The 57671-nt window shown below is 46.2% G+C and carries 42 protein-coding genes (1 of these 42 running past the window's edge); 23 read left to right on the top strand and 19 right to left on the bottom strand.

What is annotated here, in order from left to right; genetic code table 11:
* From KIO97_RS17020 to erpA, 3 genes are all read right to left on the bottom strand, one after another.
* A protein-coding gene (locus KIO97_RS17020; RefSeq protein ID WP_285383514.1) for an efflux RND transporter permease subunit crosses the window boundary here: on the bottom strand, positions 1-2872 show its 5' portion. 263 nt of this gene lie to the left of the window's left edge; only the first 2872 of its 3135 coding nucleotides appear in the window; it begins with the start codon at positions 2870-2872; its stop codon lies beyond the left edge, outside the window.
* Positions 2873-2881: 9 nt separating this feature from the next.
* On the bottom strand, positions 2882-3997 hold the full coding sequence (locus KIO97_RS17015; protein ID WP_285383513.1) for an efflux RND transporter periplasmic adaptor subunit: 1116 nt from the start codon (positions 3995-3997) through the stop codon (positions 2882-2884).
* Positions 3998-4111: 114 nt separating this feature from the next.
* The gene (gene erpA / locus KIO97_RS17010; RefSeq protein WP_285383512.1) at positions 4112-4453 is read right to left on the bottom strand and encodes an iron-sulfur cluster insertion protein ErpA; all 342 of its coding nucleotides are present in this window, start codon (positions 4451-4453) and stop codon (positions 4112-4114) included.
* Between the two features lie 246 nt (positions 4454-4699).
* Here erpA and hemL point away from each other — a divergent pair, with 246 nt between their 5' ends.
* The 14 genes from hemL (at position 4700) to KIO97_RS16940 (ending at position 27537) form a co-directional block, all read left to right on the top strand.
* A complete protein-coding gene (gene hemL / locus KIO97_RS17005; protein WP_033006013.1) occupies positions 4700-5995 on the top strand; it encodes a glutamate-1-semialdehyde 2,1-aminomutase in 1296 nt (431 codons plus the stop codon).
* Positions 5996-6353: 358 nt separating this feature from the next.
* Positions 6354-7439, top strand: coding sequence for an AI-2E family transporter (locus tag KIO97_RS17000; RefSeq protein WP_285383511.1), 1086 nt, complete (start codon positions 6354-6356; stop codon positions 7437-7439).
* 76 nt (positions 7440-7515) lie between these two features.
* On the top strand, positions 7516-8541 hold the full coding sequence (rsmC, locus tag KIO97_RS16995) for a 16S rRNA (guanine(1207)-N(2))-methyltransferase RsmC (protein ID WP_285383510.1): 1026 nt from the start codon (positions 7516-7518) through the stop codon (positions 8539-8541).
* A gap of 227 nt (positions 8542-8768) precedes the next feature.
* Entirely contained in the window at positions 8769-12155 is a 3387-nt protein-coding gene (locus tag KIO97_RS16990) for a response regulator (protein ID WP_285383509.1), read from the top strand.
* Positions 12156-12975: 820 nt separating this feature from the next.
* Positions 12976-14658 (top strand): ABC transporter substrate-binding protein, encoded by a 1683-nt coding sequence (locus KIO97_RS16985; protein WP_005531772.1) that lies wholly within the window; start codon positions 12976-12978, stop codon positions 14656-14658.
* A 170-nt stretch (positions 14659-14828) separates the two neighbouring features.
* Entirely contained in the window at positions 14829-15815 is a 987-nt protein-coding gene (locus KIO97_RS16980; RefSeq protein WP_005446316.1) for an ABC transporter permease, read from the top strand.
* A 2-nt stretch (positions 15816-15817) separates the two neighbouring features.
* The gene (locus tag KIO97_RS16975; protein ID WP_005425283.1) at positions 15818-16843 is read left to right on the top strand and encodes an ABC transporter permease; all 1026 of its coding nucleotides are present in this window, start codon (positions 15818-15820) and stop codon (positions 16841-16843) included.
* A gap of 2 nt (positions 16844-16845) precedes the next feature.
* Positions 16846-17829, top strand: coding sequence for an ABC transporter ATP-binding protein (locus KIO97_RS16970; protein ID WP_005425284.1), 984 nt, complete (start codon positions 16846-16848; stop codon positions 17827-17829).
* Between the two features lie 48 nt (positions 17830-17877).
* Positions 17878-18873 carry an ABC transporter ATP-binding protein gene (locus tag KIO97_RS16965; RefSeq protein ID WP_012128843.1) on the top strand — a complete coding sequence of 332 codons (996 nt, stop codon included), beginning with the start codon at positions 17878-17880 and terminating at the stop codon, positions 18871-18873.
* Between the two features lie 71 nt (positions 18874-18944).
* Positions 18945-20684 carry a glycoside hydrolase family 9 protein gene (locus KIO97_RS16960; RefSeq protein ID WP_285383508.1) on the top strand — a complete coding sequence of 580 codons (1740 nt, stop codon included), beginning with the start codon at positions 18945-18947 and terminating at the stop codon, positions 20682-20684.
* A gap of 2 nt (positions 20685-20686) precedes the next feature.
* Entirely contained in the window at positions 20687-21577 is an 891-nt protein-coding gene (locus KIO97_RS16955) for an N-acetylglucosamine kinase (protein WP_285383507.1), read from the top strand.
* An 8-nt stretch (positions 21578-21585) separates the two neighbouring features.
* A complete protein-coding gene (locus tag KIO97_RS16950; RefSeq protein WP_285383506.1) occupies positions 21586-23505 on the top strand; it encodes a beta-N-acetylhexosaminidase in 1920 nt (639 codons plus the stop codon).
* Between the two features lie 86 nt (positions 23506-23591).
* A complete protein-coding gene (locus tag KIO97_RS16945) occupies positions 23592-26000 on the top strand; it encodes a GH36-type glycosyl hydrolase domain-containing protein (RefSeq protein WP_285383505.1) in 2409 nt (802 codons plus the stop codon).
* 124 nt (positions 26001-26124) lie between these two features.
* Positions 26125-27537 (top strand): phosphoglucomutase/phosphomannomutase family protein, encoded by a 1413-nt coding sequence (locus tag KIO97_RS16940; protein WP_012128848.1) that lies wholly within the window; start codon positions 26125-26127, stop codon positions 27535-27537.
* Positions 27538-27631: 94 nt separating this feature from the next.
* Here the strand turns inward: KIO97_RS16940 and KIO97_RS16935 are convergent, their stop codons facing one another.
* The 10 genes from KIO97_RS16935 to hrpB form a co-directional block, all read right to left on the bottom strand.
* Positions 27632-28663 (bottom strand): ABC transporter ATP-binding protein, encoded by a 1032-nt coding sequence (locus KIO97_RS16935; protein WP_285383504.1) that lies wholly within the window; start codon positions 28661-28663, stop codon positions 27632-27634.
* Positions 28663-30288, bottom strand: a complete 1626-nt coding sequence (locus tag KIO97_RS16930; protein ID WP_285383503.1) for an iron ABC transporter permease — start codon at positions 30286-30288, stop codon at positions 28663-28665. Before KIO97_RS16930 ends, KIO97_RS16935 begins: the two co-directional genes overlap by 1 nt.
* Positions 30289-30387: 99 nt before the next feature.
* Positions 30388-31401, bottom strand: coding sequence for a Fe(3+) ABC transporter substrate-binding protein (locus tag KIO97_RS16925; RefSeq protein ID WP_005439400.1), 1014 nt, complete (start codon positions 31399-31401; stop codon positions 30388-30390).
* A gap of 151 nt (positions 31402-31552) precedes the next feature.
* On the bottom strand, positions 31553-32782 hold the full coding sequence (locus tag KIO97_RS16920) for an ammonium transporter (RefSeq protein WP_005439399.1): 1230 nt from the start codon (positions 32780-32782) through the stop codon (positions 31553-31555).
* A gap of 25 nt (positions 32783-32807) precedes the next feature.
* Entirely contained in the window at positions 32808-33146 is a 339-nt protein-coding gene (locus KIO97_RS16915; protein ID WP_005439398.1) for a P-II family nitrogen regulator, read from the bottom strand.
* Between the two features lie 188 nt (positions 33147-33334).
* Positions 33335-33703: a YacL family protein gene (locus KIO97_RS16910; RefSeq protein WP_005439396.1), complete on the bottom strand. Its 369-nt coding sequence runs from the start codon at positions 33701-33703 to the stop codon at positions 33335-33337.
* Between the two features lie 360 nt (positions 33704-34063).
* Positions 34064-36652 carry a bifunctional aconitate hydratase 2/2-methylisocitrate dehydratase gene (gene acnB, locus KIO97_RS16905; RefSeq protein ID WP_039840268.1) on the bottom strand — a complete coding sequence of 863 codons (2589 nt, stop codon included), beginning with the start codon at positions 36650-36652 and terminating at the stop codon, positions 34064-34066.
* Between the two features lie 269 nt (positions 36653-36921).
* Entirely contained in the window at positions 36922-39234 is a 2313-nt protein-coding gene (locus KIO97_RS16900) for a patatin-like phospholipase family protein (protein WP_009707551.1), read from the bottom strand.
* A gap of 87 nt (positions 39235-39321) precedes the next feature.
* Positions 39322-41712, bottom strand: a complete 2391-nt coding sequence (gene mrcB / locus KIO97_RS16895) for a penicillin-binding protein 1B (protein WP_285383502.1) — start codon at positions 41710-41712, stop codon at positions 39322-39324.
* The gene (hrpB, locus tag KIO97_RS16890) at positions 41705-44173 is read right to left on the bottom strand and encodes an ATP-dependent helicase HrpB (protein ID WP_285383501.1); all 2469 of its coding nucleotides are present in this window, start codon (positions 44171-44173) and stop codon (positions 41705-41707) included. Before hrpB ends, mrcB begins: the two co-directional genes overlap by 8 nt.
* Before the next feature lie 66 nt (positions 44174-44239).
* Here hrpB and sfsA point away from each other — a divergent pair, with 66 nt between their 5' ends.
* The 7 genes from sfsA to panC all read left to right on the top strand — a co-directional run bounded on the left by sfsA (position 44240) and on the right by panC (position 50196).
* Positions 44240-44956 (top strand): DNA/RNA nuclease SfsA, encoded by a 717-nt coding sequence (gene sfsA / locus KIO97_RS16885; protein WP_005439390.1) that lies wholly within the window; start codon positions 44240-44242, stop codon positions 44954-44956.
* Positions 44957-45092: 136 nt separating this feature from the next.
* Positions 45093-45539, top strand: coding sequence for an RNA polymerase-binding protein DksA (gene dksA / locus KIO97_RS16880; RefSeq protein WP_005439389.1), 447 nt, complete (start codon positions 45093-45095; stop codon positions 45537-45539).
* A gap of 109 nt (positions 45540-45648) precedes the next feature.
* Entirely contained in the window at positions 45649-46512 is an 864-nt protein-coding gene (gene gluQRS, locus KIO97_RS16875; protein WP_039984547.1) for a tRNA glutamyl-Q(34) synthetase GluQRS, read from the top strand.
* Positions 46513-46613: 101 nt separating this feature from the next.
* Entirely contained in the window at positions 46614-47981 is a 1368-nt protein-coding gene (gene pcnB / locus KIO97_RS16870) for a polynucleotide adenylyltransferase PcnB (protein WP_285383500.1), read from the top strand.
* Positions 47978-48463 carry a 2-amino-4-hydroxy-6-hydroxymethyldihydropteridine diphosphokinase gene (gene folK, locus KIO97_RS16865; protein WP_005428652.1) on the top strand — a complete coding sequence of 162 codons (486 nt, stop codon included), beginning with the start codon at positions 47978-47980 and terminating at the stop codon, positions 48461-48463. The genes pcnB and folK overlap by 4 nt, the downstream gene beginning before the upstream one ends.
* 24 nt (positions 48464-48487) lie before the next feature.
* Positions 48488-49282, top strand: a complete 795-nt coding sequence (gene panB / locus KIO97_RS16860; protein ID WP_005531735.1) for a 3-methyl-2-oxobutanoate hydroxymethyltransferase — start codon at positions 48488-48490, stop codon at positions 49280-49282.
* An 11-nt stretch (positions 49283-49293) separates the two neighbouring features.
* Positions 49294-50196, top strand: coding sequence for a pantoate--beta-alanine ligase (gene panC, locus KIO97_RS16855; RefSeq protein ID WP_050906823.1), 903 nt, complete (start codon positions 49294-49296; stop codon positions 50194-50196).
* A 62-nt stretch (positions 50197-50258) separates the two neighbouring features.
* On the opposite strand, the gene KIO97_RS16850 is transcribed toward panC, so the two are convergent.
* From KIO97_RS16850 to KIO97_RS16835, 4 genes are all read right to left on the bottom strand, one after another.
* On the bottom strand, positions 50259-51188 hold the full coding sequence (locus KIO97_RS16850; RefSeq protein ID WP_285383499.1) for a Kdo(2)-lipid IV(A) acyltransferase: 930 nt from the start codon (positions 51186-51188) through the stop codon (positions 50259-50261).
* Between the two features lie 142 nt (positions 51189-51330).
* Positions 51331-52101 carry an ABC transporter permease gene (locus tag KIO97_RS16845; protein ID WP_038891984.1) on the bottom strand — a complete coding sequence of 257 codons (771 nt, stop codon included), beginning with the start codon at positions 52099-52101 and terminating at the stop codon, positions 51331-51333.
* Positions 52101-53018, bottom strand: coding sequence for an ABC transporter ATP-binding protein (locus KIO97_RS16840; protein ID WP_045381649.1), 918 nt, complete (start codon positions 53016-53018; stop codon positions 52101-52103). Before KIO97_RS16840 ends, KIO97_RS16845 begins: the two co-directional genes overlap by 1 nt.
* Positions 53019-53258: 240 nt before the next feature.
* Positions 53259-54929, bottom strand: coding sequence for a SulP family inorganic anion transporter (locus KIO97_RS16835; protein ID WP_285383498.1), 1671 nt, complete (start codon positions 54927-54929; stop codon positions 53259-53261).
* Positions 54930-55212: 283 nt separating this feature from the next.
* On the opposite strand from KIO97_RS16835, the gene can reads away from it, so the two are divergent.
* On the top strand, positions 55213-55881 hold the full coding sequence (gene can / locus KIO97_RS16830) for a carbonate dehydratase (protein ID WP_005531727.1): 669 nt from the start codon (positions 55213-55215) through the stop codon (positions 55879-55881).
* Positions 55882-55967: 86 nt separating this feature from the next.
* Here the strand turns inward: can and hpt are convergent, their stop codons facing one another.
* The gene (gene hpt / locus KIO97_RS16825; protein ID WP_005428667.1) at positions 55968-56498 is read right to left on the bottom strand and encodes a hypoxanthine phosphoribosyltransferase; all 531 of its coding nucleotides are present in this window, start codon (positions 56496-56498) and stop codon (positions 55968-55970) included.
* 321 nt (positions 56499-56819) lie between these two features.
* On the opposite strand from hpt, the gene opaR reads away from it, so the two are divergent.
* A complete protein-coding gene (gene opaR / locus KIO97_RS16820; protein ID WP_005428669.1) occupies positions 56820-57437 on the top strand; it encodes a transcriptional regulator OpaR in 618 nt (205 codons plus the stop codon).
* A gap of 35 nt (positions 57438-57472) precedes the next feature.
* On the opposite strand, the gene KIO97_RS16815 is transcribed toward opaR, so the two are convergent.
* Positions 57473-57671 (bottom strand): hypothetical protein (locus KIO97_RS16815; RefSeq protein WP_285383497.1); only part of this gene is annotated, 199 nt, incomplete at its 5' end.

The following is a 57671-nucleotide window of genomic DNA, read 5'->3' as shown; positions in this document are numbered from 1 at the left end:
GTTGTACGCCCGTACGTAGAATTGCGTCTGATTTTTCTAACCCACGCTTGCGCATTTGGTTATAGGTATCAATTAATACGATATTGTTGTTCACCACAATACCAGCTAATGCGATCACCCCAATACCCGACATAATAATACCAAAAGGCTTCTGAAAAATAAGCAAGCCAGCAAACACGCCAACGGTAGAAAACAGCACTGCGCTTAAAATCAAAAATGCTTGGTAGAAGCTGTTGAATTGAGTAATCAGGATCAAAGCCATCACGCCAAGTGCAACCATGAAAGCACTTTGTAAAAACGCAGAAGAGTTTTCTTGTTCCTCGTTTTGCCCGCGAATTTTAAACTCAATACCAGCAGGCAAGCCCAACAGCTCTACTTCTGCGGTTATCTTGGGCAATTCAAGGGCAAGGTTATAACCCTCAACCATATCTGCTTTGATGTTCACCACGCGTCTGCCATCAACACGCCGAATCGTATCTTGCTTATGATCAGGTTTAATCTGCGCAAAGTTTGTGATCGGCACTAAACCTGCCGCCGTTTTTACACGTAACTGGTCAAAACGTCCGATATCCCGCTTATCTTGTGGGTAACGCACTAAGATATCGACTTCTTCATCGGCATCATCGGGTAGATAATCACCTATCTTCAAACCGTTAGTCACGAACTGGACAGTATTACCAACCAGAGTTGCATCAGCAGCAAAGCGAGAGGCATCGTCTCTGCGGATATCAATCTGCCAATCAATCCCTTCTTTATTGGTTGTATCACTTAAGTTAGTTAAAGCAGGATTACGATCAGCCCAGTAACGAACCATTTTGGCTGCACTGTCTAATTGGTCGATACTTGAGTTTTGCGCCGACATTTCAATCACAAGATCGTGTTCTACCGGCGGCCCTGCATCGGGAAACTTGTACTCCAGCTCAACACCCGAGAATTGGTTAGTGGTTTGTTTGAGTTCTTCAATGATGTCTTTCACTTTGCGACGATATTGCCAATCGACGGGCGTTATTTGAATCTGACCAATCTCATCACCATCATTTGAATCCGTTCCGGTGCGCGTATAGACACTCTCAAATTCATCATGCCCTAACATGACTTTTTCAATCTCTTTCATCACGACATCTTTTTCGTTGATCGATAAATCGCCGTAAGAACGCACCTTGACGGTAAAGAAAGCGGGGTCCACTTCTGGGAAGAACTCTGCCCCTAGTCCTGCTTTGTTATAAGTAAAGCCGACACCACCAGCGAGTAGTATGGCACTGAACAGAACTTTAAGTGGATGCTTGATAGCGACCGAGAGCGTTTGATAGTAGAGCTTGGTAATACCAGTAGCCTTATCAAACTCGCCATTATGAAGATCAATCATCTCTTGCTGGCTTTTAGGATTAACCACTTGTGGCTTACCAATAATCCCACCAATAACCGGAACAAAAAGCAGCGCCATCATCAACGAAGCGGTGAGCGTTGCGATCAATGTTAGCGGCAGATACTTCATGAACTCGCCGGTAATATCCGGCCAGAACAATAGCGGAGCAAACGCAGCAAGGGTCGTTGCCGTCGAAGCGGTGATAGGCCACGCCATTCTTTTTGCCGCGTCCCGATATGCTTCTTTACGTGGCGTGCCCTCTTGCATCCGCCTATCAGCAAATTCGGTCACCACGATAGCGCCATCCACCAGCATACCTACGGCCATGATCAGCGCGAATAGCACCACAATGTTGACCGTTAAGCCAAACACCGAAAGCACTAATAAGCCGGTAAGGAATGAGCCAGGAATAGAGATCCCCACCAAGAGAGCGGTCCGCACACCAAGTATCGCGATAATGACGATAACCACTAAGATAATCGCGGAAAGGATGTTGTTTTGTAGGTCGTTGAGCATCAATTTGACGTCATCGGACTGATCCCACGTATATTTGACCTGCAAGTTGTTTGGCCAATCCGCTCGCTTTTGCGCTTCAGTCAGAACCTGTTTAATGAGTTCCACCGTTTCAATGATATTCTCGCCAGCACGCTTTTTCACGTTCAATACAACAGCAGGGTCACCATCCAAGCGAGCAAAGCTTTCAGGATCACGGAAGGCTCGGCGCACAGTCGCCACATCGCCAAAAGTAATCACTTCTTTGCCGTTTACCTTAATCGGTAACTCTAATACGTCTTTGAGAGAATCAAATACGGAAGGAACTTTGACTGAAAAACGGCCATAGCCAGTATCCACGAAACCCGCTGCCACAACTCGGTTATTGAGAGCAATCAAGTTGTAGATGTCTGCTTGATCCAGGCCATAGCTTTCCATCAACAGCGGATCGACGACGATCTCAACAATGTCTTCACGATCACCGGCAATATCAACTTCAAGCACCTGACGGTAGCTTTCTAGCTTGTCACGCAGTGCTCGAGCAATTTGTACTGTTGTGCGCTCAGGGACGGTGCCATACAGAACCAAAGTGAGGACTGGCTCTTCTGATGCGAACGTCACTTCATTTACGGTTGGCTCATCACTGTCTTCAGGCAATTTAGGTTTGGCAAGATCGACGGCGTCACGCACATCTGCCATCGCTTCAGCCAGATCAACACCGACACTAAATTCAAGCGTAACCGAGGCATGGCCTTCAGAAGCAACCGCGGTCATTTCTTTTACGCCTTCAATCGAACGCAGCTCTTGCTCTATTGGGCGAACTAATAAGCGCTCCGCATCAGTTGGCGAAATGCCTTGGTGACCTACCGAAACATAGATAATAGGGATGGTGATGTCAGGGCTCGACTCTTTGGGGATCGTGATGTAGGTGATCACACCAGCAATCAAAATCATCACCAATAAGGTGAGCATGGTACGTGCACGCGATAACGCAGCATCAATCAAAGCAAACATATTGCCTCCTTACTGCTGATTCGCGGCTTCGATGGCATCATCCACCTTGGTCGCCATCACTAAATCACCATCACGCGCAAAACCTTGTCCGAGCACAATGATGTCCACTTGGTCGCCCAATCCAGACAACCAAACGCCATCTTTTTCGGCTTTCACAAGTTGAATAGGAACAAAATGGACATGCTGATCACGCAGTGTCTTGATGCCAAGGTTGCCTTCTTCATCGAGCGCGAGCATGGCTGCGGTCACTTTTACGGCCAACACTTCGCTCAAAGACAATACGACTTCGGCACTGATCCCCGCCGGCATTGCACTCTCACGGTTATCAATTTCGATCTCAATTGGGAACGTATTGGTTGAAGTCGAAGACACACGTCCGATATAACGAATCGTGCCTTGATGGTGAACGTTGTTAATAGTACGAACGTCAGCGACTTGGCCTTCTTTTAAATACTGAATATGACGCTCGCTAACGTCCGCTTCGATGACTAACTTCTCAAGGTCAATAACGGTGGCAATCGGATCGCCAACACCAACAAAGTCACCAACTTCAACGAATCTATGGTCAAGAATGCCATCGAAAGGCGCTCTTACTTTGGTGTTTTTGAGTGCAGTTTCAACGTTACTTAGATTTGCTCGTGCATCAACCAAGGCAGCTTGCGCTGTGGCAAACGCAACTTCACCCTGTAAGCCTCGATTTTTCAGAGACTCTGCGGCTTTAAACTCTTTTTCTTTAACACGCAGCATCGCTTTGGCGCGTTTAAGCTGAATATCGAGGTCACGCTCATCAATATTGGCAATCACCTGCCCTTGCTTCACGCTTTGCCCTTTTTGCACATTCAAACTGATGATCTTACCTGCGACCTCAGCCCCTAGACGAGCTTGTCGATTTGGCGCAGTACGGCCGTACAGTTCAATGGTTTTGCTGGTTGGTTGGGCGGTAAAAGAGTTGAACATCACCTTAGCAACAGGTGTGTCTTCAGATTGAGAGTTTGAAGGAAAAATCGTTTCGTCTTGTGCTTTAAGTTGCCCCATTGCGAGCCAAGCAGCTAAAGCGATCACAAGCGTTAGAGAGACTAGCCATGGACGCTCTACAATACGACGTCCAAAAGAAGATCCAGACATACAAAGTCCTTTTTATTTTTAGCTCTCAGCTCTCTTTGGAACTGGGAGTGCGTTTACGTGACTTCCTGCTACGTAAAACTCAGGCAGCCAATTGGCTGCCTGTTGTCGTGTTAATTAAACACTGAATGATGCACCACAACCACAAGTTGTCGTCGCATTTGGGTTATTGACGAAGAAGCGAGCTCCTTCTAAACCTTCTGTGTAATCAACCACGCCACCGATTAGGTATTGCAGGCTCATTGGGTCTACAACCAGTGTTACACCATTGTTTACGATTGTTGTGTCGCCTTCATTTACGTTCTCATCAAATGTGAAGCCGTATTGGAAACCACTACAGCCGCCACCAGTAATGTATACGCGTAATTTCAGCGCTGGGTTTTCTTCTTCCGCAATCAACGTTTGAACGCGAGATGCCGCGGCATCAGAAAAAGATAATGGTACGTTTACTTCGCTCACGAAGACCTCTCTCACTCGTGTAATGCGTCAAGCCTGAAGCAAGACGTCAAATTTGTGCTAATTAGAGCGATTATCCAATACCTGACCAACTCGTTCAAGTATTCACCGCCGATTCTTTATATCCGATGCTGATATGTAAGATTACAACGCCAGACAACACATAAATTACCCAAAACGTTTCTAACTTGAGATTAGCTAGGTACAATGCGCTCCACTTGGTCCGAGCAATCAAAAGAGGATAACCCCATGACCAAATCATCAGAGCTATATCAAAAGGCTCAGCAAACCATTCCTGGCGGTGTGAACTCACCAGTTCGTGCATTCAACGGCGTTGGCGGTTCTCCGCTATTTATCGAACGAGCAGACGGTGCCCTGATTTTTGATGCCGATGGTAAAGCGTACATTGATTACGTTGGCTCTTGGGGTCCTATGATTCTAGGTCATAACCACGCAGTAATCCGTGAAGCGGTTATCGATGCTGCACAACGCGGCCTAAGTTTCGGTGCACCAACTGAGATGGAAATTGCGATGGCTGAGCTTGTATCTGAGTTAGTGCCATCAATGGAACAAATCCGCATGGTAAGCTCTGGTACAGAAGCGACCATGAGCGCTATCCGTCTAGCTCGTGGCTTCACTGGTCGTGACAAGATCATGAAATTTGAAGGTTGTTACCACGGCCACGCTGACAGCTTGCTAGTAAAAGCAGGCTCTGGCGCACTAACTCTAGGTCAACCAAGCTCTCCTGGCGTTCCTGCAGATTTTGCTAAGCATACGCTAACGGCAACATTCAACGACCTAGATTCAGTACGTGAACTATTCGCAGCAAACAAAGGCGAAATCGCATGTATCATCGTTGAGCCAGTAGCGGGCAACATGAACTGTATCCCACCAGTAGAAGGCTTCCACGAAGGTCTTCGTGAAATCTGTGACCAAGAAGGCGCGCTACTGATTTTTGATGAAGTAATGACAGGCTTCCGCGTAGCACTAGGCGGCGCACAAGCACACTACAACATCAAACCAGATCTAACGACCCTAGGTAAAGTGATCGGTGGCGGTATGCCAGTGGGTGCTTTCGGTGGTCGTAAAGAAGTGATGCAATACGTAGCGCCGACAGGTCCTGTTTACCAAGCGGGTACGCTTTCAGGTAACCCTGTGGCGATGGCTGCGGGCTTTGCATGTTTGAACCTTCTAAAAGAAGAAGGCAACGAGAAACGTCTTGCGGCGAAAACAAAACAGCTTGCTGAAGGCTTCAAAGCACTTGCTGAGAAACACGGTATCCCAATGGTAGTAAACCAAGTGGGCGGTATGTTTGGCTTCTTCTTCACAGACCAAGAAACCGTAACATGCTACGAAGACGTGACTAAGTGCGACGTTGAGCGCTTCAAACGTTTCTTCCACCTAATGCTAAGTCATGGCGTTTACCTTGCACCATCTGCATTCGAAGCAAGCTTTACTTCACTTGCTCATGGTTCAAAAGAAATCGACGCAACACTAGAAGCGGCAGATCGCTGTTTCGCGATTCTGGCAGAAGAAGCGAAGTAAGCTTTTTACTCGCACACCAAAAGCAAAAAAGGACCTTCAGGGTCCTTTTTTATTGTCTGAGCTATGCTTGCCAATTAAAAATCACGAGAATAGCGAGTACGCCGATAACAATACCAAACCACGGTATGCGTTTGTTTCTCTTCTCACTCTGACACTTCTTGTCACCGTTACAACAACCCATTTTTCTATCTCTTGATTGATAACTGCCTGATTTGTGGTCATTATAACAAGGTCCGTTGCACCTTCCCAATTCAGCTATGTCATAAGCTTGAAAGAATCGTCGGTGCAAAGTAATAAAGGTTTGACGCTGTGGTATAAAGCGCTAGCCGTAACATCATCCGTAAGTTGGATTAATCCCATGCCGAACAATGTAAAAATCACGTCGAGTCACCGAGTGTTAGTTGTTGCACTACTCGCCGCTGCTTTTGCCTGCTATTTATTGGTTGAACCCTACGTAAACTCAATCGTAATGGCCTTTATCATCTCGCTACTTATGTTCCCAATACATGAGTGGTTTGAGAGCAAAATGCCTAACCATAAAAACTTGGTCTCACTACTCTCTTGTGTGGTTCTAACCTTTATTATTGTGATTCCATTGTTGTTTGTCTTTGCTGCCATCGTTCAGCAAGGTTCCGTCTTTTCTCAAAACACCTATAAGTGGGTGACCAATGGTGGAATCCAAGATATCTTCCAACACCCCTGGGTAGTCAAAGGGTTAGCGCTGGTTAATGAGTACTTACCTTTCGATAAAATAGAACCTCAAGCTATCGCAGAGAAGATTGGTCAATTCGCTACATCATTTGGTTCAAACCTTGTCGCTATCAGTGCAAAAATCCTTGGTGATGCGACGAACTTCCTGATGGACTTCTTCCTAATGCTGTTTGTGTTGTTCTTCCTATTGCGTGACCACGACAAGATCATCTCAGCGATGCGCCATATTCTGCCGCTCTCTCGCAGCCAAGAAGATAAGATCCTGACCGAGATTGAACAGGTCTCGAAATCAGCTGTCATGGGGTCATTCTTAACCGCGATTGCTCAAGGCTTTGCTGGTGGTATCGGTATGTGGCTCGCAGGTTTCCCTGGCTTGTTCTGGGGCACTATGATGGGCTTTGCGTCATTTATCCCTGTAGTTGGCACGGCGCTAATTTGGATTCCAGCTGCCGCTTACTTGTTCCTAACTGGCGACACAACTTGGGCTATATTCCTAACAGTGTGGAGTGTTCTCGTAGTTGGCTCGATCGATAACCTGCTGCGCCCATTGCTGATGCAAGGTAGTGCAGGCATGAATACGCTCATGATCTTCTTCTCGCTGTTAGGTGGTCTGCATCTATTTGGTTTGATTGGTCTTATTTACGGTCCACTGATCTTTGCCGTGACAATGGTGCTATTCAATATCTACGAAGAGGAGTTTAAAGACTTCCTCAATCAACAAGACAATAGCTAACGACCGCTTATTCACTTCAAGCTTGGGCCAGATTATGCGAAAATCTGGCCCTAATTATTTCTGATGAACCAAATTTATGTCTGCTTATATCGCTCCTAGCCAAATAGCTCAGCGCCAACTTGAATACTTCAACGGCAAACACGTTTTAGTTGCTGGAGAAGTTGAAGACCAGTTCCCTCTTGAGTTAGTAGCTCATTGTGAGTCTGTTGAAGTATTTACTTCTAACTACAGCTACTACCGTCAAATTCGCACATCGGACAAAGTGAAGAGTCACTTTGGTTCAAAGTTTGATATTGAGACTCAAGCAGACATGGTGCTTTTATACTGGCCAAAAGCCAAGGCGGAAGCAGAATACTTACTGGCAATGTTGATGGCTAAGTTAGGCATCAATACAGAAATCGTCGTCGTTGGTGAGAACCGCTCAGGCATTAAGAGCATTGAGAAGATGTTCAAAGAATACGGCCCGGTTAAAAAATACGACTCTGCTCGTCGCTGTTCATTTTACTGGGGCACTTGCCTTAACCAACCAAAACCGTTCAATCAAGCCGACTGGTTTAAATCTTACGAAATTACACTCGGTGAACAATCACTTACCGTTAAGAGTCTACCTGGTGTATTTAGCCATGGTGAGTTTGACCTAGGCAGTCGTCTTCTGCTTGAAACCTTACCTAAGCTTTCAGGCAAGGTACTCGACTTTGGCTGTGGTGCTGGTGTGCTGGGTGCATTTATGGCTAAAGCAAACCCAGAGATCGCGATTGAGATGTGTGATATTAACGCTTATGCCATTACCTCTAGCCAAGCAACACTCGAGGCGAATGGGTTATCAGGTCGTGTTTTTGCCTCAGATATCTACTCAGACACGGCTAAAGACTACCGTTTTATTGTCAGTAACCCACCATTTCACAGTGGCTTAGACACCAACTACAACGCAGCAGAAACTCTTTTAGGTCAAGCTCCAAAGTACATGACGGCCAACGGTGAAATGATCATTGTGGCGAACAGTTTCTTGCAGTATCCGCCAATTATTGAGAAAGCCTTCAATAATTGCGAGACGCTAAATAAGACCAACAAATTCTCTATCTACTACGCGAAAAAATCCTAACCCTTGGTTGCGCAGGTGAAATCCTGCGCAACTCTTTGCCAAAAACCGCCCAACTCAACGAAAAACTGCGTCGCTCCCCACGCTTTGCAATCAACTTTCTTGTCAAAGAAAAAAAACTCGTTAATTTTGTTAATTCTATCGCATTTAACTTCTTGTCCGTTTTAACGAGAACCTCGGTAAGCCCCAGTAAATTGGTCGCTGCCCTTTAATGAGTTGTAATCTTATCCATGTTTAAATTCTACAAAAAGCAGAAATTTAAGCGCCTGCAAAGCACGCTAATGACCGCGTTTTTGGTTCTTAGTATTACGCCACTGACGATCACTGCTATTTTCTTCCTCCAATCCCACAGTAAAGATTTGGAAGAACAGAGCACATCCCATTTGCTCTCAGTCCGTGATACCAAACAACAACAGATCATCGACTACTTTGCAGCTCAAGAAACCGAAGTTATGGGCTTTGTTCGCTCAGAATTGGCTTATGCCAGTGGCGGGCGCTTCTACGGTTTGGTCAATGCCTTTAGCCGATTAGGCCACGACATCGATGAAGCAAGAGAGAATGCACAGCAACGCTATATCAAAGGCAGCGGCGATCAAATCAAAACGTCGATTTTACCGGAATCTTCCAACTACGTTGGCAGTGAGCGTTATCGCCTTCTGCATAAACGTTATCACTGGGCTTACCTAGAGCTATTAAAGCGCTCTGATTTCAACGATATTTTATTAGTTGATATCGACGGTAACGTTACTTATTCGATCAATAAAGATGATAACTTCGGCACCAACCTGCTCAGCGGCCGTTACAAAGACACCGCTTTGGGAAAAACATTTAAACGCCTCTCCGAGGATGTGAACGCGCGCCGAAAAGTGAATGAAGATTACACGCCTGTCGTGGTATCCGACTTTGATATTGAAAACGGTAAGCAAGTCGCTTGGTTGGGCGCACCCATTGTTCAGCAAGGCTATCTGCACAGCTATGCAATGTTCCGCTTGCCAAACAATGGCATCACAAAGCTAATTGCAGAAATCAATCGTGACTCTTCAATTGATACCTTATTAGTTGGCAGTGACCACAAACCTCGTACCATCAACACCAAGCAAGAAGACATCCAAAACAGTTTAGAGATCGTCGACAAAGCTTTAGCTGGCGAAACGGAAGTGGGCACTTACAGCAACCGTTTAGGCGAAGAGATGATTGCGGCATTTGCACCTATTGAGACTCGCGGTCTTACTTGGGCTCTCGTTGTACAGCTTCCTGAGAAAGAGGCCTTTGCACGTGTCCATCAGCTCGAGAAACTGTTTGTCATTGCGATGCTAATAGCGATCATCTTGGTTGTGATTGCTTCACACTACTTATCTAATTTCATCACCTCTCCGCTGCTTAAGCTGACTTGGGCAGCAGAGAAAGTATCTGCTGGCGATCTGGACGAAACCACCTTTAATACCGAACGTAAAGATGAAATCGGTCGACTCGCAATCAGCTTTGAGCGTATGCAGCGCTCAATTCGTGAAAAGATCCAAACCATCAAGCAACAAAACGAAGAGCTAGAGAGCAACATCAAACTGATCCAAAAGCAAAACGAAGAATTGCAGTTGGCAGATAAGCTGAAAGATGAATTCCTAGCGACAACCTCTCACGAGTTACGCACACCATTGCACGGTATGGTTGGCATTGCAGAGACACTGGTGTCTGGTGCAAATGGCGCGATACCTGCGAGCCAGAAGTACCAATTGGACATCATCATCAAGAGTGGTCAGCGCCTAGCAAACCTCGTTGATGATCTATTGGATTACCACAAGATGCGCTACGGCAGCATGGATATCCAAAAGTCTGCAGTGAGCCTAGCCAGTGCAACACGCTTGGTGCTGGAGCTTTCTGGTCACCTATTGGGTAACAAAACCATCCGCATCATTAACCAAGTGCCAGCGGATCTGAAAGCAGTCTCAGCAGATCCTCAGCGTTTGGAACAAGTGCTGTATAACTTGATTGGCAACGCTATTAAGTACACTTCAGAAGGCAAAATCGTTATCTCAGCGACCGTTGTAGACGATCAAGTCCGAGTACAAGTGGTCGATACTGGTCAGGGTATTCCAGCTGAACACCTAGAGCATATCTTCGAACCTCTTATCCAAGCAGGTCAAGATGCTAGTCGCTACCGTCAAGGTGCTGGTCTAGGTCTATCCATCAGCCGTCAACTTATCGAGTTGATGGGCGGTTCATTGTATGTCAGCAGCCAACCTATGGTCGGAACGACATTCAGCTTCACCTTGCCACTCGCTAGTGAAGAAGAAATCAAAGCGACTGAAAGCCTTGCCGCTCGCGGGCATTTCCAAATTCCAGAAGCGAACTTTGACAACAATGACGACTTGTCTCTACCTGAAAACCCAGATGGTCCATTGCTATACGTTGCTGATGATGAGCCCGTCAACCTGCGCGTTCTCGAAAGCTTCTTAAGGCTTGAAGGCTACCGAGTTCGTACCATTTCAGACGGCCCTGAGACACTCGCTTTAATTGAACAAGAGAAGCCTGAGTTGCTGCTACTGGATATTATGATGCCAGGCATGAGTGGCTATCAGGTTTGTAGTGAACTGCGTGAAACTTACGATCATGCAGAGCTGCCAATCATTATGCTCACAGCGCTAAGCCAAACCGAAGACCGCGTTAGGGGCTTTGAAGCGGGAGCGAACGATTACCTAACCAAACCATTTAATAAGCAAGAGCTCGCGGCACGTATTCAGGCCCACTTGACGGCAAGTCAGGCTGAAATGCGCCACATCGAGAACAAGTTACTGGAATCGGAGCTACGCCAGCGTGCTGAAGTCGAAGCCAGCCTGCTCGAGACACAAGGTAGACTGCTAGAACAGCTAGAATCGGCACCTGAGGCGATTATTTGTCTTCGTGAAGATCAACGTATTCGCTTTGCTAACGAAGCAGCATGTAAGCTATTTAAACGTAGCCTAGAACAGCTAAAACGTTCTTCCGCTGATGAGCTAATTGCACCTAAGTTCCTTACGGTTAAGCAGCCGCACTACTGTGGCAAGATTGATATCTACATCGAAGATATTCGTCAAAACATTGAAGCAGACATCCTCAAGCTGCCTGAAGGCTCTGGTTTAGATGTCATGTATATCTTCAATGTAGGAGGCGGCGCGAATGCAGCTCGTATCCATAACCTAGAAACGGCCGTTGAAGTACTTTCAAGTTACGCATTTGATGGCGACAAAGACCAGCTGCAGAAGCTGAAAGAACTTGGCGGTGAGTTTACTCGCCTTGCTGATAAAGCATTGGGTAACAAGAAGGACAAACAAGAGCTGATGCGCGAAGTATTAGTCGATACGATGACTCATGCATTGGAATATTGGGAATCGGTGACTGGAGAAACCAAGTTTGCCTTTGCTGAACAAAGTGGTTTATGGCGCGTCTACCTCGACCGCAGTACATTGCAAACACGTACGCTCGATAAATACATGCGTATTGAGACTTTGCCTAAGACACCGCGCTGGAGGACAGTACTAAGCTCAATTGAGTTCATTCTGGAGCACTGTAAAGAACAAAGCCCAGAACGCGCTTACATAGAGGCACAGCGCGATAAGATGCAAAGACTCCTTACGAGCTAACGCAAATCACCAAATATCAGCCCCGCGACTCAGCGGGGCTTTTTTTATCCCTGCCTTTATCAATTGCAATGCCATGCTTCCCCTTACTCATAACAAGAAACAAGCGATTTGGCGTACAGAGCAACGATGAGGCTGAGCATTTAGCGTATAAGAAGCTGGAAGCAAGCTATCAAAACACGTATGAAGCGCTTAACCAAAGCGATTCCAATACCACACTTTTCATCGTCATTTTTAACTCATAACTTTCTTCAAAAGTGCCTTCAAATCACTTCCTTTCCTGAATAAAAAAAGCATAATCAGCAGCCAAATTTTGCTGTCAAAACTTACTTATTTTTCCTCTACAAGGGAAAATTGAGCAACATTTGATACAGATTGCGAAGTCAATCACAACAGAACGGCAGATTAAATTTCACCTAGTTAATTAACAAAATTTTCAGGTGTGAGCCAGATCGCCAATACCGTACAACAACAGAAAACACTCACTGATAGTTATCAAGCGGGTAAGTAACCACTAACACATAACATTAATAAGGATATAAACTGCGACGCATATCAACGTTTATTTTTTCACCCAGATTGACTTAAAAACAAGCAAAATGACGTTTATGACGTAGTTGATGTGGTTTTTAACGTTTTTAACGGGAATCGAGTTTGATTATTTTGTGGATAAGGTGTTTTCTTACTCCTGCCTAAGGCCTACAGGCCACTCTTAGAGCGACGCAAATTGAAGTGAAGCAAAGAGGTGGGCCTTGGAGAGTGTTTATCAATTGATGACATTCAATTCCATTAGTGAAATGAAAGCAAATAGTAAGGAACAGCTATGCTTGCCAATATTAAAAAAACAGCACTAGCAACAGCAATTATTGCAACGGCTACTACAGGTTTTGCATCAGTAGCTACAGCCGCTGAGCGCAGTGAACTGACTATCCACCCTAAAGAGTTTACAACTTTTGTTCGTAACTTTAACCCTTTCTTGGGTGCAACTAACCTGCACACAACTACTGACTTTATCTACGAGCCACTAGTTGTTTTCAACGAAATGCACGGCAACACGCCAGTATTCCGTCTAGCAGAAAACTTCCAAATGTCTGACGACCTAATGAGCGTAACTTTCGATATTCGTAAAGGCGTGAAATGGTCTGACGGTCAAGCGTTTACCGCTGATGACGTTGTTTACTCTTTCAACCTAGTAAAAGAGAAGCCAGAACTAGACCAATCTGGTATCAACTCTTGGGTTACTGGCGTAGAGAAAGTTAACGATTACAAAGTTAAGTTCCGTCTAAGCGAAGCAAACTCAAACGTTCCTTACGAAATTGCTAAAGTACCTGTCGTACCTAAGCACGTATGGAGCAAAGTGAAAGATCCTTCAACGTTCACGAACGAAAACCCAGTAGGTACTGGTCCATTTACAGAGATCGACACTTTCACTCCGCAACTATACATCCAGTGTGAAAACCCGAACTACTGGGATGCAGCGAACCTAGACGTTGACTGTCTGCGTGTTCCTCAAATCGCGAACAATGACCAGTTCCTAGGTAAGATTGTTAACGGCGAAATGGACTGGACTTCTTCATTCGTTCCAGACATCGACCGCACTTACGCAGCAGCGAGCCCTAAACACCACTACTGGTACCCGCCAGCAGGTACTCAAGCGTTCGTAGTAAACTTCAAAAACCCAGATGCAGCGAAAAACGAAGCACTAACTAACGTTGACTTCCGTCGCGCATTCTCTATGGCTCTTGACCGTCAAACTATCATTGATATCGCATTCTACGGCGGCGGTACAGTGAACGACTTCGCATCTGGTCTTGGCTACGCATTCGAAGCTTGGTCTGACGAGAAAACTCACGACAAGTACAAAGGTTACAACTCGTACAACGCTGAAGGTGCTAAGAAGCTTCTAGCGAAAGCTGGCTTTAAAGATGTAAACAAAGACGGTTTCGTTGACACGCCATCTGGTAAGTCTTTCGAGCTACTAATCCAATCTCCAAACGGTTGGACTGACTTCAACAACACTGTACAGCTTGCTGTTGAGCAACTTGCAGAAGTAGGCATCAAAGCACGTGCTCGTACACCAGACTTCTCTGTGTACAACCAAGCAATGCTTGAAGGTACTTACGACGTTGCGTACACCAACTACTTCCACGGTGCAGACCCATACACTTACTGGAACAGTGCTTACAACTCAGCACTACAATCTGGTGACGGTATGCCTCGCTTCGCGATGCACTTCTACAAGAACGACAAGCTAGATGGTCTTCTAAACAGCTTCTACAAGACAGCTGACAAGCAAGAGCAGCTAGAAATCGCTCACGGTATTCAGCAAATCATCGCTCAAGACCAAGTGACTATCCCTGTGATGTCTGGTGCTTACATGTACCAATACAACACAACTCGCTTCACTGGTTGGTGGAACGAAGAAAATCCTAAGGGCCGTCCAAACATTTGGGCTGGTATCCCAGAGCGTCTACTTCACGTACTGGACCTAAAACCAGTTAAATAAGTAGAAGTTCATTTCTAGCGGCACACATCCCGTGTGCCGCCTATAAAAATCCCCTTGTTACTAAACCAGCATATGGCGCTCGTCGTCAGGGGATTTTTCGCTCTAAATTTCGCTAGGAGCGACCTGAAACCAGAAACAGGAAAAAAATCTGGGTGAGTAAGGTGTGAGTTATGGGTTATTTTTTAAGACGTTTGTCGTTCTATCTTGTCGCGCTCTTGGTTGCAGCGACGTTAAACTTCATTATTCCGCGAGCAATGCCTGGTGACCCAGTTACCATGATGTTTGCTAACGCATCAGTACAGGTAACGCCAGAGCGAATCGCAGCAATGAAAGAACTGCTGGGTTTCGTAGATGGTCCAATCTACATTCAGTACCTGTCGTACATCAAAAACATTCTAAGCTGGGAGCTAGGTACTTCTATCCAGTTCTACCCGCTTTCAGTTAACTCTCTACTAGGTGGCGCATTCGGTTGGTCATTGTTCCTAGCAGGTACTGCTGTTGTACTATCATTCTCGATTGCTTCTGTACTAGGTATCTTCGCAGCTTGGAAACGTGGTAGCCGATACGATGCATTCGTAACACCGGGCACACTGATCGTTCAAGCGATTCCACAAATGGTTATCGCGATGCTAGCGCTGTTCATCTTTGCCATCGGTCTTAAGTGGTTCCCATCAGGCTACGCCTACACCCCGGGTACTGTGCCAGATTGGACAAGCTGGGAGTTCCTAAAAGACGTGGGTTACCACGCTATTCTTCCATTGTTCTGTGCGACGATTGTTCAGATTGGTGGCTTCCTAGTAAACATGCGTAACAACATGATCAACCTTCTTGCTGAAGATTACATCACAATGGCAAAAGGTAAGGGTCTGAGCGAAAACCGAGTAGTATTCAACTACGCAGCTCGTAACGCACTTTTACCAAGTGTAACCGCACTTTCAATGTCTCTGGGTATGGCAATCGGTGGTCAGCTAATCATCGAGATGATCTTCAACTACCCAGGTCTAGGTACGGTTCTTCTAAACGCAATTCACGCACGTGACTACCAAGTACTTCAAGGTCAGTTAATCATCATGACGATGTTCATGCTGTGCTTCAACCTAATGGCTGACATGCTGTACATGATTCTAGACCCTCGCCTACGTAAGGGAGGCAAATAATCATGAAAGAACTATTTAAACTGATTTTAGGTAACGCGTTCGCACGTGTTGGTTTGGCAATTATCTCAGTATTCATCTTTGTGGCAGTAGCTGCACCTTTGATTACTCAACACGCGCCAGACAAACGTACTGGTAACCCACACGAATACCCTGGTTTTGTTGTAAAACAAGCACAAAACAACCCTGATGGCTGGGTTGCAAAAAACCTAGCAGATGATCGTCGTACGCTGCTTATGTCGAAAAAGGCAGACCACGTTCTAGGTACATCTCGTATGGGTCGTGACATCTGGTCTCAAGTTGCTTACGGCGCTCGAGTATCGCTGGGTGTTGGTTTCGGCGCGGGTATCATCGTGTGTTTCTTAGCAACAGTCATTGGTATCTCAGCAGGTTACTTCGGCGGCCGTGTCGATGACGTACTGAGTGCTGCAATGAACATCATGCTGGTTATCCCACAGTTACCACTACTGTTCGTACTCGCTGCGTTTATCGGGGAGGCAGGACCGCTCACCATTGCGTTGATTATCGCCGGAACCTCCTGGGCTTGGGGTGCACGTGTTGTGCGAGCTCAAACCATGGCACTACGAGAAAAAGAATTCGTTAAAGCCGCAGAGGTTCTTGGCGAATCATCCATGCGCATCATCTTCGTTGAGATTTTGCCAAACCTTATCCCAATCGTAGGCGCAAGCTTCATCGGTTCGGTAATGCTAGCAATCAACACAGAAGCGGTAATTTCGTTCCTAGGTCTAGGCGATGCAAACACAATCAGCTGGGGCATCATGCTGTACAACGTACAGACTTCATCAGCGATGCTTATCGGCGCATGGTGGGAAGTACTAGCTCCTTGTATTGCACTGACTCTACTGGTTACTGGCCTTGCTCTACTGAACTTCGCAGTCGATGAAATTGCCAACCCGCAGCTTCGTTCTCACAAAGGTATGAAGCGCTGGAAGAAAATGGCAGAACAAGACAAGAAAGAACGTGAGCCAGAATTGGCACCACAAAATGCACTATGGAGCGGAGATAAATAATCATGACTGCACCACTAATTTCTATCCGTAACCTATGCGTGGACTACATTACAGACGCGGGCGATGTCCGCGCTTGTAACAACGTCAGCTTCGACATCGCACCAGGCGAAGTATTTGGCCTAGCTGGTGAATCAGGCTGTGGTAAATCAACCGTTGCATTCTCGCTAATGCGCCTTCATAAGCCGCCAGCGTTTATCACCGGTGGTGAGGTTATTTTCAATGGTGAAGATATCCTCAAATACAGCGATGAGCGTATGCAGTCGTTTCGCTGGAGCGAAATGTCGATGGTATTCCAAAGTGCGATGAACGCTTTGAACCCAGTACTGACGATGGAAGAGCAGTTCTGTGACGTAATCATGCGTCATACCAACATGACTCGCGCTCAAGCCAAAGTACGTGCAGAAGGTCTATTGGAAATCGTAGATATCCACCCTAGCCGTTTGAGCGATTACCCGCACCAGTTCTCTGGTGGTATGCGTCAGCGTCTGGTTATCGCTATCGCTTTGGCTCTGAACCCGAAAATGATCATCATGGATGAACCTACTACAGCACTAGACGTGGTGGTTCAACGTGAAATTCTGCAAAAGATTTACGCGCTTAAAGAAGAATTTGGCTTCTCGATTCTGTTCATCACCCATGACTTGTCATTGATGGTCGAATTCTCTGACCGCATCGGCATCATGTACTCGGGTGAGCTAATTGAAGTGGCACCTTCTAAGCAAATTTTGGAAAGTCCTTACCACCCTTACACCAAAGGTTTGGGTAGCTCTTTCCCTCCACTAACTGGTCCTAAGACCAAATTAACTGGTATTCCGGGTAACCCTCTGAACTTACTAGAAGTTCCACAAGGCTGCCGCTTCCAAGCTCGCTGTGACCGCGTTCACGAAGCTTGTACACGAGTACCGACTCAGCTACGTCAAATTGAACCTGGTCGTCTCTCAAACTGCCACTTGTACGGCGACACCATTGCTCAAGCTAAGGTTTAACAACAAAAAATAACGCTAGCTAAGAAGAAAATTACACTGGAGAGAATTATGAGCAAACAATTCGGCGAACTGCTGATTGAAGGTAAAAATGTCGTTAAGGACTTCCCTTTAAACAGTAACTCAATCAAGCAATCTAAGATGCGTGCAATCAACGACGTATCTTTCAAAATGTACAAAAGCCGCGGTTTGTCAGTAGTAGGTGAATCTGGTTCAGGTAAATCTACTACCGCAAAAATGATTGCGAAAATGTACGCACCAACGGATGGCATCATCGAGTACAAAGGTCGTGATATCCAAGACATCACCTCTCGTCACGATTTGATGACTTACCGCGAAGGCGTGCAAATGGTATGGCAAGACCCCTTCGGCTCGCTAAACCCAACACACAACATCTTCCACCATATTGCTCGCCCACTGTTGATCCACAAGAAGGTTTCACCGGGCAACAAGAAGGAACTGGAAGAGCGAGTGTACGACCTACTAGAACAAGTTGGTCTGATTCCGCCAAAAGAGACCGCGCAAAAGTTCCCACACCAGCTTTCAGGTGGTCAGCGCCAACGTGTGAACTTGGCTCGTAACATTGCGGTCGGCGCAGAAGTTGTTCTGGCTGACGAACCAACGTCAATGCTCGACGTTTCAATTCGTGCCGGTGTTCTTAACCTGATGGAAGAGATGAAGTTTGAGAAGCAAATGTCTCTGCTTTATATCACTCACGACATCGCAACAGCGCGCTACATCGCTGAAGATCTCGCAGTTATGTACGTGGGCCACATGGTTGAATGGGGTGATACAGAGGAAATCATTCATGATCCTCAACACCCGTACACGCAGCTACTGGTTTCAGCAGTGCCAGATCCATCGAAGTCAATCCACGAGAAACTGAAAGGCAACAAAGGTGAGATCCCACTGTGGACACCAGAATCCGTGGGCTGTCCATTCGCTGGGCGCTGTGTTCATGCCACAGAAAAATGTCGCGAGCGACTGCCTGGTGTGACGCAACTGTCCGATAACCACTTTGTTCGTTGTTACTTATTCGAAGATTAATCATAACGAGGGTCAGGCATCAACCTGACCCCTTTTTCCCTTTATATTTTATTGTTTCCCGGAGAAATTGAATGCTGCTACTGACTAACCATATTGGTTATGAGCGTCTGGGCCCTAAAAAAGCGATCATCCAGACGAGCCGATCACGCCTGTCTTCTTATACAGCTTTATTGGTTTGCGCCAATAGTCATCAGACGGTTGCCACCCTAACCGTTGAGAAGCAAGGCAAAGTAGCGCACTGGCATCAAGGTCATTTCTACCTGATCGACTTTTCTTCATTTAATACTCCAGGTCACTACTATCTTCGTTTCGATCATTTACGCTCATCTCACTTTGAGATCGGCGAACACATTCTTCTCGATCACACTCTATCCGATGTGATCCACTATTTTAAATCGCAACGCTGTGGCGGTATTTTCGATCAACAAGATCGTCAAGCACCACTACTTAACTCTAACGAGACGGCTGATGTTCACGGCGGTTGGTATGACGCATCAGGTGACGTCAGCAAATACCTAAGCCACTTGTCCTATGCCAACTACCTCAACCCTCAACAAACCCCTATGGTGGTTTGGAATATGTTGAAAGGTTTGTCTCTGCTCCAAGGCAACGAGAAACTGGCTAAATTCACAGCAACTCGTCTCATTGAAGAAGCACTATTCGGCGCTGATTTCCTTGTCCGTATGCAAAACGAAAAAGGCTTTTTCTACATGACGGTGTTCGACAAGTGGAGTAAAGATACAGCTCAACGTGAAATCTGCGCCTACGAAACTCAACTTGGTCATAAGTTTGATGACTACCAAGCTGGTTACCGACAAGGAGCCGGCGTTAGCATTGCGGCATTAGCATCAGCAGCACGCCTAGACTTCCACGGTGAGTTCGACCAACAAAAATATCGCAATGCGGCAGAAAATGGCTATTGGCATCTAAAAGAACACAACACCCAATATCTAAACGATGGTGAAGAGAACATCATCGATGAATACTGCGCACTGCTTGCCGCTGTCGAGCTATTCAAAACAACGAAAGAAGCACGCTACCTAGAAGAAAGCCGCTTGTGGGCAAAACGTCTTTCAGCTCGTCAAACAAGTGATGAACACATTCAACACTTCTGGACTGCGAACCAAGATGGCAGTCGACCGTACTTCCATGCAGCCGAAGCGGGGCTTCCTGTTATCGCACTATGTGAGTACTTGTCGATTGAAGACGACTCTGAGCGCGCATCATCAGTAAAACAAACCATCAATAACGCTTGTGAATTTGAAGTTTCTATCACCAACAAAGTGAAGAACCCATTTGGCTACCCTCGCCAATATGTAAAAGGTGTGGATGAAGCCAAACGTGACGCATTTTTCGTGGCGCACAACAACGAGTCCGGTTATTGGTGGCAAGGTGAGAATGCTCGTTTAGGTTCACTGGCAACCATGGCGTATTTAGCACAACCTTTTATCGAGTCAGAAATTCTAAAACAACAGCTTTCTAAACTTGCACAAGATTCTATCAACTGGGTTGTGGGTCTAAACCCGTACGACATGTGTATGTTGGACGGTCATGGCCGCAATAACCCTGATTACCTTCCTCAATATGGTTTCTTCAATGCAAAAGGTGGCGTGTGTAACGGCATCACTGGCGGTTTCGAAGATGAGGAAGACATTGCATTTAATCCACCAGCACAAAAAGACGACATGCTTCAAAACTGGCGCTGGGGAGAACAATGGATCCCACATGGTGCTTGGTACCTACTCGCCGTAATGAGTCAGGCTCAGCACATCTCAACTTTAGCAACCAATCAAGCATTGAAGGAGCAATAAACATGGGGATGTATTTTGTAGGTATTGATGGCGGCGGCACCTCATGTCGCGCTCGTATCAAAGACGCACAAGGCAACTTCATCGGCGAAGCAAAAAGTGGCAGTGCCAACATTATGTTGGGAGTAGAAGTCGCAATGGCATCGATTCTAGAATCTATTGCTTCAGCGGCACAACAAGGCGGCCTAACTCAACAAGACTTTGCCTCAATGCACGTAGGTTTAGCGCTTGCGGGGGCTGAACATAAAACTTCTTGGCAAGCATTCATGGCTTTAGAACATCCTTTTGCAAGTATGACACTCAATACCGATGCTTACGGAGCATGTATTGGTGCGCATAACGGTGAAGATGGCGCAATCATGATTGCAGGAACCGGTTCTTGCGGCATTTTCCTTAAAGGCCTTGAGCAACATGTCGTCGGTGGGCGTGAATTCCCAATCTCAGATCAAGGTGGCGGTGCAGTCATGGGGCTGCGTCTGATCCAACAAGTATTACTAGCAGAAGATGGCATCCGTGAAAAAACACCTCTAACCGCACACGTCATGAATCATTTTGAAAATGACGTCGACAACGTAGTGGCGTGGTCTAAACAGGCTTTGCCTCGCGATTACGGTCAATTTTCTCCTGCTATTTTCCAACATGCAGAACAAGGTGACGTGTTGGCAATAGAAATGCTTAAACAAACCGCAGCGGATATTGAGATGTTTTTAGTGGCTTTGAATAAGCGCGGTGCAACTCGTATTTGTTTGATGGGCAGCATTGCCGAGCGAATCTTGCATTGGTTATCTCCACCGGTCCAACAATGGGTGGTAGAGCCTCAGTTTGATGCGATTGAAGGAGCCATTATGTTTGCTGGCAAACCAGAGCATAACCTTTACTCAGTGAGTGTCGAGTAGGAGTGAAGATGGAATACCGTGTTGATTTAGTGGTCCTTTCTGAGCAAAAACAAAACTGCCGCTTCGGACTCACCTTTCATAACTTGAGTGACCAAGACCTAAACAGCTGGAGCTTAACTTTTGCTTTTGATCGCTACATCCTTCCTGATAGCGTTTCAAATGGCCACCTGACTCAAGTTGGTAGCTTTTGTACGCTCAAGCCTGAGGGCATGGTACTGGCAGCCAACCACCACTATTACTGTGAATTTAGTATTGGCTCCAACCCATTCCGTTATTACTCGGATGGCTTTAACGAGGCGATGATCGACTTTGTGGTTGATGGTACTCCTCAACGTGCACAAGTGGACGTCACTCCTATCGTTCTCGCTTCACCGTATCGTGAACGCAGTGAGATTCCAGCAAGCTTGACACATGCTCAACCTTTACTGCCTAAGCCAAATCATATTGAAGTCAGCGATCAGTCTTTTACCTTTGATGAGCAAGCTGGTGTCGCGATTTATACCGACTTAGCCACTTCTGCCAAATCGTGGTTACAGGATGAGTTAGAGCGAATCTATCAATTTGAGCTACCTTCTTCAAACAGCGGAAAAATCCTGTTCAAAAGTAATCCAACCTTGGATGAAGGCACCTACAAGCTAAAAGTCTCTGAAGAGTCGATCAAGATCGAAGCTGGCTCTTCATCAGGTTTTACTCATGCTTGCGCGACCTTATTGCAACTTCTAAAACGAGACGAAACGACCAATACCATGGACGTGGTGTGTTGCTCTATTAAAGACAGCCCTCGTTTTCGATACCGCGGCATGATGCTGGATTGCGCTCGCCATTTCCATTCCGTAGAGCAAGTAAAACGCCTGATCAACTTATTGGCACACTACAAGTTCAACACGTTCCATTGGCACCTCACTGACGATGAAGGCTGGCGCATCGAGATCAAATCTCTGCCTCAGCTTACGGATATTGGTGCATGGCGCGGTATTGATGACACCATCGAACCGCAATACACCCATTTATCTCAACGCTACGGCGGCTTCTATACGCAAGAAGAAATCAAAGACGTTATCGAATTTGCAGCGCAACGCGGCATCACCATCATTCCTGAAATTGATGTTCCTGGTCATTGCCGCGCGGCAATCAAGTCTCTACCACATCTATTGGTTGAAGCAGAAGACACCACTGAGTATCGCAGTATTCAGCACTACAACGACAACGTCATCAACCCTGCTCTGCCGGGTAGTTACGAGTTTATAGACAAGGTACTTGAAGAAATCGCAGCTCTCTTCCCTGCCCCATATGTTCACATTGGTGCAGACGAAGTGCCTAATGGAGTCTGGTCGAAAAGTCCTGCTTGCCAAGCGTTTATGGAGCAATTGGGTTATACCGATTACAAAGAACTGCAAGGCCACTTCCTACGTCATGCAGAAGACAAACTGCGCAAACTGGGTAAACGTATGCTGGGTTGGGAAGAAGCTCAACACGGCAACAAAGTCAGCAAAGATACGGTGATCTACTCATGGCTAAGCGAAGAAGCGGCATTGAACTGTGCTCGCCAAGGCTTTGATGTAGTGCTGCAACCCGCACAAACCACTTACCTAGATATGACCCAAGACTACGCACCTGAAGAACCGGGCGTGGACTGGGCAAACCCACTGCCACTAGAAAAAGCTTACAACTACGAGCCGTTAGCAGAAGTCCCTGCCGACGACCCAATCAGAAAACGCATTTGGGGCATTCAAACCGCTCTATGGTGCGAAATCATCAACAACCCATCGCGCATGGACTACATGATTTTCCCTCGCCTGACTGCCATGGCAGAAGCATGTTGGACTGAAAAACAACACCGCGATTGGACCGACTATTTATCACGTTTGAAAGGTCACCTTCCTCTGCTCGACTTGCAAGGAGTGAATTACCGTAAACCGTGGAAGTAATACCAAGCTAGATGCCAACGCATCACGCTTAAAGAGTTTTTAAATTTTTGGCTGCAGGCGCAGCTTAGTAAAAAGGAAATACACAAATGAAATACGGCTATTTCGATAACGAGAATCGCGAATACGTCATCACTCGCCCTGACGTACCAGCACCATGGACAAACTACCTAGGTACTGAGAAGTTCTGTACGGTTATCTCGCACAACGCGGGTGGCTACTCGTTCTACAACTCTCCAGAATACAACCGTGTTACTAAATTCCGTCCAAATGCGACATTCGATCGCCCAGGACACTACGTTTACCTACGTGATGATGAGACAGGTGATTACTGGTCAATCTCTTGGCAACCAGTTGCGAAAAGCCTAGACGAAGCAAACTACGAAGTTCGTCACGGCTTGTCTTACTCTAAGTTCAAGTGTGAATACAGCGGCATTACCGCAACAAAAACTCTGTTCGTGCCAAAAGGCGAAGACGCTGAAATCTGGGATGTAGTGATTAAAAACACCTCAGATAAACCACGTACGATCAGCGCATTCTCATTTGTGGAGTTCTCATTCAGCCACATTCAATCTGATAACCAGAACCATCAGATGTCTCTGTACTCTGCTGGTACGTCATACAACGAAGGCGTAATTGAGTACGACCTGTACTACAACACCAACGATTTCGAAGGTTTCTACTACCTAGCTTCAACATTTGACCCAGATTCATACGACGGTCAACGTGACAGCTTCCTTGGCCTATACCGTGACGAAGCAAACCCGCTAGCGGTAGAACAAGGTAAGTGTTTCAACACAGCACAAACGTGTTACAACCACTGTGGCTCTCTGCACAAGCAATTCACTATCCAGCCGGGTGAAGAAGTGCGCTTTGCTTACATTCTAGGTATCGGTAAAGGCAATGGTGACCGTCTACGTGCTAAATACCAAGACCTTGCAGAAGTCGACAACGCATTTGCAGGCATCAAAGCACACTGGGATGAGCGTTGTGGCAAGTTCCAAGTGAAATCGCCAAACGAAGGTCTAGACACCATGATCAACGCTTGGACACTGTACCAAGCAGAAACTTGTGTGGTGTGGTCTCGCTTTGCTTCATTCATCGAAGTGGGTGGTCGTACTGGTCTGGGTTACCGCGATACAGCGCAAGATGCGATCTCAGTTCCTCATGCTAACCCTGCAATGACGCGTAAACGTATCGTTGACCTGCTACGCGGTCAGGTGAAAGCGGGTTACGGTCTACACCTATTTGATCCAGATTGGTTCGATCCAGAAAAAGCTGACGTTAAACCATCGAAATCACCAACAGTTGTTCCTACTCCGTCTGATGAAGACAAGATTCACGGTATCGAAGACACGTGTTCTGATGACCACCTATGGCTAGTCCCAACCATCTGTAAGTACGTAATGGAAACGGGTGAGCATAGCTTCTTCGACGAAGTGATCCCTTACGCAGATGGCGGCGATGCAAGCGTTTATGACCACATGAAAGCAGCGCTAGACTTCTCTGCGGAGTACGTGGGTCAAACCGGTATCTGTAAAGGTCTGCGTGCGGACTGGAACGACTGTCTAAACCTAGGTGGTGGTGAATCTTCAATGGTGTCGTTCCTACACTTCTGGGCACTTCAAGAGTTCATCGACCTAGCAAAATACCTAGGTAAAGAAGCCGACGTTGAGAAATACACGGAAATGGCAGCAAACGTTCGTGAAGCGTGTGAAACACACCTTTGGGATGATGAAGGCGGTTGGTACATCCGTGGCCTGACGAAGAATGGCGACAAGATCGGTACAGCGCAACAAGCGGAAGGCCGAGTACACCTTGAGTCAAACACGCTTGCAGTACTTTCTGGTGCGGTATCTCAAGAGCGCGGCGAAAAAGCGATGGACGCGGTCGACGAGAACCTGTTCTCTGAATACGGCCTTCACCTAAACTCACCATCTTTTGCAACACCAAATGATGACATCGGCTTCGTAACTCGCGTTTACCAAGGCGTAAAAGAGAACGGTGCAATCTTCTCGCATCCAAACCCATGGGCTTGGGTAGCTGAAGCGAAACTGGGTCGTGGTGACCGTGCAATGAAATTCTACGATGCACTAAACCCATACAACCAGAACGACATCATCGAAAAACGTATTGCAGAACCATACTCATACGTGCAGTTCATCATGGGTCGTGACCACCAAGACCACGGTCGTGCAAACCACCCATGGTTAACAGGTACATCTGGCTGGGCTTACTTCGCTGTTACCAACTTTATCCTTGGTGTACGTACAGGATTCGATGGCCTGACTATCGATCCATGTATCCCAACTAACTGGCCTGGTTTCGAAGTGACTCGTCAATGGCTAGGTGCAACGTACAACATCAAAGTGGTTAACCCTGATTCAGTAAGCAAAGGCGTTAAGTCAATTACTGTGAACGGTGAAGCAGTAAATGGTGCATCTGTACCAGTTCAAGCGAAAGGTTCAGTAAACGAAGTTATCGTTACTCTAGGTTAATCATCTTTTAGGGGGGCCTTCTCCCCTTTTGATTTATCCGATGCACTTGAGTTTGATGAGTGCATCGGTTCGCTAGCAAAGATTTAAGAGGCGGTGGGATGCCGCTCTTATCGAGGATCGAATCATGATCAAATTTGGTACAGGCGGTTGGCGTGCATTTATTGGTGAGGAGTTCACTAAAGATAATGTACGCTTAGTGGCTCAAGCAGTAGCAAACATTACCAACAACGAATCCGCTGCTGATCGCGGCTTTGTCATCGGCTATGACCGTCGTTTTCTTTCTGATAAAGCTGGTCGCTGGTTTGCAGAAGTATTAGCAGCAAACGGTATTGTGGTTAGCTTTATCGACAAGTTTGTCCCAACGCCTATCGTAATGTTTAAAGCTAAGGAAATGGGCTGCGCGTACTCTGCATGTATTACCGCATCGCACAACCCAGCCGATTACAACGGCATCAAAGTCTTCATCGAAGGCGGTCGTGACGCAGATGAAATCATCACCCAAAAAATTGAATCACAAATCGCTACGCTAACTGCGCAAGATGTTAAAAGCGTCGATTTTGAGCAAGCGGTTGAAGACAAGCTGATTCAAATCATTAACCCAATGAACGAGTTTGTTGACTCGATCATCGACTTTATCGACATCGAAGCGATCAAGAAAGCGAATCTACGCGTGTTGATCGACCCTATGTTTGGTGTTGCGAAAAACGCGCTACAAACCGTGCTGATCAACGGCCGTTGTGAAGTCGACGTGATCAATGACGGCAAAAACCCAGATTTCGGTGGCTTAATGCCATCACCAAGTGCTGCAACCCTTTACCGCTTGATGCACCTAGTGGAACAAGAAGGCTATGACATCGGTATCGGTACCGATGGCGACGCAGACCGTCTTGGTATTATCGACGAGAAAGGTAACTTCATTCATCCAAATGAAGTACTACTGCTGCTTTACTACTACCTACTTGAATACAAGGGCTGGACAGGCTCAGTGGTACGTAACATCGCAACCACTCACCTGTTGGATAAAGTTGCAGAAGATCACGGCGAGAAATGCTTTGAGGTTCCGGTAGGCTTTAAGCACATCAGTTCTCAAATGGAAGCTGACGATTCATTGATTGGTGGTGAAAGCTCTGGCGGCCTAACTATTCGCGGCCACATCAAAGGTAAAGACGGCGTATTCGCATCAAGCCTATTGGTAGAAATGATTTCAGTAACTGGCAAAAAACTGTCTGAGTTGCTGGATGAGATCTACGGCAAGTACGGTTATGCCTACATGGCGGAAGGCGATTGCAAATTCAAACCGACGCAAAAAGAAGTACTGTTCAACAAGATTTATGTTGAGAAGCAGTTGCCTGAGTTTGAGTTTGAAATCGAAAAAGTCAGCTATGAAGATGGTGCGAAAGTGTACTTCAAGAACGGCGGTTGGATCATCGCTCGCTTCTCAGGTACTGAACCATTACTACGAATTTTTGCAGAGATGCAAGATAAAGACACTGCAGAACGTGTTCTTCAGCAGTTTAAAGACTTCTTGTCTCTATAACTGACACCTTGTGCCCGCTTCGAGCACATTACCTATAGGTGAAGAGCACTTGCCCGGCATTAACGCCGGGCCTTTTTCTAATGGGGCAACCAAATTAGGCGAAAGCTAGCACGCCTTGCGTTTCTACTTTTACCGTCACACTATCACCAACATTCAACGCTTGAGTTGAAGTTGCTAACAGTCGGTCACCATTGACATCAATCACGTAGCGGCAGTGGTCACCCATAAAGTGCTGCTCAAGTACTTTTACTGCACTCTCTTCATCCGCCGCGATTTGAACATGTTGAGGACGTAACAGTAATGCACATTCAGCATCCACTTGGATTTCTTGCTGAGCATTAGCTTCCACCACACCGAGATGAGTTTCAAATTCAATGTCAGAAATGCGCTTCGCAGCAAGGTAACTACCACCACCTAAGAAGTCTGCGACAAACTTACTTGAAGGTTGGTAGTAAAGCTCAGAGGCTGTTCCGTATTGCTCGATTACACCATGGTTCATTACTGCCATCTTATCAGCAAACGCAAACGCCTCTTCACGACTGTGAGTAACGAAAATTGCGGTAACGCCTTGCTCTTTAAAGATTTTACGAATTTCACGGATCAGTTCATGACGAACTTGAGTGTCGATATTGGAAAATGGTTCATCCAACAACAGAAGATCCGGTTTGTAAGCCAGTGAACGGGCAATCGCCACGCGCTGCTGCTGACCACCAGAAAGCTGGTGAGGATAACGATCACCGTAACCTTTAAGGTGAACCAAGCCGAGCATTTCTTCTACTTTGAGGAGCTTTTGCTGTGTCGTTTCATTTTTCAAGCCAAAAGCAATGTTCTCAGCCACTGTCAGATGCGGGAATAAAGCGTAATCTTGGAAGATCATACCAATATTACGCTGCTCTGGTGGCAACCAGTTTTCGCCGTCATCAATAGTCAGGCAGTTCAAACTCATTTGACCTGAACTCAGAGGAAGCAGGCCTGCAATGGCTTTCAAAAGCGTTGTCTTACCGCAACCACTCGCGCCGAGCAAACAGACAATCTGTCCTTGTTCCACTTCTAAAGAAAGAGACTCCAGAACAGTCTGATCGTCATACTGACAAGTTAGGTTTTTAATCGATAGTGCGCAGCTCATCAGTGACTTTGCTCCAGTGAACGGTTAACAACAACAAGCGGGATTAACCCAACAAGAACCAGTAATACTGCTGGTAGAGCAGCAAGTTCCAAATGCTCGTCCGAGGCGAAGTTGTACACATACGTCGCCAAGGTTTCAAAGTTAAATGGTCGCAGTAGTAGTGCCGCATTAAGTTCTTTCATCGACTCAATAAACACCAACAAACCAGCAATCAGTGCACCACGCTTAACCAGAGGGAAGTGCACTCGCCAAAGCATGGTATTTGGCGTACAGCCCATAGTACGGGAAGCCATATCCAGCGACGGGGAAATCTTGTTTAGGTTACTTTCCACACTACCAATCGCCACAGCGGAGAAACGCACCACCATCGCGAAAATCAGCGCAAACATAGAGCCAGAGAAAATAAGCCCAGGCCTGCCCCATTCCATCGCTTTAGCAATATCGTTAACACGGTGATCCATAAATAGCACCGCAACCATTACACCAATCGCAAGTACAGTGCCTGGAACCGCATAGCCCATCGAAGACAGACGCATGAAAGCTAAGCTAGAGCGGCCGCCGTTTACGCGTTGACTGAAGTTCACAGTCAATGCAATCGCAACACCTATGATGGCAGCAACGACTGACACCACCAAACTATTCCATGCATATTCACGAAATTCCGGAGTCCAGCTTTGTGCAAAGTAAGTAATGGCGTAATCAATTAACTGTAGCAATGGGAAAATAAAGGCTACTGCAACGAGACCCCAACACCAAATCAGTGCGCCCCACTTTCGCCAACCTTGAAGTTCATAGCGAAAATCTTCATGGCTATTAAACTGGCTTTGGAACAACTTCTGTTTGCGGCGGCTATAACGCTCTGCGCTCAGTAATAGCACCACGATCATCAACATCATTGCTGAGATCTTCGCGGCTGCATTTAGGTTCGAGTAGCCTAACCAAGTATCGTAAACCGCCGTAGTAAGGGTGTTCACTGCAAAATAGCTGACGGTGCCGAAGTCACCAATAGTTTCCATTGCAACCAGAGACAAACCAACAGCGATAGAAGGCCTTACAAGGGGTAAAGAGATGCGCCAAAAACTTTCCCAAGGAGAACACTTCAATAAGCGTGCACTTTGTAGCAAAGAAACGTTCTGCTCCATAAATGCAGCACGACAAAGCAAGTAAACGTATGGGTAAAGAACAAGAGAAAGAACGAAAGTCGCACCACCTAAGGTACGAATATCAGGGAACCAATATTCACCCGGCCCCCATCCCGTTATATCACGTAAGAAGATTTGAATTGGTCCCGCAAAATCAAACCAATCCGTAAAAATGTAACCAATGATATAACCCGGCATCGCAAGTGGTAGAACTAAGGCCCACTGTAACCATTTCTCGGTTGGCAGCTTACACATCGCCATAAACCAAGCACTTGGAATACCCAGAATCAAAGAGAAAAGCATCACACCCGCAGTCAATGCAACGGTGTTGTATATGTAGGTAGGCATGACTGTCGACATCAAATGTGTAAACAAGTCATCCGTTTCGCCAATGGCGGTGTAGAAGATCGCTAAGATCGGCAAAACCAGTAACAGGGTGATAGCCCCACTACTGGTTTTCCATAGAGAATGTTTATTCTTCATTGCCTAAATACTGCAAGGCTTTATGAAATACAAATGCGGCTGCAAATACATCTCATATCCTTTAATAAAATGGGGGTACAGTTATACCCCCACATGGAATTAAAGGTCAAATTTCACTTCATCTAGTAGCTTGATTGCTGCTTCATGGTGAGAAGCGATGTCGTCTAGAGAAATCGAATCCGCTTTGAAGTCACCCCAAGATTCCACAAGCTCAGAACGCTTAACACCTTCCTTCACTGGGTACTCGTAGTTTACTTCTGCGTACATTTGCTGCGCTTTGTCACCCGTTAGGAATTCCATAAGCTTCACAGCGTTATCTTTGTTTGGAGAGAACTTAGCCATCGCCATACCAGAGATGTTTACGTGCGTACCTGTTGTCTCTTGGTTAGGGAAGTTGATGTATACCGCATCAGCCCAAGCTTTTTGCTCTTTGTCATTAACCATCTTACCTAGGTAGTAGCTGTTACCTAGAGAAACGTCACATAGACCTTCTTTGATTGCTTTAACTTGAGCACGATCGTTACCTTGAGGCTTACGAGCTAGGTTTGCTTTTACGCCTTCTAGCCATTCTTTTGTCTCAGCTTCACCGTGGTGAGCGATCATAGAAGACACTAGAGATACGTTGTAAGGGTGCTTACCGCTACGAGTACAGATTTTGCCTTTGAACTCAGGCTTTGCTAGGTCCGCGTAGTTGAAGTCGTTACCTAGTTTGCCAACACGGTCACGTGAAGAGTAAACGTTACGAGTACGTAGAGTCAGAGCAAACCACTCGTTTTCTTTGTCTTGGTACTGTGCTGGTACGTTTTCTTCGATGATTTTGCTGTCTACCTTTTGAACCAGACCTTTGTTAGTCAGTTCAGCTAGACGGCTGATATCTGTAGTAAGGATTACGTCAGCTGGGCTGTATTCGCCCTCTTGAGCCAACTTCTCTGCTAGACCTTTTTTCGCAAACTTAACGTTTACTTTAATGCCAGTTTCTTTAGTGAACTCGTTGAACATAGGTTCAACTAGGAAAGGTTGACGGTAAGAGTACACGTTCACTTCTTCAGCAGCCATTGCCGTTGGAGCCAGAGTAGCGCAAGTAATCGCTGAAAGAGTTAGCAGTTTTTTCATTGTTTAATCCTTTACCATGCTAATGATAACGTTTATCAGTTGCGTTATTATATGCATGTTCAATAAGAAAACAATTAATCAATAAAAAAACCTGCTCATTGGAGCAGGTTTTTTAATGTTAAGTTTGTAACTATTTATTACATTGTGAGTGTTATTTCACAGTCACGAATTCTGGGTAAGCACCAACACCACAGTCATGCATATCCATACCTTCTAGCTCTTCGTCTTCCGATACGCGGATACCGATTGTCGCTTTCAGGATTGCCCATACCACTAGGCTTGCACCAAATACCCAAGCAAAGATAACTGCCGCACCTAGAAGCTGTGCACCAAACGTTGCATCACCGTTGCTCAGTGGCACAACCATTAGGCCGAAGAAACCACACACACCGTGAACTGAGATAGCACCTACTGGATCATCAATCTTAATCTTATCCAAACCAATGATGCTGAATACTACTAGCGCACCTGATACCGCACCAATCGCCACAGCATAAAGCGGTGATGGAGATAGAGGGTCAGCCGTGATAGCAACAAGACCAGCTAACGCACCGTTCAGAATCATAGTCAGGTCTGCTTTACCCCAAGTTGTCTTACATACAAATAGTGCGGCAATTGCACCTGCAGCAGCTGCAGCATTAGTGTTTAGGAAAATTTGACCAACTGCAGTCGCGTTCTCAAAATCCGAAACCATAAGTTGAGAGCCGCCGTTGAAACCGAACCAACCGAACCAAAGGATGAACGTACCCAATGTAGCGAGAGGCATGTTTGAACCTGGGATTGGGTAGATTTCGCCGTTTTTACCGTATTTACCTTTACGTGCACCCAGTAATAGTACGCCTGCTAATGCTGCTGAAGCACCGGCCATGTGTACGATACCTGAGCCCGCAAAGTCACTAAAACCTGCTTCTGATAGGAAACCACCACCCCAAGTCCAGTAACCTTCCATTGGGTAGATAAATGCCGTCAGTACCGCTGAGAAAATTAGGAAAGACCAAAGCTTCATACGCTCTGCAACCGCGCCAGAAACCACTGACATTGCTGTTGCTACAAATACTACTTGGAAGAAGAAGTCCGACTCTAGAGAGTGGTCTGCACCTTCACCTTGTGTGCCAATTAATGCACCAAATGATGGTAACCAACCGCCTTCACCGTTATCGACATACATAATGTTGTAGCCAACCAATAGGAACATGGTACAAGCGATCGCGTAAAGACAGATGTTTTTAGTTAGAATTTCTGTTGTGTTTTTAGAGCGAACTAAGCCCGCTTCTAGCATGGCAAAACCTGCTGCCATCCACATTACCAACGCACCGGAAATGAGGAAGAAAAAGGTGTCGAGTGCGTAACGTAATTCAGTTACTGTTGTTGTTAATTCCATGATAATTCTCCAATCCCTTGAATTCTTAAAGTGCTTCTGCGTCCATTTCACCAGTACGGATACGCACCGCTTGGTTCAGGTCGTAAACAAAAATTTTGCCGTCACCAATCTTTCCGGTCTGCGCCGCTTTTGTGATGGCTTCTACCACACGTTCCACATTGTCTGCATGGGTTGCGATTTCTAGTTTTACTTTTGGTAGAAAGTCGACTTGATACTCAGCACCACGGTATAGCTCCGTGTGGCCTTTCTGACGACCAAAACCCTTAACCTCTGATACTGTCATCCCTTCAATACCAACATCAGCCAATGCTTCGCGAACATCGTCTAACTTAAAAGGTTTTATAATGGCATTAATGATTTTCATTGAATCTTCTCCGCAGCTTTCATCCTGAAACAGTTTTATTAATCCAAGCGGCGTGCCAACTTTTTATCTCATTGATTTATATAGAATTAGTAAAATTAACAAACTTATAAACAAAAAGGGCGCACCATATCGGTGCGCCCTTTTCACAAATATAAGGCAATTCAACTCTAACTACCCAAAACTGTGCATTAAATGTTCAAAAAGTCTTTCCATTGCTCTATCAAGGCACAAAAGTCTTCAATACCACAGCTGGCTGTACTCTCTGCATCGTAGAAATCAAACTCGCTTTCCATTTCCACTTCATACTCATGACCAAGTGCGTTTTCTTGCACTAACACCTCATCACCGTGGATCATCAAACTGATCTCTGCACCTGTTAACCTATGCTCTTGAGATGGCGAAGAAAATGCCTGATCAATTAAAGCTTCTACCTGAGCGATTTTTGCTGGGTCTTTGCCTATTTCTTCTTGCAACCAACGACCCACAATCTCATGCCCCATGCTGCATTTGACATAGTATTCGCCCATCAATGTGTTGCGGATGAATTCAAATTCCATCGTGATCGCCTTTTCGTATCAATTTGGTGCGGAGTATACAGGGAGATGTTGAATGGGAGAAGTGAGAGACGAGAGCTCTCTCAATGGCTTGTTTAAAAGAGATTCCCGACTACACTCCTTCGTCGCTTTCGGGAATGACATCGTTTTACTCTTAGCTATTTAATCGTCATCCTCAAGAGTGAGGCACGAGCGAGTTGGGGATCTCTCAAGACTTTGTCTAAAAGAGATTTCTATTCCCTTATCTCCCAATCTAGGAAATGACGTAGTTCTAATATCTCGAAACGCAGCGTTCTGCAAAGAAAAAAAGCGCCCACCAAAAAAGGTGGGCGCTTAACTAAGTATTCGCAGAGCTCGCTAAGATTACGCTGGCTCTTGGAAGATCACGTTATCTGCTTTCTTGGTGTACTGTTCCATCTTGTGGAAGTTCAAGTAACGGTAAGTATCCGCAGCTGTCGCATCAATTTGCTCCATGTACGCTAAGTATTCTTCCTTAGTTGGAATCTTACCTAGAATCGCACCGACTGCCGCAAGTTCCGCTGAAGATAGGTATACATTTGCACCTGTACCTAGACGGTTCGGGAAGTTACGCGTTGAAGTCGACATTACTGTTGCTTTATCTGCAACACGTGCTTGGTTACCCATACATAGCGAACAACCTGGAGTTTCAATACGAACGCCAGCGCGGCCGTAAATACCGTAGTAACCTTCTTCTGTAAGTTGGTCACGGTCCATCTTCGTTGGCGGCGCTACCCATAGACGAGTGTCTAATTGACCATTGAACTTCTCAAGTAGCTTACCTGCAGCACGGAAGTGACCAATGTTCGTCATACAAGAACCGATGAACACTTCATCAATCTGTGTACCTTGAACGTCAGACAGAAGACGAGCGTCATCTGGATCGTTTGGCGCACAAAGAATTGGTTCGTTGATTTCAGCTAGGTCAATCTCAATCACGTGAGCGTATTCCGCATCTGAATCTGCTTCCATAAGCTCAGGATTTGCCAACCACTCTTCCATCGCAGTAATACGACGCTCGATAGTACGACGGTCGCCGTAACCTTCCGAGATCATCCATTTCAGCATGGTGATGTTTGAGTTTAGGTATTCCTCAATAGACGCTTGAGATAGCTTAACGGTACAACCTGCCGCAGAACGTTCTGCTGACGCATCAGACAGCTCGAATGCCTGCTCTACAGTTAGGTGCTCAACGCCTTCAATCTCAAGTACACGACCAGAGAATTCGTTGATCTTACCTGCTTTCTCTACTGTTAGAAGGCCTTGCTTGATGCCGTATAGAGGAATGGCATGCACAAGGTCACGTAGCGTGATACCCGGCTGCATTTCGCCTTTAAAGCGCACCAAGATTGACTCTGGCATATCCAGTGGCATAACACCGGTCGCTGCTGCGAACGCAACAAGACCTGAACCTGCTGGGAACGAAATACCGAGAGGGAAACGAGTATGCGAGTCACCACCTGTACCTACCGTATCAGGCAGAAGCATACGGTTTAGCCAAGAGTGAATCACACCATCGCCCGGACGAAGTGATACACCGCCACGGTTCATGATGAAATCCGGTAGCGTGTGGTGTGTGTTTACGTCGACTGGTTTTGGATACGCAGACGTGTGACAGAATGACTGCATCACTAGATCTGCTGAGAAGCCAAGACACGCAAGGTCTTTTAGCTCATCACGCGTCATTGGGCCAGTGGTGTCCTGAGAACCTACAGTTGTCATCTTAGGCTCACAGTACTGACCTGCACGTACGCCTTCTACGCCACATGCTTTACCCACCATCTTCTGAGCTAGCGTGTAGCCTTTGTCTGATGCAGAAGGGTCAACTGGCTTAGCAAATAGATCGGTTTCTTCTAAACCAAGTGAAGTACGAGCGCGGCTTGTTAAACCACGACCGATGATCAGTGGAATACGGCCACCCGCGCGAACTTCATCAAGCAATACTTTGCTTAGCGTAAAGCTAGAAATGTCTTCGCCGTTTTTACGTACAACGCCTTCGTATGGGAAGATATCAATTACATCGCCCATGTTCATATTTTGTACGTCTAACTCTATAGGTAGTGCGCCAGAATCTTCCATTGTGTTGTAGAAGATAGGAGCAATCTTACCACCTAGACAGATACCACCAGTGCGCTTGTTTGGTACGAATGGGATGTCTTCCCCCATGAACCAAAGAACAGAGTTCGTTGCAGATTTACGTGAAGAACCCGTACCAACAACATCACCAACATACGCTAGTGGAATGCCATCTTTTTGCAGTTCTTCGATTTGATTAATTGGACCAACGCTGCCTGGTTGGTCTGGTACGATGCCATCACGTTCCATTTTCAGCATCGCTTTCGCGTGTACTGGGATATCAGGACGAGACCATGCATCTGGTGCTGGAGATAAGTCATCGGTGTTGGTTTCACCGGTCACTTTAAAGACTTTAACGGTAATCTTTTCCGCTACTTTTTCTTTTGATGTGAACCATTCAGCATCCGCCCAAGATTGTAGAACTTGCTTCGCGAATGCATTGCCTGCTTTGGCTTTCTCTTCTACATCGTAGAAAGCATCAAACATCAATAGAGTGTGAGATAACGCTTTTACAGCAATTGGGGCAAGCGCATCGTCATCTAGGAACTCGACTAGGGGCGCGATGTTGTAACCACCTTGCATCGTACCTAATAGCTCTGCGGCTTTCTCACGGCTTACAAGCGGTGATGCCACTTCACTTTTAGCAACAGCCGTCAAGAAACCTGCTTTTACATAAGCAGCTTCATCTACACCTGGTGGGATACGGTTCTCTAGTAGGTCAAGAATAAAGGCCTCTTCACCTTGCGGGGGATTTTTCAGAAGTTCAACAAGTCCAGCAACTTGTTCAGCGTCTAGCGGTTTAGGAACAACTCCTTCGGCAGCACGCTCTTCGACGTGTTTACGGTAGGCTTCAAGCACGACTTTTTCCTCTCATTGCGGTTCCTCCTTTTTTCTTACTATTTTTCAAAGTAAAGGAGTGAACATCCTTGGAAACTTGGCTCTCCATTGCCCTTGTTTTCATTCAATTCTGATTGAGAAACAGCGCCGTAGAGGCCAAACTGTGGGCGAAAGGATAGCAAATTTAACGTTAAATTAAAATCTCATCATTTTGACCAACATAGCAACTTACGACTAAAGTCCGGTAAATTTTGGCTAAATATGCGGAGATCTTGCTGTCCTATTCCCGGTTATTTAAATGATGTTCCAACGATCAAGTACACGGCATCTAAATCTTGCTCGGTACGACCGTATGCCAACATGATCGGTCCTATTGGAGAATCTACCCCAAAGAAAATCGATGCGGCATTGTACAGCGGCGCTTCATTGAGCTTCAGATCGTTATCTGACCAAACACCACCGTGTTCAAGGGATGCACCTAAATAAACTGGTGCTTCAAACAGCCCGAAGTCGTTATCCATCCATTTATAACGATACACCAGGCTGGTATAGAATAAGTTCTGCCCGATCAAGCTGTTACGTGGAATACCTGAGAGATTCAAGAAACCACCAAGCTCACGCGGGTCTAAAGGTACAGACGAGTTTTTGCTCTCAACAAAGCTGTATTCCGCTTGTCCGACTAAAGTATGACGACTATGAGTCACTGCTCCCTTGAAACGCGCGGTAATCTCGTAAACAGTATCTTCAATATTGCCATCTGGGTTTAACTGACGAAAATCCTCTGGAGTCTTATCGTGAGAAACTAGGTAATCCAAATCGATCAACATACCGTGCGTTGGGAAAGCGAAATCGTCCAAGGTATCTAGGCGGTAATTGGCAAATACACCCAAACGCTCATAATCAAGCTCACCGAAAGACTGAAAAGTGGATGCTTCAATCGCCCCTTTGGTATAGCGCCCGCCAACTCGGAACTCTTGCCAAAGCGTAGGTTGCACACCGGCAGCAAGCTCTGTAATAAACTCGGTGTAAGACACTGGCAGGTAATCGTAAACAGACCCAATATCGGGATTTTCAAAGTTATCAGAGAGGTTTCTGTTCTCTGTGTTGTAATTCACTTTGCTAGAAACGAACAACTGCTGACTCGAAAGCACTGGAGAGTAAAGCTCCGCCTCAATCAATTTATCCGTGCCCATATCCACATTAAAGGTCAGCTCGGCGCCGTGAGAGTTCAAGTTGGTGAAATTAGCCGACATGCCGATGCCATATTGACTATCGGTATTGAAATCATCTTCTAAGAAGAAGCGGAAGTTTAAGTAGTTTGGGCCCCAAGATTTTTCGTTCACTTCAAAGACGAGTAAGTTCACCCCATCGATTTCTTCAAAGTGATAAGTGATCAGCTCAAAACGATCCAGTGCATAGAGATTTTCTACCGCTTTCTCTATCTCAGCCGTTTCTAGAGGGCGTCCTGTGTCTAACTCAAGTCGGTTAGTCAACAGCACATCACTGTAGTGGGTATTATTCACAAGAACGATTTGGTCGACGACGCGCTCATCCCCATACTCAAGGTTCTTGCGCATATCTTGTTTATGCTCGATGTATTTCTGGTAATCCGCATTCGACACACTCAGCCCTTCAAGCTTTGACTTTAGTCCTCGTGTGATCTCGTAACCCGCTTTAAAAGCGTCTGGCATTTTTTCGAATTCGACCGTTTCCATCTGCCCAACATCAGGACGAATGTAGACATCATCACCGCTAAGCGTTTCAGCTTGTTCTTGAGTACTGCGGCGAACTAGATAGTTGGACAGTTGGTCTGCTACGGCAAATAAGCCGGTAAAGTCCTCTTCACTTTTGTAATCGGTACTAATATCAACGGCAATCACCACGTCGGCGCCCATTGCGCGAGCAACATCAACGGGCATGTTATTGACTACCCCGCCGTCCACCAACATATGACCATTCAGCTCGTATGGAGGAAGTGCGCCAGGCACTGACATACTCGCCATCATGGCATCAACTAGATAACCGTTATCTAAGACGACCTCTTCTAGTTCGACGATATCCGTCGCGACTGAGCGGTATGGAATGGCAAGATCATCAAAGGAGTTAAAACGACCAAGGTTGCCTGTGGTTTCACGTAGAATGCGCAACATGTTTTGGCCTTGCACCACGCCTGTTGGCGAACGCACTTCACCAAACCTCAACCCTAAGTCAGTGGTGATTTGATAACGGTCTTCGTATTCTTTGTCGCGGACGCGACGTTGGCTGCGGTCGACACGGTCTCGATAACCGCTGTTCCAATCGACACTGTAGATAAAGCTTTCGATTTCATCGGCGCTCATCCCCGTGGCATATAGGCCACCGACATAGGCACCCATACTAGTCCCTGTGATGATATCAACGGGAATATTCATCTCTTCCAGAGCCTTCAAAACCCCGATGTGAGCGGCACCTTTTGCCCCGCCACCAGCCAGTACGACGGCGATTTTAGGACGAGATTGATCATCACTGACTTGCTTAGCAAAGGAAGGCGTTGCAATCAAAAAGGAACAGACCCAGAGCGCAACACAACGCTTCCATGGGTTTGAGATCGACTTTTTGAACATTCACTTCTTCCTTTACTGAATATTGAACACCTACTTTTACTAAGATTTGAACAACTTCACAAGTCAGTGATGACGTTTTTGGTGGTCTTACCAATCAAATAGGTTATTCAACCAATTCGATTTTTTCTCACACTGCTGTTTGATTTGCCCAGACTTATCCCACACAGGCAACTTGTATTCACTGCGGCAGTTCATTTCCAGCGCGCCATTAGCGGCTTTTTGGAAGCCTAATGTGGTCACTTGTTTTGGCCAAGGCAACTCTAGTCGCTCAGGGATACGTTGTTTCAGGTATTCCGCGTAGACACGCAATGCACCACTTGAACCAGTGAGCTTGGTCGACTTGTTATCATCACGCCCAAGCCAAACGGTTGTCACTTCACGACCGTCGACACCCACAAACCAACTGTCACGGCTGTCATTACTGGTACCGGTTTTGCCTGCAAGAGCAGCCCATGCGAACTGACTTTGTAGGAATCGACCTGTACCTTGAGCGACCCCTTGCTTCATCGCGTAAGTCGTCAACCAAGCCGCTTGTTGGTCCACCGCTTGAGATGAGCGAGGTAGCGATTGATAAAGCACATTGCCATCCATGTCGATCACAGAGCGTAATGCCGATAGCTTGGCGCGCTTACCTGAGTTAGTGACTGTTTGGTACATCTGCGCGACTTCGAATGGCGTCAACGAGAAGGAACCAAGGAACATAGAAGGCACTGGACGAATTTCATTCTTATCCACGCCCAAACGCTCTAGCGTAGCCGAAACTTCTGGAATACCCAGCTCCATACCCAAACGCACGGTAGGCACATTGAGTGATTTCGCCAACGCTAAGTACAGCGGCACATCACCACGGAACTTACGGTCGAAGTTACGTGGCGACCAAACCGAGCCTTTACTGCCTTTCAAGCTAAGCGGAGTATCGTGAAGCGTGGTTGCAAGGTTGTACTTCTCTGGCTGCTCTAGCGCAGTTAAATAGATCGCAGGCTTAACCAAAGAACCAATTGGACGACTTGCATTCAAGGCGCGGTTAAAACCTTCATAGCCAACACGTTTACCACCGACCATAGCGCGAATCTCGCCACTATGACGGTCAACCGCAACCGCTGCAGCCTCGAGCTCTTTACCTGCACGTTTAGCAAGTTCAGGGACCTTCTTCGCGATCGCTTGCTCTAACTTGCTTTGCGATACCGGGTCGAGAGAGGTAAACAAACGTAAGCCGGTTTCAGCTTTGAAGTTGTCACCTACTTTTTCTTTCAGCTCAATGTTCAGTTGTTGGAAGTACGCCGGCTGACGACTCGCAATACGAGGTTTACTTTGTGTATCTAACGGACGATTTACCGCTTGTTCATATTGCTGCGCGGTTAACATGTCTTGTTGCATCAACAAACGTAATACCAAGTCACGACGGGTTTTGGTGCGCTCAGGGTAACGAATTGGGTTGTAGTAAGACGGTCCTTTCACCATACCAACCAACATGGCAAGTTGGTCGATACGAAGCTCTTGGATCGGCTGACCGAAGTAGTAACGCGATGCCAGAGCAAAACCATGGATTGCATCTCCACCGCTCTGACCTAAGTAGACTTCATTCAGGTAAGCTTCAAGAATACGGTCTTTGCTGTAGCGATAGTCCAGAATCAGAGCAATGTACGCCTCACGGACTTTTCGCCACAAGGTTTTATCACGTGTCAGGAATAAGTTTTTCGCAAGCTGCTGAGTAAGTGTACTACCACCTTGAACAGTACGACCCGCTTTGATGTTAGCAACAAGGGCACGACCAATCGCCAGCGGCGAAACGCCATCATGCTGATAGAAATCACGGTCTTCAGTTGCTAACAGTGCATCGACAAGCACTTCTGGGAATTGATCTCGACGTAAGAACAGACGCTGTTCATTCTGATCTTTTTCCAACATCCCTAGCATCTTAGGTTCAATACGCAGGTAACCAAGATCGCCTTTGGATTCCAAAGATTGAATGCGTTGTAGACCACTGCTTGAGAAATGCAGCATAACGTGACGATCAGGCTCAGGACCATCAGCAAACTCGAACGGACGACGAATAAGCTCAATACGCGTTGAAGAAGAAGAGTATTCACCAGGGTAACGAGGCTGACTCACCTTACGGTAGTTCAATACATCAAGCTCATTACGCATCTCTTTGATGGTAATGTTCTCACCTGGGCTCAAATTGAGGATACGCGCATAAACGACAGTTGGTAGATCAAACAGCTGGCCGTCAAAGCGGTCTTTCACCACACTATCAAGATAGATACCAACAAACAGCAATACCGCCGCAAGCGCGACACCCGCTTTCCAACTAAATGACCAAATGACCTTAAGCCAAGACCGCTTGCCATTACTTGGCTTTTTCGATGGCGATTTTCTCGGTCGCTTCGCACCGCTTTTCTTAGCGGCAGTCGTTTTACTTGACGTTGTTTTCTTGGCTGGTGCTCTTTTTGCACCGGGCTTTTTAGTATCAGTCATTATTCAATTGTCTTTTTGTTTTTGTTGTCGCTACATGAGTGGCAGGATCGTCAGGCCAAACGTGTTTTGGATATCGGCCTTTCATCTCTTTTTGCACTTCTTTGTAGCTTCCTGCCCAAAAGGCAGCTAAATCCGTTGTCACCTGAAGAGGACGTTGTGCTGGAGAAAGTAACTCTAGCACTAATCGCTTGCGACCTTGTGCCACGGTTGGAGAAGTGCTCTCTCCAAACACTTCTTGCATACGCACTGACAGTACTGGTTCATGACCAAATTGGTAACGAATGCGCTTTTTCGAACCCGTTGGTAAGCGATAATCTTCTGGTAACCACTCATCAATTTGTTGATTCAACGGCCAACCTAATCGAGCGTTCAACGCTTCCACTAGGTTCACTTTCGCCAAATCTTTCACCGATGATACCGTGCTCATGTACGGCTCTAGCCACTCTTCTAGGCCATTAAGCAAACTGGTCTCATCAAAACTTGGCCAAGCTTGCTCAGGTAACCATTCCACTGCGCAGCGAATACGTTCTAACAAATTTTCCGCTGCCGACGTCCAGTTTAGACTCTGTAAGCCCTGACGGCGGACATAAGTGAGTAAAGCTTGTGTCATTTTTTCTTTACCCGGACTCGGCAAGGCTTCGCGTTTAATCACCAGTTGACCAAGTTTGATTTGGCGTTCTGCAATCAAACGGCCTTTTTTCTCATCCCAATCAACCAGCTCAGCCGACGTGAAAAGGTGCACGAACGTTTCTTGTAATGCGTTGATATCTAAGTCACAAGCTAGGTTAATTTGGCTTGAGTTAGAATGCGAGCGCATCAAATCAATCGCAACTAAGTAATCACAACCACCGAGTGTCTCTTCTGGTCGACACTCAGCGCCATGCCCGTTCGACAAAGTAAAACGACCATATTGGTTAACACGCTGCTGCGCAATGCGATCTGGGAAAGCTAAGCTCAATACTAGCGCCAGCACTCGCTCATCTACATTAGGTAGGCTGAATACCGTATCCAGTTTGTGCGCCAGCGCTTGAGATCGCTTGTGCAATATCGCTTTCTTTGCATGTGTACCACTTATCCAGCGATGTAGGCTATGCGCGATGTTAGTCACATTGCGCTCAGGCTCTTCAATTAGGGCGACCGCAGCCAAAGCGGTATTTAGCATTTTTTCACTGCGCTGCTGCGTCTGAATCAGCATTGCTGCAGAGCGCGGCTCTACACCAAGAGCGTGGGCCGTCTTACCTGCAGAAGTAAGTTGGCCTTGCTCGGTAATTAACCCTAAAGAAATCAACAGCTGTTTAGCCTGAGCAAGCGATGCTGAAGAAGGAATATTCAACCATTTAAGCTCAGCGATATCCCCTGCTCCCCAGAATGCCAGTTCCATGACTAAGCTTGCTAAATCTGAGTGCAGGATTTCTGGTTGGGGAACTTGCGGTTGCTGCTTGAATTGGCTTTCTGAATACAATCGGACGCAAATGCCCTCTTCAATACGCCCTGCACGGCCAGCACGTTGAATCGCAGACGATTGTGCCACTCGCACTTGCTCTAATCGCGTAAGTCCATTCTTCAAATCAAAACGCGCCACACGTTCTAATCCAGAATCGACGACCAATCGAATGCCTTCAATGGTCAAAGAAGTTTCAGCAATGTTAGTCGCGAGCACGACTTTGCGTTTACCTCCAGAAGCGGGAGCGATGGCTTTTTGCTGCTCGGCAAAGCTAAGTTGACCATAAAGAGGACACACTTCTACGTTATCAGGTAGGTGTACTAAACGCTCTTGCACTTGCTTGATGGCACCGATACCCGGAAGAAAAGCAAGCAAAGAGCCAGACTCTTTGCTCATCAAGTTCTCGATCGTTTTTGCCATGGAGGTCGGCAAATGATCATTCGCCCCAAGCGGTAAATAGCGCGTTTCTACCTCAAAACTACGACCTTCCGACTCAATGTAAACCGCCTCCGGTAATAAGGATTGCAAGGCATCTTGGTCAAGCGTTGCCGACATTACCACCAGCTTTAAATCGTCTCGTAATGCTTCTTGAACTTCTAGGCTAAATGCTAAGGCCGTATCCGCATGAATACTGCGCTCGTGAAATTCATCAAAAATCAGTAGATCAATGCCGTCTAACTCAGGGCCACTTTGGATCATGCGCGTCATGATCCCTTCCGTCACAATTTCAAGTTGAGTGTGCTTACTCACTTTTGTCTCGCCGCGCACTCGGTAACCCACACGCTCTCCTACTTGCTCTCCCAACTGCTGCGCCAAATAACGTGCGATATTGCGCGCAGCAAGACGACGAGGCTCTAGCATTACAATCTTGCCCGTCACGGCTTGGCTTTTAAGAAGTTGTAGTGGGAAGTAAGTGGATTTACCGGCACCAGGAGCAGCCTTGAGGATCACTTGGTGTTGATGTTTGACCGCCGTAAGTAATTGTGGCATCACGGCTTCGATCGGCAATTGTGACAAAGGAAATACCCTATGTTGTAATGTTGGGCACATTGTACATAAAAACACTCTTGGCTAAATAAGCAAATGCAATTCGAACCTGCTCTAGAGTCAGCGACTCTACTCAAACGCTACAAACGCTTCCTTGCCGATATCGAATTGGATAACGGTGAGATTCGAACAATTCACTGTGCGAACACTGGCGCAATGACAGGCTGTGCAATGCCAGGCAATAAAGTTTGGTATTCCACTTCTGATAACCCGAAACGCAAATACCCGAACAGTTGGGAGCTGAGCGAAACGCCACAAGGGCATCGTATTTGTATAAATACCGCTCGTGCCAATCAACTGGCGGTAGAAGCAATTGAAAATAATGTCATTTCGGAACTGTCGGGATATGACCAACTTCAAACTGAAGTGAAATACGGCAATGAAAATAGCCGAATTGATATCTTGCTCAGCGCAAGTGATAAATCAAAGTGTTATATAGAAGTGAAGAGCGTCACCCTACTTGATGAGGAAAGTTCATCGGGACAAGGTTATTTCCCTGATGCCGTGACTACGCGAGGACAAAAGCACCTGCGAGAGCTCACAGAAATGGCACAAACTGGAAGTAGAGCCATACTTTTATTCACTGTTTTACATTCAGGTATTGAAAAAGTATCTGCGGCGCACCATATAGACGCGAAATATTCAACGTTACTAAAACAAGCACAAGACGCTGGAGTAGAAGTTCTCTGCTACAAAGCCGAACTGAGCAACACTGAAGTCAAGCTAATCTCTGCTATTGAATTTATCAATTGAGAGAAAAAATGATGTCGTCTTCACATTGACGATAAGTTTGCGATTCAGTAATTGCCTGCACCGCCTCTTTTTGCTATAGATACCCGCCTTAAATTGACTGCAATGCAGTTGACTAGGTGTAAGTAGGAGATGCTGTATGCCAGAATCAAAGAAGAAAACGATAGGCATCCTAGCCATTGCCGGTGTGGAGCCATATCAGGAAAAGCCTGGTGAAGAGTACATGTCACCAGAGCAGGTTGAACACTTTACAAAGATCTTAACAGCTTGGCGTAATCAGCTCAGGGAAGAAGTCGATCGCACTGTACACCACATGCAGGACGAAGCAGCAAACTTCCCAGATCCAGTTGACCGTGCTTCTCAAGAGGAAGAGTTCAGCTTAGAACTGCGTAACCGTGACCGTGAGCGTCGTCTGATCAAGAAGATCGAAAAAACTCTAGACAAAATTACTGAAGACGATTTCGGCTTCTGTGAATCTTGTGGCGTAGAGATTGGCGTTCGTCGCCTAGAAGCGCGTCCAACTGCTGATCTTTGTATTGACTGCAAAACGCTTGCAGAAATCAAAGAGAAACAAATGCAAGGTTAATCAACCACGCATTATGATTATTGAAAGGGAGCTCAGGCTCCCTTTTTGTTTTGACTAGCTTTTTAACGCTAAACTTCTAGTTTTACCCGAATACTTTCGAGATACACGCATGACACGCTATGTAGGTCGATTTGCCCCATCCCCTTCAGGACCATTACATTTTGGTTCCTTAGTTGCCGCTCTTGGCAGCTACTTTCAAGCAAAAGCCAATCAAGGGACTTGGCTCGTTCGTATCGAAGATCTTGACCCACCGAGAGAAATGCCTGGTGCAGCAGAAGATATTCTTAATGCGCTCCAAGCTTATCAACTCCACTGGGATGGTGAAGTGGTGTATCAAAGTGAACGACACCACTTATATCAAGCACAAATTGATGCGTGGTTGGAGAATGGCGATGCTTATTATTGCCAATGTACACGTAAGCAAATAAAAGAACATGGTGGTTATTATCTCGGCACTTGCCGCGACAAAGGCTTGAAAGAAGGTGCGATTCGCCTAAAAATGACCAAGCCCATCGCCAACTTCCTCGATCAGAAGCATGGTTTGATGACCATTCCTGAAGCGTTAGTAAATGAAGATTTCATTATTAAACGTCGAGATGGATTATTTGCCTATAATCTTGCGGTAGTATTAGACGATATCGACCAAGGGGTGACTGAAGTCGTCCGTGGTGCCGACTTAATTGAGCCCACAGGTCGTCAAATCAGCTTGTACCAAATTCTTGGACAACCGGAAGTTAGCTACTTGCATTTACCATTGGCGATGGACACTAACGGCAACAAACTGTCGAAACAAAACCATGCGACAGCCATTGATGTCGCTAATCCGAAGCCAGCTCTGCTGCATGCAATGACGTTTTTAGGATTCGATATTCCTGACGATATTCGAGCCGCTAACGTAGACGAAATACTACGTTGGGGCTGCGAAAATTGGCGTTTGCAACAGCTTCCAGCGGAGATCGAGATCACACCGTGATTCTCAAACGGCACTGTGTAGGCTATCATTAGCCGCAAAATTGGCCCTAGAGGCATAAAAACTAACCAAAGCAAGATTGGATTAAACCCAGTTATTGCCAGATGCACATGAATACAAACGACAATACAACAAGCGAATCTGCCATGATCCCAGAACTCGCTCTCAATGTACTTACTCGTGAAGAGCACAACATTTCGCGTAAGCAGATCAGTGATAATGCACTGAAGGTGCTATACCGACTAAACGGTGCCGGTTTCGATGCTTTTCTTGTGGGTGGCGGGGTTCGAGACTTACTGCTTGGACAAAAACCAAAAGACTTTGATATCGCAACTAACGCGACACCAGAGCAAATCAAACAACTGTTTAGAAACTGTCGTTTGATTGGCCGTCGCTTCCGTCTTGCCCACATTATGTTTGGCCGAGACATCATCGAAGTTGCGACCTTCCGTGGTCACCACCAAGAGCAAAAAAACAAGAACGTTTCTCAGCAGTCAAAAGAAGGCATGCTGCTTCGTGACAATGTTTACGGCACTATTGATGAAGATGCAGAGCGCCGTGACTTCACGATTAACTCGATGTACTACAACATCGCAGACTACTCAATTCACGACTATGCACGTGGCATTGAGGATCTAGAAGACCGCCTTGTTCGCCTGATCGGTGACCCAGAAACCCGTTACCGCGAAGACCCAGTGCGCATGCTGCGTGCGATTCGCTTTGCTGTGAAGCTCGACTTCGACATCGAAGAAGACACCGCAGCACCGATTGAAGAGATGGCCCCGCTGCTACGCGATATCCCATCGGCACGTCTATTCGAAGAATCGTTGAAGATGCTTCAATCTGGTCACGGTCTAGAAACTTATCACCTACTGCGTGAATACAACCTATTCCAGCAGCTTTTCCCTGCGATTGCTGAACACTTCACTGAAGATTACGAATCTCACACTGAGCAAATGCTTGATTTGGTGCTTGATTCGACCGATATGCGTATCGAAGAAGGCAAACGCATCAACCCAGCATTCATGTTTGCTGCCATGCTGTGGTACCCGCTATGCGCAATGGCTGACAAACTGATGGAACAGCATAACCTGTGCCATTACGACGCCATCATGGAAGCGAGCAACATCATTCTTGATGACCAAGTACGTACCATCGCGATTCCACGCCGTCATACCGCGACAATTCGTGAAATTTGGCAGCTACAATTACGTCTTCCACGACGCAATGGCAAACGCGCATTCCGCCTCATGGAGCTCAACAAATTTAGAGCTGGCTTTGATTTTCTTGAAATGCGCGGTGAAATTGAGGGTGGAGACACTCAGAAGCTTGCCAAGTGGTGGGAAACTTTCCAAAATGCGGGCCGAGAAATGCGCCAAGCCATGGCTGGCGATCTCGATGGCCAAGCGCCTAAAACTGGCCAACGCCGCCGTAAAACCTATCGCAAGAAAAAGAGTAAGCCGAAATCATGATCACAGCGTACATTGCGGTAGGCAGTAACTTGGCTGATCCCGTCAGCCAAGCGAAGCAAGCGATCGAGGCATTAAAAACGCTACCAAACTCCGAGTTTGTGCAAGCCTCTTCGCTCTACAGTAGCACGCCGATGGGACCACAAAACCAACCGGATTACATCAATGCGGTGGTGGCGATTAAAACCAATTTGACGCCTCTTGAACTGCTCGATTGCACCCAAGCGATTGAGCAGGAACAAGGGCGTGTCCGTAAAGAAGAACGCTGGGGCCCAAGAACCTTGGACCTCGACATGATTCTGTACGGCAATGAGGTGATTGATTCCGAAAGACTGACAGTTCCACACTATGGAATGAGAGAGCGCGAGTTCGTACTCTACCCTCTTGCGGAAATTGCACCAAGTTTACAACTCCCAGACGGGACCGAGGTGTCGTCACTACTTGAACAAGTAGATCGCAACGGCCTCAATATTTGGCAGTCATAGCCAACTCCTAGTGAGGATAAAACAATGAAAAAAATGACCATTAACGACCTGATTAAGTGGAAGCAAGAAGGTCGTAAATTTGCTACTTCAACTGCATACGATGCAAGCTTTGCCCAACTTTTTGAAAGCCAAGAAATGCCAGTACTGCTGGTCGGCGACTCTCTAGGCATGGTTCTGCAAGGTAAAACAGATACATTGCCAGTAACCGTTGAAGATATCGCTTATCACACGCGCTCTGTACGCGCTGGTAGCCCAAACTGTCTATTGATGGCTGATATGCCATTCATGAGCTACGCAACGCCAGAACAAGCATGTGAGAACGCAGCAACGCTAATGCGTGCTGGTGCAAATATGGTAAAAATCGAAGGCGGCGATTGGTTAGTTGATACTGTTAAGATGCTAACTGAACGCGCAGTTCCTGTTTGTGCTCACCTAGGCCTGACCCCACAATCTGTAAACATCTTTGGTGGTTACAAAGTACAAGGCCGCGATCAAGAAAAAGCCGATCGCATGGTGAAAGACGCATTGGCCCTGCAAGAAGCCGGCGCTCAAATTGTTTTGTTAGAATGTGTACCTGCTGAATTGGCAGCTCGTATTACTCAAGTTCTTGATGTGCCGGTGATCGGCATCGGTGCGGGTAATGTGACTGACGGTCAGATTCTTGTTATGCACGATATGTTTGGAATTTCGGCGAACTACATGCCAAAATTCTCGAAAAACTTCCTTGCTGAAACAGGCGATATGCGCAAAGCCGTGGCTCAATACATGGCTGAAGTTGAAAGCGGTGCATTCCCAGACGAAGCTCATACCATTGCCTAGAGGATAAATGCATGCAAACTTTTGCGGAAATCTCAGCGATTCGTGAACAGGTAAAAACCTTTAAGCGTGAAGGTCGCAAAGTAGCGTTTGTCCCAACGATGGGCAACCTACACGAAGGTCACCTTACGCTTGTTCGTAAAGCTCGCGAATACGCAGATGTCGTTGTCGTAAGCATCTTTGTAAACCCGATGCAGTTTGACCGTGCAGACGATTTGAATAACTACCCTCGCACCCTAGAAGAAGACCTAAGCAAACTAGGTGGGGAAGGCGTAGAATTGGTGTTCACTCCAACACCAGAAATCATCTACCCAGAAGGCTTGGACAAACAAACGTTTGTTGATGTTCCTGGCCTATCTACCATTCTTGAAGGCGCGTCTCGCCCAGGTCACTTCCGTGGCGTGACAACCATCGTCAACAAGCTGTTCAACATCGTTCAACCTGATGTGGCTTGCTTTGGTGAGAAAGACTTCCAGCAACTTGCGGTGATTCGCAAAATGGTTGAAGACTTGGCGATGGACATCGAAATCATTGGCGTACCAACCGTACGTGAAATGGATGGCCTTGCAATGAGCTCTCGTAATGGCCTTTTGACCATTGATGAACGTCAACGCGCACCAGTACTTGCTCGCACCATGCGTTGGATCAGCAGTGCGATGCGTGGTGGCCGTGATGATTACGCTTCAGTGATTGAAGATGCGAACGACCAACTGCGTGCAGCGGGTCTACAGCCTGATGAAATCTTCATTCGTGATGCTCGTACACTTCAAGCTATTACTGCTGAGACCACTCAAGCGGTGATCCTGATGTCTGCATTCTTGGGTAAAGCACGCCTAATCGACAACCAAACGGTTGATATGGTCGTAGAAACCAAAGAAGAAGAATCAAGCGAAGCGAACTCAGCAAGCGCTGAATAAGCGAAATACATAAACGAAAAGGTCGGCACTGAGCCGACCTTTTTTGTATCCGAGGAAAGGAGTTACGAATACACGCATTGAAGCCCTTCAGGACGTGTCTTGAATCGCTTATGCAGCCACATCCATGCTGGAATATCTCTTCGGATCATATCTTCAATCTCTTGGTTTAAAATGCTCGCAGCTTTAACCGGGTTACGTCGTTCAAATTGTTCACTCAAGTCACCACCAACATATAAGGTGTATTGATTGTCGCTTACTACTGTTACACCAGACATCACCGCACACTTGGTTGCATCAACCAATACACTCGAACCCGCCGTACTTGCGGCCTGATTGACAGCGAAGAAAGGCGCAAAGACCGAGCTATCCGCACCATAATCGTGATCCGGCAAATACCATAATCGCTGGCCATTCTTTAGGACTTTGAGCATCGACTTTACGTCTTTGCGATCTATCATTTGATGCCCACAACGCGTACGGCCTCGATGTTGAATAAATTCATAAGCGGGATTTGAGTTCGGACGATATACGCCATAGCCTTTCGCAAACTGGCTAAAGATTCTCGCCGTCATTTCCAAGTTAAGATGATGGCTGCATATCACCAACACACCTCGCCCATTCTTTTCTTGCTCAAGCAGGCGCTCTTTACCCACAACTTGAGTCAGACGCTGAACACGCCAATCAGGCCAAAACCACGCCATTCCGGTTTCTATCAACGCCATGCCAGTGTATTTAAAATTTGCCTTTACCAGCTGATCACATTTGGCATCGCTGTATTCAGGAAAACAGAGTTTAAGGTTTCGTTTTGCGATGTTTCTGCGGCGCTTCATCAGCGACATAGCAAGTGAACCAATACCTCTGCCTAATGCACGGAGCACTGGATAAGGAAGCAGATTAACGATCAGCGCTAATAAACCAAAAGCGAACCACACAGACCAGTATTTGGGGCGCAGTAATTTTAAAGAGAAAGGGGGAGATGGGACGACATTCATGACTTCACTCATTTACAGCAGATGCATTTACGAAAGATGAGTGAAACCTAGCATGTAAAACGTCGAAAATTTGTATGGGAATGTATTGATGTGCATAGAAAAAGAGCAGCTCTGATGGCTGCTCTTTCGATTGCTTTTTGTATTAGCTTCTTAGGCCTATCCCTTTGGTGACTAGATAGTGAGCCACAGCATAAAGAGCGACAACAAATACCGTCAGTACGCTAAACGAGGTGACAATACCCACGTCGGACACACCAAGGAAGCCATAACGGAATGCATTCACCATGTAGACGATAGGGTTCAGTTTAGACACCCCTTGCCAAAACTCAGGCAATAGGCTGATTGAGTAAAACACACCGCCAAGGTAAGTCAGTGGTGTCAATACAAACGTCGGGATGATGGAGATATCATCGAACGTTCTCGCGTAAACTGCGTTAATCAAGCCACCGAGTGAGAACACAACCGAAGTCATAAATACCGTCGCGATAATGATGCCCCAGTGGTCCACTTGCAAATCAACAAAGAACAACGACACGAAAGTAACGATAGTGCCCACCAGCAAACCACGAACGACGCCTCCCATAACAAAACCAAGAATGATGACGTAGTTTGGTACTGGCGCAACCAACAACTCCTCAATATTGCGCTGGAATTTAGAACTAAAGAATGACGATGCGACGTTGGAATACGAGTTGGTGATCACCGACATCATGATCAAGCCCGGCACAATGTATTCCATGTAGCTAAAGCCGTTCATTTCACCGATACGAGAACCAATTAGGCTACCGAAGATGATGAAATACAGCGTCATCGTAATCGCTGGCGGCACAAGGGTTTGCACCCAAATTCGTGTGAAGCGATTAATCTCTTTCGTCAGTAGGCTACAAAAAGCGGTCCAATATAACTTGTACATTATTGGTTACCTCCACGTACGATGCTGACAAACAGCTCTTCCAAACGGTTTGCTTTATTGCGCATAGAGAGTACTTTCACCCCACTCTCTGAAAGTTGACTAAATACTGAGTTCAGACCTTGGCTCTTGTCTAATTCAATCTCTAATGAACCATTGATCATTGTTTGGCTATTCACACCCGCAAGCTCTGGCATCTCACCATCAAACTCCACATCAAGAATGAAGGTCTCAACACGCAGTTTACCAAGCAGTGCTTTCATGGTCGTATTCTCGATTAGCTCACCTTTATTGATGATACCGATGTTACGACACAGCATTTCCGCTTCTTCAAGGTAGTGAGTGGTTAGGATGATGGTGATGCCCTGCTCTTGGTTAATCTCTTTCAAGAAATCCCACATAGAGCGACGCAACTCGATATCCACACCCGCCGTAGGCTCATCAAGAATCAACAACTGAGGTTCGTGCATCAGAGCGCGAGCAATCATCAAGCGGCGCTTCATACCACCGGACAAATTACGCGCGCGCTCTTTGCGTTTTTCCCACAAATCAAGCTTAGTTAGGTATTTTTCCGCGCGAACTTTAGCAAGCTCTTTGGATACGCCATAGTAGCCCGCTTGCTGCATCACAATTTGCTCAACCGTTTCAAATTGGTTGAAGTTGAATTCTTGTGGCACCAAGCCTAAGTTCTGCTTCGCTAATTCAAGATGCGTATCGATGTCGTAGCCAAAAACCTTCGTCGTACCCGAGGTTTTGTTTACTAAAGAAGAGATAATGCCAATTGTGGTGGATTTACCCGCACCATTTGGCCCTAGAAGTGCGTAGAAGTCGCCTTTTTCTACTGTTAGGCTGATGCCCTTCAACGCTTCAAATCCGCCCGCATAAGTCTTGCGAAGCTGTTCTATTTCTAATGCGTACATTGCGTAATCATTGCCATCTGTTGATGAATCGTGAATGCCAATACCGTTTGGGGGCTCGTTGCTAGCGACTCAAAGTCGAAAGCGGTATTGCACTGAAGTTGAATTAGTTTATCGTTGAATAACGATGAACACAAATAAACCTTTCTATAAAATTAGAAATAACTATAAATCCTCCCAACGCCATATAGTAAAAAGCGCCATCAAATCTCTCTGATAGCGCTTTTAAATAAATTACTTAGATTACATCGTTAGCATTTGATGCTCATCGGTTTCTACATGTTTTACCGCTGCATTCAATGCTTCGTAACGGAACTTATAAGTGTTCTCATCAGGTACCAAGTCAATCACGTGGAATTTCTCTAACTGCTCACGCGTACGTTGGTTTGGACACAGCAAATAGACTTCACACTTCGCATCCAGAGCATCTTTGATGGCGTTCTCTAGCGCCAAGCCAACGGTCACATCAATCATAGGTACATCTGTTAGATCGAGGATCATCACTTCGTAATCCGAGATACTGGAGTGCTGACGCGAAATCGCCTTCGAAACGCTGAAGATCATTGGCCCAGAAAGATAGAAGAACAACACTTTACCATTCGCTCTGTCTAACAGCCCTCGCTCACTGTCAGTCAGCGGAACATCGTCTTCATCTGCATCACTGATCGCCTTAACTTGGCGTGCTTGTTCACGGCTCAAGCGCTCAATGATAATGATGTTAGAGATAAACACACCAAGACCAACGGCGACAATCAAATCCACAAACACTGTCAATAGCATCACGCCATACATGACCGCCATACCCGGGAAGCTCACCTTATGAGCACGTTGGATAAAACTCCAATCAAGAATATTGAAACCAACATACACCGCAATGCCCGCCAGCACCGCCATCGGAATCGGCTCGGTTAACCCACTTGCAACCAATACCACCAGTGCCAAAATAAGAGCACGAATCACACCAGATAAAGGCGAACGAGCGCCAACTTGAATGTTGGTTACGGTCCCCATTGTCGCGCCAGCACCTGGCAACGCACCAAACAGGCCAGAGATCATGTTTGCCAAACCTTGCCCGCGCAGCTCCTTGTCCGAGTCATGCTCTTTACGCGTCAAAGAGTCGCCAATCACTGCGGTTAATAAGGTATCAATACAACCTAGTGTACCCAGTACCAATGCATCAATAACCATCTCAGTAAACATAGCAGGATCGATATGTGGCACGACCAAAGAAGGCAAACCTGCTGGGATTTCACCGATTCGACGAATGTCTTCTGCATCAAACAGAATCACCGATAACAAAGTAACCGCCACCAGCGCGACAAGTTGAGCGGGAACGTATTTACGGTACTGCTTAGGGAAGAAAAACAAGATACCTAACGTCAGCAAACCTAAAAACAACTCGCTAAACTTCAGGTTAGAAATGGTGTCGGGCAATGCCGATAACGTCCCGATGACCCCACCAGACGGTGCTGCATAACCAAGCAAAGGCGACAACTGCAAGATAATAAGAATCACACCAATCCCTGACATGAATCCTGATATCACACTGTAAGGCATTAACGTAACGTACTTACCCAGCTTTAACGTACCAAGCACAATCTGGAAGGCACCTGCCATCATGACCACAGTGAACGTCATGGCCATTCCCGTTTCTGGATACTTAGCCATCATGCTGGTCAGTACCGCGGTCATGATCACCGTCATTGGACCGGTTGGCTCAGAGATGAGGGTATTAGAACCACCAAATAACGAAGCAAAAAGCCCCACCATGATCGCGCCCCATAAGCCAGCTTCCGCGCCCGCGCCAGATGCCACACCAAAGGCTAACGCAAGAGGAAGTGAAATAATGGCCGTCGTGACACCACCAAACAGATCCCCTTTCAAGTTGATATCCTTAAAGCGACTACCGAACATTGAATTTGCTCCCTGCATTAAAAAGACAAAATGCCATCAATCTAACAAATATTTCGTCAAAGAAAAAAACACAATAAACCCGCGAATTAGCTAGGTTTATTCGCATACTGAATGATGTCTGCATATTTTATGATTTTAACTGCGAGAACTCGTCAGATGAGTCATCTTTGATGAATATTTAACGGGATCGAAATTGTAACATTGTGTATAGTTACAGCGCTGATCGCTTTATAAGCAATAGTGAGTGGTTGGTTTTTTTAATTTTTAGGGAAGTAGATGTCAGATGCCGGAAATTAAACAATTATTCGAAAATAACTCTAAGTGGTCAGAAGAAATCAAATCTGATCGTCCAGAATATTTCGCGAAGCTAGCGGAGGGTCAAAAGCCCGACTTTCTTTGGATTGGTTGTTCAGACAGTCGCGTTCCAGCAGAGCGATTAACTGGGCTTTTCTCGGGCGAGTTATTTGTTCACCGAAATGTTGCTAATCAGGTCATCCACACCGACCTAAACTGCCTCTCTGTAGTGCAATACGCGGTCGACGTATTGAAAGTGAAGCACATCATCGTTTGTGGTCACTACGGCTGTGGTGGTGTTAATGCTGCCATTGATAACCCTCAACTTGGTTTAATCAATAACTGGCTACTTCACATTCGTGATCTGTACTTTAAACATCGCACTTACCTTGACCAGATGCCTCTTGAAGACCGCGCTGATAAACTGGGTGAAATCAACGTTGCAGAGCAAGTTTACAACTTAGGTAACTCCACCATCATGCAAAACGCATGGGAACGTGGTCAGGATGTGGAAATTCATGGCGTGGTATACGGAATTGAAGATGGCCGCCTAGAGTACTTAGGCATCCGTTCTAACTCAAAAGAGACTGTGGAAGCTTCTTACCAAAAAGCACTCTCAACGATTCTGAATGCAGACAACAAATTACTTTGTCGCTAAGCAATGAACTTAACCAGACTGAATAAAAGAAAACGCCCGTTAATTGCTTAACGGGCGTTTTTGTATTCTTTAAACAAAAGTAACGATTACTCTTGTGGTACCACTTTACCGATAAATGGTAAGTGGCGGTATTTTTGAGCGTAGTCGATACCCACACCAACAACGAACTCGTCAGGAATCGCAAAACCGACGTAATCAACTGGCACTTCAACTTCACGACGTGATGGCTTGTCTAGTAGTGTACAAATCGCAATAGACTTAGGCTCACGTAGAGATAGGATTTCACGGATCTTGTTTAGCGTGTTACCTGTGTCGATGATGTCTTCAACGATCAGTACGTCTTTGCCTTTGATGTCATCATCAAGGTCTTTCAAGATACGTACGTCACGAGAGCTTTCCATCGTGTTACCGTAGCTAGAAGCGGTCATAAAGTCGACTTGGTGAGTCAGTTCGATTGCACGAGCCAAATCGGCCATAAATACAAATGAACCACGTAGCAAACCAACCATTACCAGATCTTCGCTGCCTTGGTAGCGTTCTGTAATTTGCTTGCCTAATTCACGAATACGTTCCTGAACTTCTTGCTCAGAAATCATGACTTCTACTGTATGTTTCATACTGTGCTCAATTTTCTTTGTGGGTTGAGGTAGGTCGTACGCAAACGATCACCTTATCTTGCGGCGTGTAGTGTAACACCCCACACCATGGGTTAAAAGCCGCTTACCATTGCTTTGATTTATTGAATGAAAGTCTTAATTTTAGAACTTATCTAGTTGAATGAAACATCAATAATGACATTACTGTCTATAAATTGTGCATCAGATGTTGACCTCGCACATATGCACCATTACACTCATCAATGCTTTAAGCAACTATTAAAATAATCAATTAGGGGATTATCCCCAAAACATCAACTCAAATGGCAAGGAAAAAGGATTATGGACTCAATTGCAAAGAGACCTCGTACTAGGCTTTCCCCTCTAAAACGTAAACAGCAACTGATGGAAATCGCTCTTGAAGTGTTTGCTCGTCGCGGCATTGGCCGTGGTGGTCACGCGGATATTGCTGAGATCGCTCAAGTTTCTGTTGCGACGGTATTTAACTACTTCCCTACTCGTGAAGATTTGGTGGATGAAGTTCTGAACCACGTTGTGCGTCAGTTCTCTAACTTCTTGTCGGATAACATCGACTTAGACATCCACGCGCGCGAAAACATCGCCAACATCACTAATGCAATGATTGAGCTAGTAAGCCAAGATTGCCATTGGCTGAAAGTTTGGTTTGAGTGGAGCGCATCGACACGTGATGAAGTATGGCCATTGTTCGTGACCACAAACCGCACTAACCAACTTCTAGTGCAAAACATGTTCATCAAAGCGATCGAGCGTGGTGAAGTTTGTGACCAACATGAACCGGAACACTTGGCGAACCTGTTCCACGGTATTTGCTACTCTATTTTCGTACAAGCAAACCGCTCTAAGAGCGAAGCTGAGTTAACGAACCTAGTAAGTGCATACTTAGATATGCTATGCATCTACAACCGTGAACATCACTAAAAAATAATTAGGCTTAAAAAATCAAAGGCTGATACTTAGGTATTGGCCTTTTTTGTTTTTGGGAAACGGGAAACGGGAAACGGGAAACGGGAAACGGGAAACGGGAAACGGGAAACGGGAAACGGGAAACGGGAAACGGGAAACGGGAAACGGGAAACGGGAAACGGGAAACGGGAAACGGGAAACGGGAAACGGGAAACGGGAAACGGGAAACGGGAAACGGGAAACGGGAAA

The sequence above is a fragment of the Vibrio sp. B181a genome (assembly GCF_030248375.1).
GTDB lineage: Bacteria > Pseudomonadota > Gammaproteobacteria > Enterobacterales > Vibrionaceae > Vibrio > Vibrio campbellii.
This window is presented reverse-complemented; position numbering and strand designations above follow the sequence as displayed.

What these genes read in the sequence shown, in the direction of transcription:
- KIO97_RS17015 (WP_285383513.1), bottom strand. Translation starts at nt 3,997, where the DNA reads ATGTCTGGATCTTCTTTTGGACGTCGTATTGTAGAGCGTCCATGGCTA.
- hemL (WP_033006013.1), top strand. Translation starts at nt 4,700, where the DNA reads ATGACCAAATCATCAGAGCTATATCAAAAGGCTCAGCAAACCATTCCT.
- KIO97_RS17000 (WP_285383511.1), top strand. Translation starts at nt 6,354, where the DNA reads ATGCCGAACAATGTAAAAATCACGTCGAGTCACCGAGTGTTAGTTGTT.
- rsmC (WP_285383510.1), top strand. Translation starts at nt 7,516, where the DNA reads ATGTCTGCTTATATCGCTCCTAGCCAAATAGCTCAGCGCCAACTTGAA.
- KIO97_RS16990 (WP_285383509.1), top strand. Translation starts at nt 8,769, where the DNA reads ATGTTTAAATTCTACAAAAAGCAGAAATTTAAGCGCCTGCAAAGCACG.
- KIO97_RS16985 (WP_005531772.1), top strand. Translation starts at nt 12,976, where the DNA reads ATGCTTGCCAATATTAAAAAAACAGCACTAGCAACAGCAATTATTGCA.
- KIO97_RS16980 (WP_005446316.1), top strand. Translation starts at nt 14,829, where the DNA reads ATGGGTTATTTTTTAAGACGTTTGTCGTTCTATCTTGTCGCGCTCTTG.
- KIO97_RS16975 (WP_005425283.1), top strand. Translation starts at nt 15,818, where the DNA reads ATGAAAGAACTATTTAAACTGATTTTAGGTAACGCGTTCGCACGTGTT.
- KIO97_RS16970 (WP_005425284.1), top strand. Translation starts at nt 16,846, where the DNA reads ATGACTGCACCACTAATTTCTATCCGTAACCTATGCGTGGACTACATT.
- KIO97_RS16965 (WP_012128843.1), top strand. Translation starts at nt 17,878, where the DNA reads ATGAGCAAACAATTCGGCGAACTGCTGATTGAAGGTAAAAATGTCGTT.
- KIO97_RS16960 (WP_285383508.1), top strand. Translation starts at nt 18,945, where the DNA reads ATGCTGCTACTGACTAACCATATTGGTTATGAGCGTCTGGGCCCTAAA.
- KIO97_RS16955 (WP_285383507.1), top strand. Translation starts at nt 20,687, where the DNA reads ATGGGGATGTATTTTGTAGGTATTGATGGCGGCGGCACCTCATGTCGC.
- KIO97_RS16950 (WP_285383506.1), top strand. Translation starts at nt 21,586, where the DNA reads ATGGAATACCGTGTTGATTTAGTGGTCCTTTCTGAGCAAAAACAAAAC.
- KIO97_RS16945 (WP_285383505.1), top strand. Translation starts at nt 23,592, where the DNA reads ATGAAATACGGCTATTTCGATAACGAGAATCGCGAATACGTCATCACT.
- KIO97_RS16940 (WP_012128848.1), top strand. Translation starts at nt 26,125, where the DNA reads ATGATCAAATTTGGTACAGGCGGTTGGCGTGCATTTATTGGTGAGGAG.
- KIO97_RS16935 (WP_285383504.1), bottom strand. Translation starts at nt 28,663, where the DNA reads ATGAGCTGCGCACTATCGATTAAAAACCTAACTTGTCAGTATGACGAT.
- KIO97_RS16930 (WP_285383503.1), bottom strand. Translation starts at nt 30,288, where the DNA reads ATGAAGAATAAACATTCTCTATGGAAAACCAGTAGTGGGGCTATCACC.
- KIO97_RS16925 (WP_005439400.1), bottom strand. Translation starts at nt 31,401, where the DNA reads ATGAAAAAACTGCTAACTCTTTCAGCGATTACTTGCGCTACTCTGGCT.
- KIO97_RS16920 (WP_005439399.1), bottom strand. Translation starts at nt 32,782, where the DNA reads ATGGAATTAACAACAACAGTAACTGAATTACGTTACGCACTCGACACC.
- KIO97_RS16915 (WP_005439398.1), bottom strand. Translation starts at nt 33,146, where the DNA reads ATGAAAATCATTAATGCCATTATAAAACCTTTTAAGTTAGACGATGTT.
- KIO97_RS16910 (WP_005439396.1), bottom strand. Translation starts at nt 33,703, where the DNA reads ATGGAATTTGAATTCATCCGCAACACATTGATGGGCGAATACTATGTC.
- KIO97_RS16900 (WP_009707551.1), bottom strand. Translation starts at nt 39,234, where the DNA reads ATGTTCAAAAAGTCGATCTCAAACCCATGGAAGCGTTGTGTTGCGCTC.
- mrcB (WP_285383502.1), bottom strand. Translation starts at nt 41,712, where the DNA reads ATGACTGATACTAAAAAGCCCGGTGCAAAAAGAGCACCAGCCAAGAAA.
- sfsA (WP_005439390.1), top strand. Translation starts at nt 44,240, where the DNA reads ATGCAATTCGAACCTGCTCTAGAGTCAGCGACTCTACTCAAACGCTAC.
- dksA (WP_005439389.1), top strand. Translation starts at nt 45,093, where the DNA reads ATGCCAGAATCAAAGAAGAAAACGATAGGCATCCTAGCCATTGCCGGT.
- gluQRS (WP_039984547.1), top strand. Translation starts at nt 45,649, where the DNA reads ATGACACGCTATGTAGGTCGATTTGCCCCATCCCCTTCAGGACCATTA.
- pcnB (WP_285383500.1), top strand. Translation starts at nt 46,614, where the DNA reads ATGCACATGAATACAAACGACAATACAACAAGCGAATCTGCCATGATC.
- folK (WP_005428652.1), top strand. Translation starts at nt 47,978, where the DNA reads ATGATCACAGCGTACATTGCGGTAGGCAGTAACTTGGCTGATCCCGTC.
- panB (WP_005531735.1), top strand. Translation starts at nt 48,488, where the DNA reads ATGAAAAAAATGACCATTAACGACCTGATTAAGTGGAAGCAAGAAGGT.
- panC (WP_050906823.1), top strand. Translation starts at nt 49,294, where the DNA reads ATGCAAACTTTTGCGGAAATCTCAGCGATTCGTGAACAGGTAAAAACC.
- KIO97_RS16850 (WP_285383499.1), bottom strand. Translation starts at nt 51,188, where the DNA reads ATGAATGTCGTCCCATCTCCCCCTTTCTCTTTAAAATTACTGCGCCCC.
- KIO97_RS16845 (WP_038891984.1), bottom strand. Translation starts at nt 52,101, where the DNA reads ATGTACAAGTTATATTGGACCGCTTTTTGTAGCCTACTGACGAAAGAG.
- KIO97_RS16840 (WP_045381649.1), bottom strand. Translation starts at nt 53,018, where the DNA reads ATGTACGCATTAGAAATAGAACAGCTTCGCAAGACTTATGCGGGCGGA.
- KIO97_RS16835 (WP_285383498.1), bottom strand. Translation starts at nt 54,929, where the DNA reads ATGTTCGGTAGTCGCTTTAAGGATATCAACTTGAAAGGGGATCTGTTT.
- can (WP_005531727.1), top strand. Translation starts at nt 55,213, where the DNA reads ATGCCGGAAATTAAACAATTATTCGAAAATAACTCTAAGTGGTCAGAA.
- hpt (WP_005428667.1), bottom strand. Translation starts at nt 56,498, where the DNA reads ATGAAACATACAGTAGAAGTCATGATTTCTGAGCAAGAAGTTCAGGAA.
- opaR (WP_005428669.1), top strand. Translation starts at nt 56,820, where the DNA reads ATGGACTCAATTGCAAAGAGACCTCGTACTAGGCTTTCCCCTCTAAAA.